This window comes from Bacillus sp. ISL-34 (genome assembly GCF_018613325.1).
Classification (GTDB): domain Bacteria; phylum Bacillota; class Bacilli; order Bacillales; family DSM-1321; genus Peribacillus.
Map to the genome: position 1 here is coordinate 402,025 of NZ_JAGGQJ010000004.1, position 57,671 is coordinate 459,695.

Genomic DNA, 57,671 nt, shown 5'->3' on the forward strand with positions numbered 1-57,671 from the left:
GTTTTTAACCCGTTCTGCTTCATCATCTTGGCATAGCCTCAGGATCATCTTTTTTAGGTCGTTTGCAGAGTGCAGGAGTGCTGTATGAAAATCCTGCTGTGTATGGAAGCACTCTGGCAGCCATTGCTTGATGAGATCGGGTTCCAAAAGCTGTGCATTTGACTTGCTGACATCTTCGAAAATGGTTTTAATCCTATCGACACAATAACGGATAATTTCAGTAGGGTTGAAATCGGGCTCTTTAGCCAAAGCATTAAAATGAATCGTTTGATGCATCATCCCCGAGTAAAGAATGGCACAGTCCAAAATATAAGGTTTTTTATCAGCGCCGAAAATGTCGAGAAACCGTTTTGATAGCCAATGGATATGCTGGAATTTAGCATGTGTTATGAAATTTTTAAGTTCGGTATCATTTGAAATCATTACTTCTTCATATAAGAAAAAGATTTTATTGCTTTTGTTGGAGTGCATTTGTAATTCGGATTGTTTGATGAATATTTCAATATCTGCAAGGTTTTGCCCAATCAGCAATTCATTCCGCTCTTTTTCGAATTTTTCTTGCCAAGTTAGGAAGACTGCCTTAAGCAATTCGCTTTTAGAAGAAAAATAGTTATAAAATGTACCTTTTGAAATGCCGCTATAATCTAAAATATCCTGAATGGAAGTTGCTTGATAACCCTTTTCAATAAATAATTGGTGTGCATATTTAACTACCAGTTGTTTGCGCTCATTCATATATATCACCCTTACTCTTATTGGACGGTCATTTTAACGTAATAGTATCTTATTTTCTATACGAACACAAACCAGTATGTTTACAATTTCTCTAGAAAAATAAGGGTGAAGACCTTTTGTTTCATTTAATTTATGAAGAGTTCAAATGTACAGGAAGAGGACTGTTGAAATAATGGTTCACAAAAGCGATGAAAAATTCAGTTTCTATGGCTTCTTCTTTTCACCATTGAAATAAAGGCTGATGAGTGAACAAAGTCACAGGAAAACAATCTTGTTTGTTATAAGATGAATAGAAGGAAATAGGTGCAGTAGCGCAAAGTATCTATGAATATTCGTTATCATTCTCGATTACTAACCCATTGGTAGGAGAAATGATAAAATCACTAGTCATGAAGGAATATTGGTTATAAGGGTCGTATACCATTATTAGGAATGGGATTATGGGAATATGCTGTTCCTTCAACGTTTATACCTTTTTGATTTTCTATATTATGGATGGATGTGAAGTTCTATCATCAATAAAAAAACAATGAATTGATTATTATATTAAAATTATTATAAATAAGTATTGATTTTTTTCTGATAAGCTTTATCATTATATACATAAATAATAATGAAAAGGTGGTTCAATTATGACAAATAAGAAAAACCTTACTACAAGCTGGGGAGCGCCAGTTGGAGATAATCAAAACTCAATCACTGCCGGCGAACGCGGCCCGGTACTCATTCAAGATGTACACTTATTGGAAAAGCTAGCCCACTTCAACCGTGAACGTGTGCCTGAACGTGTAGTTCATGCGAAGGGTGCCGGTGCTTTCGGAACTTTCGAAGTAACGAACGACCTTTCTCAGTACACGAAAGCTAAACTATTCAATGGTGTGGGCAAGAAGACAGATCTTTTTATCCGTTTCTCCACAGTGGCAGGTGAATTGGGTTCTGCTGATACAGTCCGTGACCCGCGTGGATTTGCTGTTAAATTCTACACGGAAGAAGGAAACTACGATATCGTCGGTAATAATACGCCTGTATTCTTTATTCGCGATGCGATTAAATTCCCCGACTTCATTCATACACAAAAAAGAGATCCTAGAACACATTTGAAAAACCCTACGGCTGTTTGGGATTTCTGGTCACATTCACCGGAATCTCTGCACCAGGTGACGATCCTGATGTCCGATCGGGGCATTCCTGCTACACTTCGTCATACACATGGTTTCGGAAGCCACACATTTAAATGGGTGAACGCTGAAGGAAAAGGCGTTTGGGTGAAATACCACTTCAAAACAGAACAGGGCATCAAAAACCTTGATGTGGATCTAGCTGCAAAACTAGCAGGTGAAAACCCTGATTACCATACGGAAGATCTTTTCAATGCCATTGAAAAAGGGGACTTCCCTGCATGGAAATTATATGTTCAGATCATGCCTCTGGAAGATGCGGATACATACCGTTTCGATCCATTCGATGTGACGAAGGTATGGTCTCAAAAAGATTATCCGCTGATCGAGCTTGGTCGTATGGTATTGAACAGAAATCCTGAAAACTACTTTGCTGAAGTAGAGCAAGCCACGTTCTCACCAGGAACATTCGTACCGGGAATTGAAGCTTCCCCAGACAAGATGCTTCAAGGACGGCTATTCGCATATGGAGATGCACATCGTTACCGTGTGGGCTCGAATCACAACCAGCTTCCGGTTAACCGTCCGAAAGTGGAAGCGAATAACTATCAACGTGATGGCTTCATGCGTGCAGATGACAATGGCAAGGGATCTGTTTATTATGAGCCGAATAGTTTTGGAGGTCCTGCCGAATCATCGGAAAATAAAGTCACTCCTTTCGAGGTGAATGGGCAAGCTGCACAAGTCGGTCATAATAGTGATGATCACTACACTCAAGCAGGTGACTTATACCGTCTATTAAGTGCCGAAGAGAAAACTCGCCTTGTTGACACGATCGTGGGCGCAATGAAACCTGTGGAATTGGAAGAAATCAAGCTTCGTCAAATCGGTCATTTTTACAAAGCCGATCCAGAATACGGAACACGCATAGCCGAAGGTTTAGGTTTACCTGTACCGCAAGAAGCGTAAAATATGGGACTCCCAATCTAGTAAATGCAAACAGGCATCCATTCAATGGATGCCTGTTTTGTTTTATATAGGGCTCCATTATATAAATGACACCCGACAAGTTCGGTAACAATATATAGTTATAAATGGTTTGTAAGGAAGTCATGCTGTCAGATTAATTGGGGGCCAGTTACTTAGATTATCGGTAAAGGGTGGAATTAATGACTAGTAAAAAGAATCGGGTGTTAGTAGGCAGTCCAATTTACCAGAAACCACATATTTTACAAAAGTTCCTGTTCTCACTTAGAAGGTTGGATGTGGAGGGACTGGAGCTGGCATTTTCTTCATTGATGAAATGAAGATGAGCAATCAAGCAAAATGCTCGAGGATTTCAGTCAGGAGGAGAACAATGTCAAAGCAATAATTAAATCGAATCAGCATACATTTGGTTAAAAGGAGGTGCAGTATGGACGTTTTTGTGCGGCAGAATGATTCCTTGTGGTATTATAGCCAATTATTCAAGGTGAATTACCAACTTATCATTGATTCCAATAGTGGGATTGATCCACTTGCGCTTATGATTGGCCAACAAATCAAAATTCCTGGCTTTACGGCGACCGGTTATAGCATTAAGCAAGGCGATTCCTTATGGGCAATTGCCAGATCACGTAATCTTTCATTGGATGCCCTATTTTTGGCTAATCCCAATCTCAACCCGAATGCCTTGCAAGTTGGTCAGACAATTTCTGTGCCATTAAGGATTACGTGGAGGCTAATTCAAGGAAACCGGGAATATGATTATGAGACGATGATGACCGATGTAAGACGTTTGAAAACTATCTATCCATTTATTAAAACCTCCCCCATCGGGGACTCGGTGCTTGAAAGGGATATCCCCGAAGTGCTGATTGGGAATGGCAACAAACGAGTTCACTACAATGGTTCCTTTCATGCGAATGAGTGGATAACGACGCCTGTGATCATGACCTTTTTAAATGATTATTTACTCGCAATCACGAATCAGGCTGACATCCGCGGTCCATCTCTGTTTCCCTTTTATCAACAGACGATGCTGTCGATCGTCCCAATGGTGAATCCGGACGGAGTGGAGTTGGTGCTGAAAGGCCTGCCTGCAGATGAGTCATTGAGAGGACGGCTCGTGGAATGGAATAATGGCAGCGAAGACTTCTCTGGCTGGAAAGCCAATATCAACGGGGTGGATCTGAATGATCAATTTCCCGCCAAATGGGAACTGGAACAAGAACGCAATAATGTAACGGAGCCAGGTCCGGCAAATTATCCCGGGGAAGGGCCGCTTACACAGCCAGAAGCCATTGCAATGTCAGAGTTGACAAGAAAACGTGATTTTGGGAAAGTCCTTGCTTTCCATACTCAAGGAGAGGTCATTTTTTGGGGGTTTGAAAATTTGGAACCGCCCGAGTCGGAGACGATAGTCAATGAGTTTGCGAGGGTCAGTGGGTATGAGCCTGTCAAATCCGCCAATAGTTACGCAGGGTATAAGGATTGGTTCATTCAGGATTGGCGAAGGCCAGGGTTTACCGTGGAGCTGGGCAAAGGAACCAATCCCTTGCCTATATCACAGTTCGATGAGATTTATCAGAAGTCGCTTGGGATTTTCTTAGCAGGGTTATATATGTGAAACTTGACCAAATGAAAAAGCTCGACTCCGTTTCCATGGGGGAGAGCTTTTTAGTCTTATAAACTACTAGGCTTGAAACGATGAGGGCTGCTGCAAAAAATAAGTAAAGTAATGCTTTACTTATCGATTGCATGATTAGCTCGCTTTTTAGCCTAAAATAAACGGACATTCTCCATGTCCCAGTAATATTGCAGCCCCTACCAAAAAGAATTCTAATAGTTTTTGCGGTAAAGAAGATTAACTTCCTTAGCGCTAGTATTGGCCCCACCTACGCCAGATACTTTGACGGCCACGCATGCCATCCAACCTAATTTCATTATAATAGAAAGCGCTTACATTTTCAAAAATAATCGTATTGCAAATTTCGACATTCGCATCATGCTCTCCTTTTCGGCAGAGAGATCATGGGAATTATCGATTCTTTGCATGTGTATTTCCTCCATCATAAATGTTTGATGGTGAGGCTCCAATGAACTGGTCAGCTTATGAGAGGGTTTTTAAAAATCTTAAATGAATAGGTTTATTTATATTTATTGCTGTAATTTCAAGTGTAAATACGAATAAATATTTATGTTTATTCGTTTATAGTTCGTATATAATGATTTTGAGGAATTAAGGAGGAGAGACTGAATGTATAAATCAAAAAAGATTTTATTATTGGGCTCGGGTGAATTGGGGAAAGAGGTCATACTTGAAGCACAGCGGCTTGGTGTGGAGACCGTTGCTGTAGACCGCTATGAACATGCCCCTGCCATGCAAGTCGCTCATCGCAGTTATGTGATCGATATGCTGGATGCGGAACAACTAAGGGGGGTTGTTGAAAAAGAACAACCTGATTTGATTGTACCGGAAATCGAAGCCATTGCTACATCTGAATTAGTCAAGTTGGAAGAGGAAGGCTTTCATGTCATTCCGACGGCACGAGCGGCTAAATTGACTATGGATCGTGAAGGAATCAGGAGGTTGGCTTCTGAAACCCTGGAGATTCCGACCGCAGCCTACAAATTCGCCGATACATATGAAGAATTTGTCCAAGCTGCCAAGGAAATTGGCTTTCCCAATGTCGTAAAACCGTTGATGAGTTCTTCAGGTAAAGGGCAAAGTGTGTGCCGCACGGAAGATGACCTGGAGGATTGCTGGAAAATCGCGATGGAAGGCGGCCGGGTACAAAATGGACGGGTGATCATTGAAGAATTTATCCGTTTTGATTCGGAAATCACGCTGCTTACTGTCCGTGCCGTAAATGGTACCATGTTTTGTGCCCCCATCGGTCACATTCAGCAGGGCGGGGATTATATGGAATCTTGGCAGCCGCATAATATGACAGAAGCACAAATAATGGAAGCGAAAAGAATTGCCCATACCATCACGGAGGAACTTGGAGGGTACGGATTATTCGGGGTTGAGCTTTTCCTTTCAGGGGATAAAGTCTATTTCAGTGAAGTTTCCCCACGTCCGCATGATACGGGGCTAGTGACATTAGTGACTCAGAATTTGTCCGAGTTTGCCCTTCATATTCGGGCGATTCTAGGATTTCCCATCCCGGAAATCAAGTTGATCAGCCCAGGTGCCAGCCGTCCATTAAAAGCTCAAGAAGAGTTATCGGAATATTCTATAGTCGGTGTTGGAGAGGCTTTGGCTTTACCTAATACACAAGTGCGTCTTTTCGGAAAACCTGTTACAAAAGCAGGCAGAAGAGTCGCAGTCGCCCTGTCATCTGCCGATTCAATCGAGATGGCGAGAGTGAATGCGGCTCGTGCTATGGAATGTTTAGTTGTAGAGAAATAATAGTGAAAAAAGCGCTCTTTGAATGGAGCGGATTTCTTAAATTAACTGGAATGGTTTTTAAAGAAAAACTGGAGGCTGGTCTCATCCCGAACTGTTTAAGACTAGTTTATACTTCATCGTTTACTGATTTATAAAACTTCTACTAAATAAAAGAAATTTGCGACACTCATGCCGAATAACTGGCTAGCCGAGACACCAAAGGCGCTTGCTTTGATGCGGCTTGGCAGACAGTTCAACTGAAACGTTTTATAAAGAAAAAAACAGCAGGCAAACTCGCTTTCCTCGAATTTGTCTGCTGTCTGACTCGGAAGCATCCTAATTCGGATGCTTTATTTTCTTTTCCCCATTAATAGCACTTTCAAACTCCAAACAAATCACCTGATTTGAAGACGTTGAATGAGAAGAACTTTAGTTCAAGGTCACTTACCCACGCTGATGTTAACCAAATCTTTTTCATTACTCTAAGGCCTGCAAAATGGCCCCACTACTGATGATTTTCCTGAATGACCAACAACTTCAGAGAATTGGCATACAATTCCGTGACATGCTGCCTTTACCTTGTCTTAACAATTATCCTGCTGCATTTTTACATAGTCTTGACATTGAGTTCATTTTCTTCACCTATAGTTAAATTAAAGAAGTAATAACACTTCAGGGAGGGATTCAATGAACAGACTGATGATTGGTGCCCTGTTATTAACAGCATTTGGTGCTCTTAATACCCAACCAGCTTACGAAGAAGAAACGACAGCTAAAGAAAAAACAGAGGAAATTGCACGGCCACTGGAAAAGAAGGATGTCTATGTTCCGAATCCACAGCTTCCTGATGATATAAACTTGAACCAGACCGGTCAGACCGTTTCCGATGCAAAAGGCGACTTAACCTTGAAGGCCTATAAAAAAGTGAATGAAACGCTGAATGTTGGCCCGATCGAGGTTAAAGTCAAAGAAATGAAAGTGATGCATGCCACTCCGGATTACAGGATGATTGATTTCTTCCACGGCTATACGCATGATGAAGATTTCGATATCGTAAAAGTGAATGTGGAAATCAAAAACAATACGGATGAAAAGATTAAGTTTTCCCCAGTTGCTTTCCTTGAAACGGACGGCGGAGAACACCTGACATGGGAAGATGAAATCTACTTAGAAGAACTTACTGGTGAAATAGAAGGAAACGGTTCAAAAAGCGGAAACATTGGTTTCATTCTAAAGGATGGAAACATAAAGGGCATATCCCTCATGACAAGTGATGCTTTGGATGAAGAAGGGGAAGTCCTTGCAAAAGGCAAGTCAGCTGAATTCGCTTTTTAAAGAAATATGGCGTATGAATCTTTATAAAAATCAAATACTAGAACAAGTGATAGGAATACTATCACTGAACGGAATATCCAAATCCTAATGATGAGGTGACACAGAATGAGCTATAAAGATCAATTAGATCCACATTCTCAAAAGTTTCACCATAATTGGACAAGACCTAAGCGTTCAAAATCTCAAGTTAATGGCCATACGCAAGAATCGCAAACAAACATTATACTAAGAAGCAATGCAAAGGCTCACAGGTGGTAAAGGATATTCCCGATAAAGAAGGAGGCTCTTAGCGAGTCTTCTTCTTTATATTTAATTCAGCAATCATGGCATACATGGCTTTTCATTCATAATTATGATACCATTTACCTTTAAGAATAAAGCGATGTGCCTGATGTGAAATGTATCCATCACCGGAGTTTTGAATCCGATTGAAAGTTTCACCTTATACAAATAGAGGACGTGAATTGTAATGATTAAAATTGAAATCCCTGCAGCGGATATAAGCATCAAACAAAGGAAGCAAGTTATAGAAGGAGACGAACCTGTCATTCCTGAAATTTACGGGTTTATCGATTTTCATTTGATTCCCCGTGATAAAGGCGGCATCATCTTGTTTTACAATGAAAACGATGAGCTGATTTTTGTCGGGAAAGCTCGTAAATTAAGACCAAGGGTCAAGAAGCATTTCGAGGATAATGTTTCTCCGATTAAAGAGCATCGCAATGAAGTCAAGAAAATTGACATTCTTATAGTCGAAGACGCTATGGAACGTGAAATCTATGAAACGTACATGATCAATACACTTCACGCTAAATATAACGTCGACAAAGTGTTTTATAAATAAGAAGAACGTATGAAAAGCTGACTGCATATGCACTCAGCTTTTTTGTGTGCAAACAAAGTTTACATATGTACAAAAATAATTTCGTACATTTACAACGGCTACATGTCAGTTTAACAATGTTGGTTTATATTTAGAGTATTCCAATACATTCTCAGGAGGAAGCTATTGAAGAAAATACTTTGTAAAAAGGTGTTAGTTATCTCGATCGGGACAGTGATTGCCTTTGGGAATTTAACGTGGTCCATGTCACAAGCTTCTAAACTGGCGAAACAGAGAGAGATTGAAACTTTTGAACAAGAGACAGTAAAATCTTCAGGGTGGGAAATGGCGGAATAAGCACAGTAACCAATGATTTTTTTCTCGATTTGCAACAAAGAAAAAGAAAAATGTATTGGATAATGAAACGTTGTTGATAACAGCTGAGTACAATAAATGCTGAAACTGCAATGGAGGTTCATTACACATAATATCTTATGTGTGATAGGGCTTCCATTTAATTTTTGTTTTAAGTTTCATTAAGAATGTCAGCACCTTTCATTTATTCGTGATTGCCCTTTGCGGTATCGGGGCAATCGTGAGTATATTCATTCAGGAAAAGTATTCGGGAGTTAATTTTTAAAAAAACTTGCAAATAGTAATGATTACGTTTTATTATTAAAGAGTGTTTTTTTAAGCGTGGAAGCTATGGTATATAAATCGTAATGATTTTGATTTATGTGCAACAAAGAAATCAGGCAAAGGAGTGGTAAGGATGGGTATGAAGAAAATTCCGGTTACGGTATTGAGTGGGTACCTCGGTGCGGGAAAGACGACGCTTTTGAATCATATTCTTGAAAATCGGGATGATCTGAAGGTTGCCGTCATCGTTAACGATATGAGTGAGATCAATATTGATGCCTCGCTGGTCAAACAGGGAGGGTTTACCCGGACGGATGAAAAACTGGTGGAAATGCAGAATGGCTGCATTTGCTGTACGCTTCGTGAGGATTTAATGATTGAAGTGGAGAAATTGGCGAAACTAGGAGACATTGATTACATCGTGATTGAATCGACTGGGATAAGCGAACCGGTACCTGTAGCCCAAACCTTCTCCTATGTTGATGAAAGCATGGGAATTGATTTATCGGAATATTGCCGGCTTGATACGATGGTAACCGTTGTTGATGGGTATAACTTTTGGCAAGACTTCACTTCCGGAGAAACACTTATTGACAGGATGCAGGCAACTGATGCTGCCGATGGCAGGGAAGTGGTCGATCTATTAATAGATCAGATAGAGTTCGCCAATGTCATCCTGTTAAATAAAATCGATCTAATGGATGCTGACGCCGTTGAGGAATTGAAAGCTGTTCTTCATAAAATCAATGCGGATGCACGGATCATCGAAACGGATCATTCCAAGGTGCCGCTAAAGGAAGTATTGAATACGCATTTATTTGATTTTGAAGAGGCAAGCCAAGGAGCGGGCTGGATAAAGGAATTGAATGAAGAGCATGTCCCTGAGACACTGGAGTACGGAATTTCATCCTTCGTTTACAGAAGGAAAATACCGTTTCATCCCGAGAGACTGATGCTATGGTTAGAAAACTGGCCCGTACAAGTGGTAAGGGCAAAGGGCTTCCTTTGGCTGGCATCGAGAAATGATACGGCAGGCCTGCTATCGCAAGCGGGACCATCATTAACTTTACAAGCAGCCGGTAAGTGGATTGCAGCATACCCGGAGGAAGAACAGCGCCAAATTTTAAAAGAAGCACCTGAACTATTGGAACGGTGGAATGAGATATACGGTGACAGGATGACGGAGCTGGTGATGATCGGCATTCAAATGAATCAAAAGGAAATCGAGAATGAATTAGATCAATGCTTATTGACGGAAATTGAGTTGCAGCAGGATTGGTCTTTGTATGAAGATCGATTGCCTGCATTTACGGAAATGGTTCATTAAAAAAACTTTAGGAGGAAACAAACATGAGAGTAAACATTACTTTAGCATGCACAGAATCAGGGGACCGGAATTATATCACAACGAAAAACAAGCGGAATAACCCGGACAGGATCGAATTGAAAAAGTACTGCCCGCGATTAAAGAAACACACGCTTCACCGTGAAACGAAGTAATTTCGAGATTTAAATCGTAATGATTATGATTTACAAGAGGGGATAGATGTAAAAGGAGGGAAGTTCATGTTGGAATGGATCATTATTGGCGGAGGCATTCAAGGTATGACGATGGCTGCATTTTTACTAAAGTCAGGAAAAACGACAGTGGACCAGCTGGCGATTGTTGATAGAAATGAAGAACCATTGGCAAGATGGAAGCATTGTACGGAAGTCGTTTCAATGCCATATTTGCGCTCACCATCCGTACACCATCTGGATGTGAATCCATTCAGCCTGCAGAAATATGTGGAAAAAGCAGACTGGAACGATAACTTTTACGGCCAATATAAGCGGCCATCCCTACAATCCTTCAATGAACATTGTGTTCACCTGGCTGATGATTTATCCATTAAGCAGGCATGGGTGCAAGGGGAAGTCACCTCTGCCTGCAAAACGGGACTGGGCTGGGAAATCCAATTGCAAAACAAGCGTCTTTTAGGGCAAAAACTTGTGATTTCAATTGGTATTGGTGAACAGCCTTATTGGCCGAATTGGGCGCAGCAATTAAAACAAGAGAATGAAAGTTCCGTTTATCACATATTCGATGAAAATATTCCGGAGCTGACACAATTACAAGGACCCGTCACGATCATTGGGGGAGGCATATCTTCTGTCCATCTTGCTTTAAAGCTGAGTAAGATCTATCCCAATGATGTCACGCTGCTAAAGCGGCACCCTTTTAGAATTCATGATTTCGACAGTGATCCTGGTTGGTTGGGGCCGAAAAAACAGCGTCCTTTCCGTGATATAACAAGCTATCAAAAAAGACGCGAGACCATTATCCAGGCCCGTAATAAGGGATCCATACCGCCTGACTTACATAAAGCGCTGAAGAAGGAGGTTAAAAGTGGGTTATTGCGTGTGATGGATGAAGAAGTGATAAGCGCTGTGTGGAGGGGCGGGCATATTAGCCTAAGGGATAAAAACGAAAAGGTCATTCAACAAACAGGGACGATCCTTTTAGCGACCGGCTTCAAATCATCAATGCCTGGGAAGGAATGGCTAACACCAGTCATCCAATCGCATGATTTACGCTGCGCGGAATGTGGTTATCCGATTGTATCGCAGTCGTTGCAGTGGGGACCTGGTTTATATGTCACGGGAGCATTGGCTGAACTTGAAATGGGACCGATATCCAGGAATATATCGGGAGCAAGACAGGCAGCGGAACGAATTGTGAACAGTTTATAAAATCATGATCTTTAAAAAGGAGAATAAAAATGGCGAAAAAATCCAAGGTGATAAAAGCTCAAAAACAGTTGGCAATGGTCGAAAAGTATGCAGAACTAAGAAAGGAATTAAAGGAGAAAGGGGATTATGCCGCATTGGCCAAACTCCCGCGTGATTCTTCGCCGACAAGGGTCCACAATCGTTGTGGCGTAACGGGAAGACCCCGTGGATATATGCGCAAATTCAACATGTCACGTATCGTTTTTAGGGAACTTGCTCATAAAGGGCAACTGCCGGGTATCAAAAAGTCAAGTTGGTGAAGCGGGGAGAAGAAAGGTGTGATTTGTTTTTCATTCACTTTTTTTTTAGAAGAGATCAAGTACAAAATCATAAGAAAAGGAGCCCTTGTTGAACAGGGGCTCCTCAGTTTGGCGACAAAAGGGGATTGGAGTCCGAATATTGGGGTGAAGGTCGAAAAAATTCATGAACGGTCGAAAAAAGTGCAGTGTAGGTCAAAAAACTGCGTTAACAGCCAAATAAAGTGTGGTGTAGTGCTTTTTCCTTGAAATTTATACGGATGAAACCTCATTAGATTGAAGGAATTTGCGACACTCCTGCCGAATAACTGGCTAGCCGAAACCCCCAGGCGCTGGCGGCGAGGAGGCTTGGCAGACAGTCGGCGGAAAGGGAGCGGATTTCTGAAATCAACTGGAACTTTTATTAATTTGTCTACATTTTGAGGAGCCCTTGTTAAAACAAGGGCTCCTTCCCATTCAGAAGTGATGCTTATTTAACTGCCTTTAATGCTTGTTCAGAAATATAGAAGTCTTTTCCGTTGTAAACGGTGATAGCATTTATTTCCTTTTGTTTAGTGGATTTAGGAGTCTTGCTGATCACGATATTCTTATTTGCAGGCAGTTCCACTCTTTGCTGCCCCTTTTTCGCTACGAAAACTGGGTTATTCGGGTCTGTCACATCTATACGGGTAGAATATCCTTTTTTCTCAAAGGAATCTTTAGCATTCATGTATAGTTTATTCGATAATTTTTGTAAATCAAAGCCCATAAATTCGGCCATTTTTTTAGCGAGATCTGTATTCTCCACTAATCCAGTCGGTTTTGAAGGGCCATAAGAATACAGGAATACGTCTTCCCCTGTATGACCGCCTGTTGTAAAGCCAATGTTGGCACGGTTAGCAAGCATCTTTGTCATTTCAGCACCAATGTTTTTAGAAGAGGTAAGTTTTGCTGTTTCTTCAGAAGTCAGATCATTAAGTCCATACAGGGCTGCTACTTCCTTAAGATTGGAATGATCTGGTTTTAACTTACTTAAAGCTCCTTCAACAGTCATCTTCGCTTCCTTTAATGGATCGATATAAGATGATACGGGTGTTTCCGGGTAGGAGGAGTTCGTGTTTACGTTACCCATTGTAATTCCGCTGTTTCCATGGTCCGCTACAGCAATGACCATCGTGTTTCCATCATTTTTTGCAAACTTAAGCGCTTCGTTAACGGCATCATCAAAAGCTAAAGTATCACTAATCATTCCGATTGTGTCGTTTCCGTGAGCAGCCCAGTCAATTTTGCTTCCTTCAACAAATAAGAAGAAGCCATCTTTATCTTTTTTCAAGGTTTTAAGGGCCTTATTGGTCATATCGGCTAAAGTGGGCTCACTTGGCTTTGTTGTTTCACGATCAAAATCATATGCTAGGGCACTTGGTGCAAAGCTTCCCCAAATTTTATTCGATTTAGAGTTTAACAGCTCGTCACGGGTTTCAACAAAGTCATACTTGTCTTCATCAAGCACTTCCAAAAGGTTTTCTCCATCAATTCTTGCATTTTTTGTTTTACCTGGTAAAAGGGATTCTTTGCCCCCTCCCAAAACTACGTCAATCCCCTGATAAACCTGCTGTTCCGCAATATCACCGTAATTGGTTCGATGTGTCACGTGAGCAGAAAAGCCTGCGGGTGTAGCATGCTGGATTTCAGATGTAGAGATGATGCCAGTTGCCTTTCCCGCTTGTTTCGCACCCTCCAAAACGTTAGCGACTGGTTTATGGGCATTTTTCGGATTAACCGGATCGAGCCCTGGAGAATTAACGATGGATGGCAGGACACCGACATATTTATCATTGGATTTATTTCCTGTCGCAAGCGCTGTTGCTGCAGGAGCTGAGTCTGTAATGGCCGATTCAGCTGAGTATGTACGCATACCGCCAGACAGCATTTCGTCCATGGCTAGATTATCGCCTTTATACCACCTTGAAAGGGTTGTGGCTCCTGTGCTTGTCCCATCCATCACCATCATGATGACGTTTGTTGGTTCTTTTTTCTTGTCTTTTGCCTGAACATCTTCCTTCAATGTTGAAATACCCAGTGATGAAATGGCTACCGCGCCAGCTAACGTAATTCCTGCCACTTTTTTGCTCATTTTCCCCAAAATGATTACCTCCAAAAAACTATACTTAATACATCTTAGGATAAATGCAGTATATTAAGAAATTACTTCATTTAAGTAAAGAAAGGTTTTTTATCTGTAAATTTTGCTAAACGGCTTGTAGAGTGAACGTTAAAAAAGCAGAAGTCTCTAAGACTCTGCTTTTTAGTATGCTATTTACCTTTGGAAAAATTCAATCCACTCTTTTTCCGGTCCATATACGTAGAAATAGCGATAACCATTTGGAAGGGTGACGATATCTTCATCAATCAGCTCGGTATTATCCAAGCTTTTGATCCGGGCATATTCTTCTTCGATATCATCCACGGTAATGGCAAAATGGTGGATCGTTGCTTCGGAGGGCAGTGTGTCGCTATATCCCTGAATCAATTCTATTTCTGTTTCGTCCGACTCTTCGTAACCCAGGAATGCCAGCTCGATTACCCCATTAGTATGAGGCATGCGTGCTTTTAATTTTAAATCCAGCACATCTTGATAAAAGGCGATGGATTTTTCAAGATCTCTTACAACAATGCCAATGTGATCGACCCTTTTCACAGCCAAGAAAATTTCCTCCTTCATTATATCCAGGTGCAATATGCTAATATTAGTATATATAAGATTATTCGGAATTAAATTACACTTTTATAGCCGTTTTTTAGATAATTTTTTAAATAATGTTAATAAAGGGAAAATGTTGGTGAATAATGATAAATGACAAAAGACGTTAAGGGAAAATACTTTTCTTCCATAATATCTTTTGACTGATTCTTTTCTTGGAAAGAATGGAAATTATCATTTTCCAGGGCAAAAATTTGTTTCTAAATGGAATAGTCGATATACTATGGAAACAACTCCATTATTAATGGATATGAGAGGAGAGATAGTATGGGAAAAATACGTGAAGGTGAAATTTTCACCCTTACTGATGACAGTGATGAAGGCCATGAAGTTGAGGTTTTAGGATCATTGGATGTAGAAGGTACGGAATATGTTGCAGTAGGTTTGCTTGAAGATATTGAAGAGGATACAGAGGAAGATATCGATATTTTCTTTTTCAGGGTCGAAGGCGAAGGTGAGCTGCTCGATATCGAATCGGACGAAGAGTTCGAAAAGGTATCAAAGGCGTTTGAAGCGGCATTTGAAGCGAAAGAATGACAAGATAAAAGACGGCACAATGTGTGCCGCCTTTTTTATATGTATAAAGAAAGTATTGGCCCCGCCTTCGCCAAATACCATGATAGCCACGCGTGCTATCCAGCCTTACTTAAGTATAGGGTTGTATTATTGAATGGACGTGTACTCCGTATGAAGATTTTATTAAAAAACGGAGGTTTTTTCCATATCCAAGGCATAGGATAAAAAAGTGGAGGTGATGGGATGGCCGTTGTAAAGCACACTGATGCCGATATTGCCTTATTGGCAAGATTGCTTAGAGCGGAAGGCGAGGGCGAAGGTGATCAGGGCATGTTGATGATCGGTAATGTAGGGATCAACCGGATTAGGTCGAATTGTTCCGATTTCAAAGGGTTGAGGACGATTCCAGACATGATTTATCAGGAGCATGCCTTTGAAGCTGTACAAAAGGGGTATTTTTATCAGCGAGCAAGGGATAGGGAAAAAAGGCTTGCACGACGCAGTGTGAATGGTGAAAGGATATGGCCCTCGAAATTTAGCCTATGGTACTTCAGGCCACCGGGAGATTGTCCGGCAACATGGTATAATCAGCCACTGGTTGGGCGTTTCAAGCTTCATTGCTTTTATGAACCAACTGGTGCAGAATGTCCAAATATTTATAATACATTTTAAGGAAGCGGCTGAACCTTATGGAGGTTTGGCTTCTTTGTGCATCAATCCTTAACCTGGAAAAATCGTATGATAAAACTGGCAAATGATTTACTGATACTGTAAAATTGAGACTGTAAATTTCCGGATAAGAAAGGAATAAAAAAATTGATGAGTAAAAGGCTTATTAATTATGGACAAGGGCAAATGGGAGAACAGCCGGAGGATAATACCGAGAAACTTAAGTCTTTCATGGAGAACAACCCGGACGCGATTTCCATTGTTGATCTGGAAGGAAAGACCCTTCAAGTGAATGCAGCTTTTGAAGAGTTTTTCGGTTGGACGAATGAAGAGCTCATTGGCATGCCGTTTCCAATTATTCCAGAATTCTTGAAGGAGTCAGTCAATGAATTACATGACCAGATTAAGGCAGGGGTTCAGAAGAAAGGCTTTGAAACGGTCAGGCTAAAGAAGAACGGCCAGTTAATCGATGTAAGCATCTCCCTGTTCAATATCCGGGATAATGAAAATGAGCCGTGCGCACTGGTTTTCGTTTATCGGGATATCACGAATCAAAAACTTGCTGAAGCTGCCTTGAAGGAAAGTGAACAAAGGTATCGCAGTATAGTCGAGATGTCACCTGAAGCGATTTTTGTACATCGCAATGGGATCATCGAGTATATGAATCCCATGGGGGCAAAAATGCTTGGGATGGATAGTGTGGAAGATATTATCGGTAAATCGGTTTTTCAGTTCGTTCACCTGGATTCCCGGGAAAGTGTACAAAAAAGAATCGATATCATGAGGGATGATCATCAGGCAGTTGGTTTACTGGAACAAAAGTTCATTCGACTTGACGGACAAGTATTTTATGGAGAAACACTCGGTCTTCCGATTATATATAAAGGTCAACCGGCCATACAGGTATTTTGCAGGGATATTACGGAGCGTAAAAAGACCGAAGAACTGCTCTGTAAATCCAATATGTTATCGGCGGTAGGACAGATGGCTGCGGGCATCGCACATGAAATAAGAAATCCATTAACTACGGTCAAAGGTTTTTTACAATTATTAAGGGAAGACCCTGAGCAAAAGGACTATCTTGAAATGATGGTAAGTGAAGTAGAAAAAATCGAAACCCTGGCCAATGAGTTTTTAAGTTTAGCAGAGCCTGAAGCGAAGGTTTGTGAATTCATTCAGCTTAACGATATATTGGATAGTGTGATTACATTAGCCGAGTTTCAAGCGATATTGAATGATGTTGAAATCATCAAGGAATATAATCCAGATTCGGCGGCATCTGTCTTTGGCGAACCGAATCAGTTAAAACAAGTATTCACGAATGTGGTCAATAATGCGATAGAAGCCATGCCGAATGGCGGCAAACTTCATATACAATTAAACCATGAAGGGGACTCTGCAATGATCCGATTCATAGATCAAGGCTGCGGAATCTCAAATGAGCGCATGAAGCATCTAGGGCAGCCTTTTTATAGCACCTCTGAAAAAGGAACGGGATTTGGGCTCACGGTCAGTACTAAAATCATCCATGAGCATAATGGGGAAATTCATTTCAGCAGCGAAGTGGGAGAAGGGACGATTGTAGATATCAGTCTCCCTATCAATGAAAGTTCACAATGAAAAGTGACGAGAAGCCATGCTCTCGTCACTTTTTGGTTTATAGCTTTACGATCGTTCTGCCTCTTGCTTCCCCTTTTAATAGGGTAGGAAGGACGTCAGGCAATTCTTCAAGTGTGATTTCCTGTTGAACGAGCTGTTCTAAATGCTCTAGTTTAAAGTCGGTGGCAAGGCGATGCCAAACTTTCAATCTTGTATCCATCGGGCAATTGACCGAATCGATCCCAAGTAGATTAACCCCTCTTAAGATGAAAGGAAAGACGGTGGCAGGAAGGCATGTACCAGCTGTCAATCCACTGACCGCAACAGCTCCGCCATACTTGATTTGACTAAGGACCGATGCTAACGGTTCACCGCCGACGGGATCTATAGCCCCGCTCCACTTCTGCTTACCCAGTGCCCGCAGCTTGCCATCATATACATCTTCACGCGATACAATGGTCGCCGCACCGATTTCCTTCAAGTATCCATGTTCCGATTCTTTCCCTGTACTCGCTTCCACGGAATAGCCAAGTTTGGAAAGGATCGAGACAGCGAAGCTGCCAACCCCCCCAGTTGCACCAGTGACGAGAACGCTTCCTTGCTCAGGTTTGAGGTTATTTTCTTCCAATCGCAGAACCGATAGTGCTGCAGTGAAACCAGCCGTTCCGATGGTCATCGCCTCTTTCATTGTAAGGCCATCAGGAAGCGGGACGATCCACTCTGCAGGAACACGGGCAAATTGACTATAGCCTCCCGATTGGGAAACACCAATCCCGTAGGAGGTCGCAATGACTTCGTCTCCTTCTTTAAAGCGGGAATCCTCAGATGAAACGACAACACCAGCCATATCAATTCCCGGAACGATCGGATAGCTGCTGACAATGTTTCCATTCGGAATTGCTGCAAGGCTATCTTTATAGTTCACACCGGAATAATGAACACGGATGAGCACTTCGCCTTGGGGTAGATCATCAAGTGATAGTTGCTGAATGTTAACGGTGAATTGATCATCTTGCTTGTTCACGACTAATGCATCAAATTGCTGTAACATGGTTCGTTCCCCCTCATAAATAATGAATCTACCCCATTATAAAAGAAAAAATATAGGAATGTATAATGATACAATTCGAAATAAGTAGCGCTCGCTTTTCTTTCTGCTTCTAAAAATGGTACTATTAGATTTGATTCAGTTCATATTAAAGGAGATGTTTTACATGGCTAAAAAAGGATACATACTTATGGAAAATGGAGAAAAAATCGAATTCGACCTTTTCCCGAACGAAGCACCGAACACAGTTGCTAACTTTGAAAACTTAGCAAACACAGGATTTTATAATGGCGTAGTCTTTCACCGTGTCATTCCTGGTTTCGTAAGCCAAGGCGGAGATCCAACAGGTACAGGCGCAGGCGGAAGCGGCACGCAAATCAAATGTGAAACAGAAGGAAACCCTCACAAACATGAGGCAGGAAGCCTATCAATGGCACATGCCGGAAAAGATACAGGCTCAAGCCAATTCTTTATCGTGCACGAACCACAACCGCATCTTAACGGTGTTCACACAGTATTCGGTAAAGTTACATCTGGACTAGAAACAGCCAAAGCTATGAAAAATGGCGACAAAATGGAAAAAGTCGAAGTTTTTGACGCTGAATGATGGAAGCGAAAAGAGGGGGCATTATGCTCCCTCTTTTTTTTGCACTGTTCATGAGAAAACAGGGGAAATATAGAGTCATTTTGGTGTAATGCTTTCAGTGAAACGATATTTGACCTCTGTCAAGGTTTCTGAAATATCCCATAATCTTTTTGAAGTTTCTTCATTATATAAGGTATTGATGATATCGTCTTTTCTAGGAAAGCCTTTTCTGCTCTTCTTTCCATCGGGTCCGATATACTCCCCGCCTGTTAAGGTAGGTTCGGTTGCGGCATAAAGGGTAGGCAATGCTCCCATACTTGCCGGCTGGGTGATGGTTTTCGAAAGAAAATGCACGAATCTATTTATGGGTTTGCCAGATCCGCGTGACATGAGATTAGTATGGGAAAGGCCCGGATGACAGGCAACACTGATCTGGCTTGCACCATGCTGGTTGAATTTGTTCTGCAATTCGCGGGCGAAGAGTAGATTGGCCAGCTTGCTTTGCCCATAGTATCTCATTGGTTTATAACCGTTTTCACCATTTAGGTTTTCGAAGTCTATATATCCATTGATGGCGGCCAAGCTGCTCAATGTGACCACACGCGATTTTGGCGTAGAAAGGATTCGCGGAAGAAGGAGACCTGTCAAAGCAAAATGACCGAGATGATTGCTGCCGAATTGCAGCTCGAAACCATCCTTCGTCTTACTGTATGGCGGAATCATCACACCTGCATTATTGATGAGGACGGAGAGTGAGTCATAGTTTTCCTTAAAGGAATCAGCAAAATGCCGAACGTTGCTTAAATCACTTAAATCCAGCTGCATCACGCGTACATTCGCCATAGGGTGGACCGATAAGATTCTATCGACCGCCTTCTCACCCTTTGAAGCATTCCGGACAGCAAGGATGAGCTCTGCCCCCTTACCGGCCAGTGCGAAAGCCGTTTCGAAGCCAAGGCCACTATTTGCACCAGTAATCACAATGGTTTGCCCTGAAACATCTGCCATTTCTTCACCATTCCACTTTTCAATCATCCAACCACACCTTTCCACACAGTCTATACCTATCATATACCCAAATAATTCCTATATGTCACATCTGTGGCGGGAACAAAGTGCTGTATCTTATTTTTTTCTGCTGTAACCGGGATTTTTTAATTAGCCGCCCATTACGTAATCCATTATATTTTTCATGATAAGGATGACGGTTACTATGATAAATAATACCCTTACATATGCCACTCCCTTCTTAATGGCGAATTTAGAACCGGCCAATGCTCCTGCTATCATGGAGATCCCCATCGGTATTCCATAGGAAAAGTTGACGGTATCAAGGAATATGAACATGATCAAAGCTGCCAGATTACTTCCGAAGTTCAAGAATTTTGCATTTCCTGCAGAGTGCAAAAAATCAAAGCCAATCATTAAAAAGGCAAACAAAATGAAAGAACCCGTTCCAGCGCCCAAAAATCCGTCATAAAAACCAATGGCAAATATAATGAACGTAAATAGTGCAGCCTTTTGCCATGTGAGTTTATGGTAAGTCGATTTCTGTCCCCAGTCCTTTTTAAAAAAGGTATAAATGGCAATAGCTATTAATAGAACCAAGATCAGAGGCTTTAATAATTCAGGTGAGACGAAGTTGACAACCCAAGCCCCTAGCAGGGAACCTATGAAAATCAGTGGAAAAAGTTTGGAAACCAATCGAAAATCAACCTTACCTGAGCGAATGAAGGCAATGGTACTTGTTAAAGACCCCATGGAACTTGCTAACTTATTCGTTGCGATCGCTTGAGAAGGGGGAAGTCCCGAAAATAATAAAGCGGGGATGGAAATCAGGCCTCCGCCGCCGACCACAGAATCAATGAATGCTGCTAAAAACCCGAAAAACATCAGCAGCAAGAGCGTTGAAATTTGTATATCCTCCATATTAGAAGCCTCCGTAGCAATGGCATTATGGCCGAAATGCTTGCTTATGCTAGCCATAACCCAAATTATCATTAGTCACTATTTAGATAGTAACTAATAAAAGCCGTTCTGTAAATAAGAATATCAAGAGCCATCCCTTTTGAAATCGAATAGATTTCTTTAAGAGATTTGGTATGATAGGCATATAACTTACTAAAAGCACTAGGAGGTACCATGCAAGATATCATTCAAAAACTACAGTCTCTCGGGTTTAGTCAATATGAAGCAAAGGCTTATGTTTCTTTGGTTCGCCAAGGCCCAACCAGTGCCTATCAAGTAAGCAAGGAATCAGGAATTCCCAGGGCCCGCATCTATGAAATATTAAATGGACTGCAAGAAGAAGGAATCGTCTTAAAAGAGGAAATCAATGACTCGATACAATATTCACCGTTACCAGTCGAAGTGTTTTTGGAATCGGTCCAATCAAAATGGAACGATACCTATCAATCCATCAGCCATACACTGAAACAATTCGAGAAGATAGAACCGATGTCCGACAATCGTGTAATGACGCTTAAGGGTGAAGGGCATATCCTATCCTTTTGCCGTACTTTGATTCAAAAGGCCGAGAAAAGGGTGGTCGTTTCTCTATGGGACGAGATGTATGGAAAACTGGAACAAGAGCTAAAAGGGATCGCCGCGCATTGCACTCTCAAGGGGATTGCATTTCAGGTTGAAAACCCGTTATCAGGTATAGATATACATCGCAAAACAAGCTATGTGGAGAATATCGGAGAAAACAAATGGTTCATCTTATCCATCGATGGCAAGGAGACGATTTACGGCCCTTCTCTTGAAACGAGGGAAACGGCGTTTTACACAGATGATCCCATTCATATCAATTTTCTCGAAAATTACATTTGGCATGATATCCTCGTTAACCGCTTGGTTAAAAAGGATGATGGAGATGCCGAGAAATGGATATCAAGTGAAAGAGACCGTTTTTTCTCCCTATAATTTAAAAAAAGCTGATACCCCCATGTGCAGGGGGGATCAGCTTTTTATTTTTTGTACCAGAATCATTCGGATAGAAGGGTTTTAGGAAATCTAATGGCCGTGGGCAAGCTTGATTTATCTCGATAAGACCTGTAAGACACAATCGTATGATTATGCGCTTGAACATCCAACTGGAGAACCTGTGTGCTTTTCATTTCCAAATAGTACGTAACGTCTTCTTTTTGTAAATGATAAAAAGAAAAAGGGATACCTAAGAGGTTTTTCCTGATTAGTTTTGTTTCAGGCTGATTGATGATGTGCTCACACAATTCCGTTATCGTAACAGAAGTTGATCCTGTAATGGCTGTTATTTTTTCTTTTGCATAATCGACTGCATGACTGAAGGTGACGGCAATATTCTTCAAGATTCCGTTCATGGGGGCATCTCCTTTTAATTAGGCTATGTTTGTAGTATGGTACGTGGCTAATGCTTTATGCAAAAAAATCCGCAATGATGATATAGAATTGTCACTTTATGAACATGATTAAGAAGTGTGCTGCGTAATCAATAAAAGGGCAATTAAGGAAGGACAGAGAAAATGTCATTGAAGGTCAAAGCATGAAGAATAAAAATATATATTGGGGTCTGCTTTTCATCACAATCCTCGCTTTTACAGTTGTGTTCATTCAGTTGAATATGGATGTGAATTCCAGAGCGGAAAAAGGGAAAGATGCCGAGGCGGAAAAAATAGAAAAATTGCTGAAAAAAATGACGCTTGAGGAAAAAATCGGACAGCTTATGATGGTAGGTTTCAAAGGAACTGAAAAGGGCAGTGAAATTACGGAGCTTATCGAACAAAAACATATAGGGGGCGTCATTTATTTTGACCGCAATATGAAATCACCTAAACAAGTGGCTAGGTTATCCAATTCGCTACAGCAAACGGCCGATCAAAGTACCCATTCGCTTCCGTTGATGGTGGCCATCGACCAGGAAGGCGGGGAGATCATTCGGATGAAGGAACGGGTATCGCCGCTCCCTGCACAACAGGACCTTGGAAATAATGCATCTGTTGAAGACATGTATAATGTGGCCAAATTGAATGGGACAGAACTGGGCTCCATGGGGATTAACATCAATTTCGCCCCTGTTCTTGATCTATCGAAAACGGATAGGCGTTCATTGGGACAAGATCCGGAAAAGGTCTATCAATATGGAAAGAAAGCCATTCAAGGCTTGAACGATGTATCGATAACCGGTGCATTGAAGCACTTTCCTGGAAACGGACGCAGCGAAATCGATCCGCATGTCGAAACATCTTCCGTGGAGGCAAACCAACTTGATCTGGAAAATTCGGATATTTATCCTTTCAAGCAAATCATAAGTGAACTGGATAACCACAAGTTTTTCGTGATGGTGACCCACATTAAATATCCAGCCTATGATAAAGAAAAACCAGCAAGCCTTTCTAAAATCATCATAGAAGACCTGCTTCGGGGGAAACTTAAATATGAAGGACTTGTCGTCACCGACGATTTGGAAATGGGAGCTGTGAACAAGTATTTCTCCTATGAAGAGATGGGGAAGCAGGCCATCCTCGCAGGAGCTGATTTATTGCTTGTCTGTCATGAATATGCCCATGAGCTTGAGGTATATAACGGATTACTGCAAGCAGTAAAAGCAGGGGAAGTTCCAATGGATAGAATTAACGAGTCAGTGAAAAGAGTGTTGACATATAAACTTTATAATATGAAGCAAACGAAAGCTGACCCGGATCAAGCTGAAAAAGTCGTGAAAAATCCCGAGAGCATAAAGTATATCGAAAGTTTGAATGTGGATAAATAAGAGCGAACACACTCTCTCAAAAGTATGGATTTGTTTAATTCCCCCCATAGAGGGAATACTAAATAGACTAACTTGAAGGAGGAAACTAACATGCCATCAAACAAAATGCTTGGAACCGTCCTGATAGGAGCTGCCGCATTTTTAATGCGCAATAAGAAAACCCGTGAAAAAACGATGAGTCAAATAAGATCCCTAGCCACACCGGAAGCGATTGATAAGGTTAAGAGCCAATTCCAATCAATAACAAAAACAAAATCAAGTAACCCATCCGTACGTTAAGGTGAAGAGACCCCATTAAGTTGTTCTTAAATGGGGCTTTTTATTTCATTAGAAAGGAAAAGCACTTGTATCTTTCGAAGACCATGGATAGGTATTCAAAAGTACAAGTGCTTTTATGAATGATCATTCAGCTTCATCTTCACCGTCATCTTCTTTATTGAACCAAAGCGGATCCTCATTATCGACTTCACCATTATAATTAATCAGGATTTCTTCTCCTGCTTTTATATCAGTGTAAGCAAAGAAATCAAACGTATGATTCTTGAAGTTTATGTCATACGTAGCGTTGGGTGTATAAGAATGATTAAACAGCATGCCATAACCTAAAAGCATGGCAGTATGGTTTATTCCATATTCAAACGCATAATCAGCCAGCAATGTCTTCTCTATGAAAACATGCTCCTCGTTCGGATAAGCAATGACAGGTGCCTCATGCAAAAGCTCACCTTTTTTTATGTCTCGTGTTGCAAATACGCCTCTATTGAACTCACCATCACTGAGTGTGGAAGTTTTAACTTCAATCATGTTCGTCACCTACTTGTTCTATTCAATATAGTCCAGATTATCTAAGCTTGACAGTTAATAAGGAGAAAAGCAACTATTTTACGGAATTAATCATTTTTAGCAAACGACACGATTGTTTTTTATTGAGGCTCTACCGGTACCGCAGGACGGAATTCTTCACATGAAGGCCGAAAAAAGGTAGCGGACGGCTGAAATAATCGGAATAGCCTGGATATCCATTACAATACATAAGAAAAAACACCTCCGCTAGAAGTGAAGGCTAGGGAGGTGTCGGCATATAGGTAAATCCCTTAATTCACACCGACAGCTGTAAAGGCATTTTTGACAGCTGTGACTTCTGCACTGCTTGAACCGTATAAATCAGAGGCCGCTTGTACGACTGCCGCCCTGGCTTGTGAAAATGTCGACGAGGAAGTTAAATAAATCGTGTTTGCCCGGTAAAAGATGGTTCCCAGTTTATCGATGCCGATTCCGGAGACGGTCACGCCATGGTGAGTTCCGCCTGCAGAAATCAAATAGGCTGCCTTATTTATGATTCCGCTGTTCGTGTGGACTCCGCCGTTATCACCCGTTCCCGTATAACGGTCCGAATAATGGTCAGGGTCACCATTCAGTGTTGGATTAGCCATTGAACGGAGTGCATCGCCGGAAATATTCGGTGTATAAATATCTTCCCCGATCAAATAATCGGCTTTGGCACTTTGATTCTTAAATTCGACGACGGTGCCAAAAATATCAGAAATCGCTTCATTCAAAGCACCGGATTCATACTGATAGGTAAGATTCGATTCAGTGGAAGTCACGGCATGCGTCAGTTCATGTGCAACGACATCGAGACCGCCGGACAATGGGATGAACGTCGTGCCATCTCCATCACCGTAAACCATTTGGGTGCCATCCCAGAAAGCATTATTGTATCTCGAGCCATAATGCACGGTTGATTTCAGGATGGTTCCATTTCCATCATAAGAGTCCCGTCCAAAGGTGGATTTGTAATAATCATAGGTTTTACCCGCATAAAAATGAGCATCCACACCAGCTTTATCGGTAGAAGTAGTAAAAGCATTTGTCGTGTTGGAAAAGAGTGTACCAGGCAATCTTGAACGGTTATTGGCATTATAAGTGTAGATGCCTTTGCCGCGTGTATTGTCTTGTAAATAGTATCGACCGTTGGATAAGGTAGTGTTCAACGACACGGTATTGTTTAAGACGCCCGTGCCCGTTCCGACGGAATTGGTCCCCGTCACTTCATCAATTGTATTATATTTATTCAGGATTTTACCAGTTTTGACAGAAATGAAATAATTATGATTTCCTGGTTCCGGACTTAGGAATTTCAAATTCACTTTATATACATAATCGGCCTTGCCTTCATTTGCGTATACATATAGGTCAGATTCAGGTGATTGTTCGTAGGCAGGTGTGAACCCAAGGTCCGCTTCCGCTATTTTGATAGCTTCGGATTTACTGATGCCTTTTTTAGCCTTTTTCCCTAATTTCGTGTTTAGATTGGCTTCAACCGTACCGGACACGACCGTCAATACTCCTTTAGCGTCAATCAATACTGCTTGTGTGGAATTCCATACAGGTACGCCTTTATAGGTTTGTTGCAATCTAAGGACGGTATTTCCTAGTTCATCCTTGCTTTCTTGCTCTATCGTGAAGGAGTCTTTCGCCTTTTGCTTTTCTAGCTTGTAAGACTTTTTGTTTTCATCAAAAAAGGTAAGAATGATATCTTCTGCGGTTTGCTTTGATGGGTCCGTTAGTTTCCCAGACTTGTATTCTAGCGAATCCTTATGCTTATTGTACTTCTCAACACTCAACACATTTTTTGCAGCTAAAGCCTCTTGATGGGGAATGGCAGAAAATAATAGACCGATGGATAGTGCAGTTCCTAAAAATACCTTACCTTTCATAACCTTCAACTCCTTCATGAGAATACCTCATTTTTACATCATTTCATATTATTATCAAATGGAGAAAACTCGCAAAAAATATGACATTTAAAGGAATAAAATGGAGAAAAATGGATTTTGATAGAAATATTCTTTGAATATATTCTTTTAGTAATATTTGGAATGTATTTAAATTAAACCAAATGAATAAAAGTGCAAAAAAACATGGCATAATATGCAAAAAAACGTGGCGTAAAGTGCAAAAAAATTTGTCTATTTAAGGCGTTTTTTTTGATGATTTGTTGAATATTGCGTTTTGTAAACCTGGCATGAAAGTTGCATATATTCAGAAAAGGAATTCGAATTGTAAATTAGGTCTATTTGAAAGTCTATGAAATAGAAAATTTATTATATGGATTTCCCCATTCATGAAAGCGCTTATATAGAAAGGGATGAAAATTTATGATACCAAAGCAAGAACATGACATCTTGCATCCTCCACAGCAAGAAGGACAAGAACTAAAGCGTGGTTTAAAATCCCGCCATTTAACGATGATTTCCATTGGTGGGGCTATTGGCACCGGGCTTTTCCTTAGCAGCGGGGCAGCCATTCATACAGCTGGGCCAGGCGGAGCATTACTTGCTTATTCCTTAGTTGGGGCAATGGTGTACTTTGTGATGACAAGCTTAGGGGAACTGGCAGCATTTATGCCTACAAGCGGTTCTTTCAGTACCTATGGATCGAAATTCGTCGATCCGGCATTTGGTTTTGCCTTGGGATGGACGTATTGGTTCAATTGGTCGATGACGATAGCCGCAGAGTTGGCAGCCTCGACAATGATCATGAAATTCTGGTTTCCGAATAGTCCATCATTGTTGTGGAGTGCATCATTCTTGGTGCTCATTTTCCTATTGAACTATTTATCCGTTAAAGGATATGGTGAAGGGGAATACTGGTTTTCCTTCATAAAAGTAACGGCCATCGTTATTTTTATAATCGCCGGGCTGCTAATGATCGTTGGCATTATGGGCGGCGAAGCAGTAGGTTTTAAAAACTTCACCGTCGATGACGCGCCTTTCCCGGGTGGATTCATGGGTGTCTTCATCGTATTCATAGCGGCTGGCTTTTCTTTTCAAGGTACCGAAATTGTCGGCGTGGCTGCTGGGGAAAGTGAAGATCCTGCACGGAATATACCGAAGGCCATTAAAAGTGTCTTCTGGAGAATCTTGCTCTTTTACGTATTGGCAATCTTTGTAATAGGACTGCTTATCCCTTATACGAACCCAAGTTTACAAGGTGATAACGTCATGGTAAGCCCATTCACGCTCATTTTTGAAAAAGCTGGAGTGGCCTTTGCTGCTTCACTTATGAATGCAGTCATTTTAACAGCGGTATTATCAGCTGGTAACTCCAGTCTATATGCATCAACGCGTATGTTATATTCAATGGCAAAAGATGGGCAGGCACCGCGTATTTTTGCAAAACTTAATAAACGGGGAGTACCGGTTGCAGGAATGATTTTGACATGTTCCATCGGCATGCTAGCCTTTTTAGCCTCCATATTCGGTGATGGTAAAGTGTATATTTGGTTAATGAATGCCATTGGAATTACAGGATTCATCTTTTGGCTGGGCATTTCCATCAGCCATTACCGTTTCCGGAAGGCATTCATCGCTCAAGGCCATTCATTGGAGAAGCTGCCATATAAGGCATTATGGTTCCCGATAGGTCCGATCTTTGCCATATTAATTGGCATGATCGTCATCCTGTCCCAAAATATCCAGGCCTTTTTCTCAGACCACATCGATTGGGGCAGTGTCATCGCTGCATACCTGGGAATCCCGCTTTTCCTTGGTCTATGGTTTGGCTATAAACTGATAAGAAAAACTAAATTCGTTAAACTTGATGAAGTCGAATTTGACTTTGACAAAAAATATGAATGAACAAGCTTAGAGTGAAATCAGCCGGACAATGCAGTATTGTATTGTCCGGCTTTTACTTGTTAGGCTCATTATCAAAAAGCTAGGAAGCTGATTCCTAGCTTTTTATTTTTGTTAAATGGAAATTTATACAAATCTGGTGAGAGGTATTATATGATAATTGTAATCTCTGCTAAATTGCATATACAGAACGACTGGAAAGCTTTTAATATTTCCAATGGAAAGGGAAGGTGCACGGCTGATGACCTTATTGACTCATTTAAAAGTATTGGACTTTTCAACGTTACTGCCAGGCCCATTTGCGACTTTGATGCTAGCGGATTTAGGAGCGGACGTTTTGAAGGTAGAGAGACCAGGAGCAAAGGATTCATGGGGTGTGAACCAATATCTTAACAGATCGAAGAAGTCGATCACACTTGATTTAAAACAATCTGAGTCCATCGAATCCGTAAAAAACCTAGTGAAGGAATACGATATCGTCATTGAACAATTCCGTCCAGGTGTCATGGAACGTCTGGGACTGGGCTATGAGGCATTAAAATCGATTAATCCGAAGCTGATTTACTGTTCCATCACGGGCTTCGGCCAGACTGGTCCCTATAAAGACCGACCGGGACATGATATCAATTATATTTCGATTGCAGGCTTATCAGGCTATTCCGGTACGAAAAGGGGCGGCCCGGCAAAAAACGGAACCCAAATAGCAGATCTTGCCGGAGGCTCACTGCATGCTGTTATCGGTATATTATCTGCAGTCATTCACAGGGAAAGAACGGGATTCGGCCAAGCCATCGACATCAGCATGACCGACTGCAGTTTTGCCTTGAATGCCATATCAGCACCTTTGAATTTACAAGGGGGCCTCGAGCTTGAACCAGAAAAACTGATGTTAAACGGAGGGTCCTTTTATGACTTTTACGAAACAAAAGATGGACGCCATTTTTCAGTGGGGAGCCTTGAGCCCCCATTTCGAAAAGCATTATGCGAAGCGATCGGTGCACCCGAATTGTATGAACTGAGCATGAAAAGCGATGAAGAAAGCGGAATCAGGTTTAAAACGGCCGTCCGACTGGCTTTCCTTGAAAGAGAATTTCATGAATGGCAGGAAATATTCGCTGATTTCGAGGCATGCGCAGAACCAGTGCTGACCTTCACTGAAGCGGCCGAACACCCCCAATTGAGGGAGAGGGGAATGATCGTCGAGGTACCTGACGGAAAAGGAAATGTCCAGAAGCAAATCGCCTGCCCGATCAAAACATCGGTTTTTACCCCTGAATATAAACATGCAGGCTTGAGGCCAGGACAAAACAACGGAGAAATTCTGCGCACCCGCAATCGCTAAATAAAGATGTAAAGACTATCACTATTCCGAATTTCTTTGGAAGGAGATAGCCTGTTTTTTTAAAAAAAGCCGGAAAAAGCAGGAGGAAGGATGAAATAATTGGTCGAAGGTCGAATAAAGTTGGAGATAGGTCGAAAAAAGCAGTGGAAGGTCAAATAATTTGGAGATAGGCCGAAAAAAGCGGTGGAAGGTCGAATAAAGTTGGAGAAAGGTCGAATTAAGCAGGAGATAGGCCGAAAAAACCTGAAGGCAGGCGAAATCAAGCTGGAAACAGCCCGAATTAAGCAGAAGGAGAACAAATTATCCGCTTATCACTTGTGGAAAGCAACATATTACTACTGTGAAAATTTACTAGTTATAACTAATGTGGGTAGGGTATCAGAGTAGCATCCTGGCAAGAAAATGGCTCTGGTAAGGAGGGGTGATTTAACATGTTTGGTCTCTCTGATATCATTAAATTTCTATTTTCCTTTTTTTTGATCATGCCGATCGTTACGCTGATACATTTGAGCGGGCATATTTTCTTTGTTACGATCTTTGGGGGATCAGAAAAGAAAATCTTGATCGGTTGTGGCAATAAACTTTTCGCCTTTCGGAACATAGAGGTGAGGAAATATTATTTTTGGAATGGGACTTGCGAGTTCAAGGGATTGAAACATGATAATCGATTGACGAATACGCTGATATATTTAGGCGGATCTATCTTTAATTTAGTCAGCATGCTGATCATATATAGCTTAGTGTATCAGAATATCCTGGACAGCTCGGTAATCTGGTATCAATTTATCTATTTTTCTTTCTATATCATGTTTTTCTCATTGTTTCCGATGTATTTCTCGGACGGATCGCCAAGTGATGGGAAGGCTGCGGAATTGGCCTTGAGGAACATGCTGGAAGATAGGGTGACGGATGATATATTTGTGAAGAAAATGGATGATGATGATGATAGCTGCAAGTAAAAAGGGGACGTGCTGATGGCCGTTCTTTCAGCTTGGAATGTCTTTTACGCTTTTTATATAGTATAAACCTAATCGGCACGCTTATATGATGCCGATTAGGTTGTTCGAATCTTGTAAATCAGTATTGAAGTTTCCGCAAAAAAATCATTCCCATACTTCTTTTGCTACATCAACGACGAACTTCAGCTTTTCCCATTGCTGTTCTTCGGTCAGTTTGTTGCCGTGATGGGTGGAGGCAAAGCCGCATTGAGGGCTTAAGCATAATTGTTCGAGCGGAACGAAGTCTGAAGCTTCCTTGATGCGTACCTTAACTGCTTCCTTGTCTTCGATTTCACCATTTTTTGAAGTGACGACACCGAGTACGACCCGTGCCCCGCCATTTGGAATGTATTCCAATGGTTTGAAATCCCCTGAGCGTTGATCGTCATATTCCAAGAAGAATCCATCCACTTTTTCTTTTGCCAATAACGTTGGGGCGATATGGGCATAGCTTCCTTCAAACGCCCATGTGGACTGGTAGTTTCCACGACATAGATGGGTAGTGACAACAAGGTCTTCTGGTTTTCCTTCCAATGCGCCATTAATTACGCGAAGTGCTAGATCAATTAATTGTTCCCTCGTATATTTTCCATCTTTGAACTGGAAATCTGGAGCTGAAAGTCTGGCAATATATACATCATCCAATTGAAGATAACGCACACCTGCTTCATAAAAGGCTTTTAAAGCATGCTGATAGGCTTTGATGATATCATTTGCGTAGTCTTCAATATCAGGGTAGATGTCTTCATTATGAATGCCTGCAGCAAATAACTGATTCGGACTGGGAATGGTTTGCTTGGCAACGGCACGTCCGTTCACGATTTTATTCAATTCAATGAAATCACGAATGAAGGGATGTTCAGGATTGAATGAAACCTTTCCGGTATTGCGAACGTTATATCTCTCTGTTTCCACACCATCGAAAGTGAGACCTTTTTCAGTCACATATCCCTCGATGCCATTTAAATGTTCGAGGAAGTCAAAGTGCCACCATGTTCGTCTGAACTCACCGTCGGTAACGGCCTCTAATCCAACTTCAATTTGTTTATCGACAATCCGATTGATTTCTTCGGTTTCAACTTCACGAAGCTGCTCTGCCGAAATTGTACCTTCCTTAAATTGCTTTCTGGCAATATGTAAACGTTCTGGTCTTAATAAACTTCCTACGTGATCGGCCCTGAATGGTGCTTTCGTTAATGTGATTGACATGTTGCATTCCTTCTTTCCTTTTAAAAATAAAAAACCTCTTCTTAAAAATAAGAAGAGGTGTTGGCAACAAAGCTATGTACTCTTCTTATCTTCAAGTTTTTACACTTCTGGAATTAGCACAGTACATGATCAGTCTGTTGCTGAGGCATCAAAGGGCCAGTCCCTCCACCTCTCTGGATAAGAGTTGTCTATTAAATTAATTATGACTATACAGGTAGTTTCTATAAAGGTCAAGGGTTGAAGGTGGAAGATTTAGAATATACCGATTATTAATCGGGTTGAAATGTTAACGGCATCCGGGAACCCGGCATATGCTTTGAGTGGGGAGGGAGTGCAAGGATGAGTCCATTCAAAAATGGCATACCGATAACGGTAACTGAAGCCATGATAGAGAGAATCATAAAAATGAAATCATCTGGTCAGGATATTAAAGTCGTGATTACGCCAAAGCATATAGTGATTTCCGGAACGGTGGAAGTGAAAAAAATGATGTTTAAGAAAAACGTAACTTTCCGGATTACATTAATTCCGGTACACGTTGAAAAAAGAAAGATTTCATTTGAATTAGTGAAAATGGAACCAATTGACAGGGGTTTCATCAACCAAAGGATATTTAACAGGCCGCCATTCTTTGAATTTGAAAATAGAACGATCAAAATGGATGTTAATGCTTGGAACATCGTGAGAAAATTTCCGGTGGGCACAATTAAATCGTTCGAACTCGTCGAAGGTGCATTGAAAATGAAACTTTCTTTATGAGATAAGGAAATATCTTACATACATCCTTAGCCGCAATCTATAAAGGGAGTGCCAGGTATGTTAGTGTTATGGTGACATTGGTCATGAAAAAATGTGTTTGATAAATCAAGCTCTTTAAAATATACTAAATGACTTGAAGTTTTGAGTTTTTCTGGGAATGGAGAGGATAATGATGGATCAAAAGATTTTGCCTGCTTCAGCAAGCATGAAGGATTTCGAAAGATTTTTAGAAAGTTCCTATGAAATAGGTGTGTTTCTTGATTTGCATATATCACAATTAAAAAACGTAAGTATGATGGCAAAGCAGCATAATAAGAGAATGATTTATCATGTCGATTTGATCCATGGCATAAAAAGTGATGAATACGCGACAGAATTCATTTGTCAGGAATATAATCCCTATGGGCTGATTTCCACTAAATCAAGCGTTATATTAAAGGCAAAGCAAAAGGGGGTCATTGCCATCCAGCGAATCTTTTTAATAGACTCACATGCGCTTGAGAAAAGTTATAAGCTGGTGCAGAAAACCAAGCCTGATTATATCGAAGTATTGCCGGGCGCTATGCCATGGATGATAAAAGAAGTGAAGGAACGATTGCAGACGCCCATTTTAGCTGGCGGCCTCATACGTACTTCGGATGAAGTCCTGAACGCCCTTGATGCTGGAGCGTCGTCGATCACCACTTCTAAAACTGAATTATGGGATATCGACTAATAGGGAAAATTTGAAAAAAATTACAGAAAAACAGATTAATTTTTCACAAAATATTGACAGCGTTTTCATAACCTAGTATATTTTACAGTACAAGTTAATATATGTGACGGAGACTAGGAGATTCACAACAGATCTATTCATAATTTTTTTATGAAGATAGTTCTGCTGTGGATCTCCTTTTTATTTGTTGGCAAGGTTTAAAAATTTATCAGGGGAGGGGTTTCATTCATGACTCCATTTTGGGGAGAAGTGTTAGGCACGATGATATTAGTTGTATTCGGAGCAGGTATTGGGGCTGGTTCATCCTTAAAGGGTTCCTATGCAAAAGATGCCGGTTGGATCGTTATTACGATTGCGTGGGGTTTGGCTGTTACCATGGGCGTTTTTGCAGTGGGTTCCATAAGCGGGGCGCATTTAAACCCGGCGGTTACAGTAGGGTTTGCCATTATTGGGGAATTTCCTTGGAGTGATGTGCCCGGCTACATCGTTGCCCAAATGATTGGCGCAATCCTGGGGGCGACTCTAGTATTCCTGCACTATTTGCCACACTGGAAAGCTACGGATGATCCAGGAGCGAAGCTTGGTGTGTTTGCGACTTCACCTGCTATCCCGCACACATTTTCAAATCTATTAAGTGAGATGATTGGAACTTTCATCCTTATTCTTGGTTTATTATTTATAGGTGCCAATAATTTTACAGAGGGTTTAAACCCATTCGCTGTCGGGTTATTGATTGTCGTGATCGGGATGTCACTTGGGGGAACGACAGGATACGCCATTAACCCGGCCCGCGATCTAGGGCCACGCATCGCTCACTTTTTGCTGCCGATACCTGGTAAAGGCAATTCGAATTGGGGCTATGCATGGATTCCGGTCGTTGGACCGATTGTTGGGGGCTCACTTGGTGCCGTTTGTTATAAAGCATTCTTTTTTGGGGAATTAACAGCAGAATTTTGGTCTGTTTTGGGTGCAAGCCTGGTACTATTGATATTAGCCTATGCTTTTGGTAAAAAACAGTCAAATGAATTGGAAAGCAGAAATATCGCCAGTTAATTAAAGGGAGGGGCATACACTATGGAAAAATACATTTTATCATTAGATCAAGGAACAACAAGTTCGCGGGCGATTTTATTTAACGAAAAGGGGGAAATCGTCCATTCATCCCAAAAGGAATTCACACAGCATTTCCCTAAACCAGGCTGGGTCGAGCATAACGCCAATGAGATTTGGGGATCGATTCTGGCGGTGATTGCCGGTGTACTATCGGAATCCGGTGTAAAGCCAGAGCAAATTGCCGGTATCGGGATCACCAACCAGCGTGAAACGGCAGTCGTTTGGGATAAGGAAACGGGTGCCCCTGTCTATAATGCGATTGTATGGCAGTCCAGGCAAACAAGTGAAATCTGTGATGATTTAAAGGAAAAGGGACTTAATGATCTATTCCGGGATAAAACGGGATTGTTGATAGATGCATATTTTTCCGGAACGAAAGTGAAATGGATCCTCGATAATGTGGAAGGGGTACGAAAAAAGGCGGATGAAGGCAAGCTTTTATTCGGTACCATCGATACCTGGCTGATCTGGAAACTATCAGGAGGCAAGGCTCATGTAACGGACTATTCCAATGCATCCCGGACATTGATGTACAATATCCATGAACTGAAATGGGATGAAGAACTGCTCGAGATATTGACTGTGCCAAAGTCGATGCTGCCGGAAGTGAGGCCTTCCTCTGAGGAGTATGCACGTACGATCGAATATCATTTCTTCGGCCAATCGATTCCGATCGCCGGGGCAGCCGGTGATCAGCAGGCAGCATTATTCGGACAAGCATGCTTTAATGAAGGAATGGCTAAAAATACGTATGGAACAGGCTGTTTCATGCTCATGAATACAGGAGCCAAGGCTGTCAGTTCCGAACACGGACTATTGACGACCCTTGCTTGGGGATTGAATGGGAAGGTCGAATATGCACTGGAAGGCAGTATATTCGTAGCTGGCTCCGCAATCCAGTGGCTGCGCGATGGTCTGCGGATGCTTCATGATGCCAAGGACAGCGAAGCCTATGCAAAACGGGTGGAAAGTACGGATGGAGTATATGTGGTACCGGCTTTTGTAGGACTTGGAACTCCATATTGGGACAGCGAAGTGCGGGGAGCCGTTTTTGGTTTGACGCGAGGAACATCGAAAGAACATTTCATTCGTGCCACACTTGAATCATTGGCATATCAAACGAAGGATGTCCTTGACGCAATGGAGGCGGATTCAGGAATCGAGCTGCAGACATTAAGAGTGGATGGCGGGGCAGTCAAGAATGACTTCTTGATGCAATTCCAAAGCGACTTACTACGGGTGCCCGTCGAGAGGCCGACCATAAACGAAACCACAGCATTAGGTGCTGCATACTTAGCTGGCCTTGCTGTCGGGTATTGGAAGGATCAAGAAGAAATCTCCCGGCAATGGGCTGTAGACAAAACCTTTAAACCATCCATGGAAGAGCAAGATAGTGAAAAATTATATGAAGGCTGGAAAAAAGCTGTACAAGCCGCTATGGCGTTTAAATAAAAAACAAATTGTATTCTTTCTCAAATGAGCTGGAGTATGCTATAATGAAATCAAGTTAATAACTCGGCCGGAGAACAGGAGAGACCATGAATGCGTTATCGTTAATTCGATAATGTGCATTTATGGTCTCTTTTTTTGTTTTTAATGGCCGATGAGGGATATTAATATCTATATAAACTATGCGAACAAATGAACCAATTGAATATAATGGCCGAATTCACGAGTAAAAGTGCAGAATTCACGAGTAAACAGTGCGAATTCACGAGTAAATCGCGTAAATTCACGAGTAAACCGCGTGAATTTACGAGTAAAAGTGCAGAATTCGAGAGTGAAATGCGAATTCACGAGTAAAAGTGCAAAATTCACGAGTAAACCGCTCAATTTCACGAGTAAATCGCACAAACTCACGAAAAAAATAGAATGCAATATTTAAAGGAGGAGTCAGGCATGAGGTTTTCAAATATATATCGGGAAGAAACGATCGACCTTCTGAAAAAAGAGAAATATGATGTGGTTGTCATTGGTGGGGGAATTACCGGTGCAGGGATCGCCCTGGATGCAACGACCCGTGGAATGAAAGTGGCTTTGGTTGAAATGCAGGACTTTGCAGCAGGTACTTCAAGCCGCTCAACAAAACTTGTTCATGGCGGATTGCGGTATTTGAAGCAATTTGAAATAAAAATGGTTGCCGAGGTTGGTAAAGAGCGAGAAATCGTTTATGAAAATGGACCGCATGTGACCACGCCGGAATGGATGCTGTTACCGATGCACAAAGGAGGCACCTTCGGGAAATTCAGTACCTCCATTGGACTTCGGGTATATGATTTCCTTGCGGGGGTTAAAAAGGCTGAACGCAGGAAAATGCTTTCGGCGGAGGAAACACTAAAACGGGAGCCTCTCGTTAAGAAAGAGGGACTGAAGGGCGGAGGCTACTATGTTGAATACCGGACAGATGATGCACGTCTTACGATTGAAGTCATGAAGGCGGCTGTCGATAAAGGTGCAACACCGATAAATTATACAAAAGTAGATAAATTGTTATATGAAAGTGGTAAGGTGAACGGTGTCCAGGTTGCCGATTTACTTTCAGGTGATGCTTATGAAATATACGCAGACAAAGTCATTAATGCAGCAGGTCCATGGGTCGATTCCATTCGTGAGAAGGACCAATCGAAAAAAGGGAAAACGCTGAAGTTATCCAAGGGTGTTCATGTGGTCATCGACCAATCGAAATTCCCGTTGAAGCAGGCGCTTTATTTTGATACGCCTGATGGCCGGATGATTTTTGCCATCCCGAGAGCCGGTAAGGCTTATGTAGGGACTACGGACACTTTTTATGATGGTGATCCTGCAGTGCCGACCGTTACATCCGAAGACCGTGCCTATTTATTGAAGTCCATACATTATATGTTTCCGGAAGTGAACATTACGGACGATGATATCGAATCAAGCTGGGCTGGAGTAAGGCCGTTGATTCTTGAAGAAGGAAAAGATCCTTCTGAGATATCAAGGAAAGATGAAATATGGGAGTCCGATTCCGGCCTTATCACGATTGCGGGGGGGAAATTGACCGGTTATCGCAAAATGGCAAAAACGACGGTCGACCTTTTGGCTGGGAAGCTTGCCCAGCAATACAATAAAATTTACCCAGCCAGCAGCACTAAAGGAATGCCGATTTCCGGAGGGGATGTCGGGGGATCAAGCAACTTCTCCGATTATATCAAGCAGCATATTCAAATGGGAGTTGACTCAGGACTCACTGTTAAGGACTCCGAAGAGATATTGGCCATGTATGGGTCCAACGCACCTGTGTTATTCGATATCGCAAAAAGCGAAGGGGACGGAGGAGCAAGCAGCGGCCTTCCAAGGAAATTGTTCGTACAGCTGAAATACGCACTAGATCATGAAATGGCCGCAACGCCAGTGGATTTCTTCTTCCGCAGGACGGGGACGCTATTATTCGATATCGATTTAGTCCAAACGCATAAACATGCAGTGATCGATTATATGGCTGGATATTTCGGATGGACGGAATCAACAAAAGTGGAGAGAACCAATCAATTGGAACAGGAAATATTGGGTGCGATTAGAGTATCTTGACCTATATGCAAAAAACATGACGCCGGCGGAATCGCTGGCGTTTTTTCCATTCGGGAAGGAAAGTATGGATTTTTCTATTGGAAAAATAAAAAGCGGTATGTTAGGTTACCTGACACAAAAACTATTGTTTAATTCACCAAGATGAAATATAATCATTAAAAGATAAATTAGAATTTTCAAAATATGAGGGGGAGCTTGATTGTCTGATTTTATTACGGCTTTAAATGGAGTTTTATGGAGTTCACCAGTCATTTATATTTTATTGGGAGTAGGTTTATTATTCTCTATTTTAACCCGTTTTCTGCAAGTGAGGCATATTAAGGAAATGGTCGTTTTGATGTTCCAAGGCAAAAGTTCGGAAGCGGGGGTTTCCTCTTTCCAGGCTTTATCCATAGCCCTTTCAGGGCGGGTCGGTACAGGTAATATTGCAGGAGTGGCCACGGCTATCGCCTTTGGCGGTCCCGGTGCCGTTTTCTGGATGTGGGCCATCGCCTTCATTGGAGCGGCCAGTGCATTCGTGGAATCCACTTTAGCTCAAATTTATAAAGTCAAACAAGATGGACAATATCGGGGAGGCCCCGCTTATTATATTGAAAAAGGGATAGGGTGGAAGTGGTTTGCTGTTCTTTTTGCATTTGCAGCCCTTATTGCCATGGCCGTCCTTATGCCAGGTGTTCAATCCAATTCGATTGCTGCCGGGGTGGAAAATGCATTCGGCATCAAACCGGTTTTCACTGGCTTGGCAATCGTCCTTTTACTGGGCTTCATTATATTCGGCGGTGTAAAACGGATAGCTAATGCTGCAACCTTGATCGTGCCTTTCATGGCTCTAGGTTATATATTGTTATCTGTTGTCATCGTCCTATTGAATATCACTGAATTACCGGGAGTCATCTCTTTGATATTCAGAAGTGCCTTCGGGTTGGATTCTGCATTTGGGGGACTCATTGGCATGGCGATTGCTTGGGGAGTGAAACGTGGCGTTTATTCGAATGAGGCCGGCCAAGGGACAGGCGCTCATCCGGCGGCTGCGGCTGAAGTATCACATCCGGCAAAGCAGGGTCTTGTCCAAGCTTTCTCGGTTTATATCGACACATTGTTCGTTTGTTCCGCTACGGCCTTCATGATTTTATTTACAGGCATGTATAATACACAAGCGGAAAATGGTTCATTTATCGTCAATAATTTGGGAGATGTATCACCTGGTCCAGGGTATACCCAAGCGGCAATCGATAGTGTAATCCCAGGTTTTGGTGCCGGATTTGTTGCAATCGCGCTTTTCTTCTTCGCCTTTACGACGATCATGGCCTACTATTATATTGCCGAAACCAATATCGCCTATTTAATGCGCAACCGGAATGGTAAATGGGCCATGTTCGTCTTGAAGCTCATCATCCTGGCGGCCAGTTTTTATGGATCCGTCCGTACGGCAGAACTGGCTTGGGCATTAGGGGATGCTGGCTTGGGCATTATGGTATGGCTTAATGTCATTGCCATTTTAATTCTGGCCAAACCGGCGCTTATTGCGTTAAAGGATTACGAAACGCAAAAGAAGGCGGGGCTGGATCCGGTTTTCAATCCCAAAGCTTTAGGCATAAAAAACGCCGACTTTTGGGAGCATGAATACACCGGCGACAAGGAAAACGTTTCATGAAGGAAAATGCCCTTAAATTAATTTAATATAATGAGATACATGAAAAACCAGCTCAAGGTAATTGGGAGCTGGTTTTTTATAGTTTTGCGATAAACAGGGGGATTATATGTTAGCTAAACTTACTCAAGAAATTGCGAACATAACAGTGAAGAGACGGAATGGTGCTTGGTTCAAGTGATATGTCGAGAATCGGCACATTGTATCAAGCTTCTCTTGGAGCCATTTTTCGCCGTAAGGAAATGACTCACTAACAATCACGTTATTTATCCGAGGACATTCCTTGTGGTTTGCGAACATTCGCTTCAATTGCCGACCATATCGGATTAGACACACCAGTGATGGATTCCCGAAACTCTGGGTCTTAGCAAACTATCGAAAGAGGAAATCATGGATTTCGTTCTTACTGGGAAGCCTGAAGTTTCCGTATAAGGTGAGTCCAGTTAAATCGTAACAAAAGAACGAAATTGTTACCTATTAGAAAGATAATAGGTGAAATGTATAAGGAGAGAGGAATACGGCAGATCCAGCCGTTTTTCTTCTCTCCTTAGCTTATTGAATTTCACGAACTCAAAAACCGGATGCTCTTTAAGATCTCTGCTTTATAAGCTGTAAATCGATGTATAGTTGCATTCTCGAATGAAAGTTATCAAAATCGATTGAGGTGAGATCGGTTATTTGATTCAATCTATATTTCAATGTGTTGGTATGAATGTATAGCTGTTCAGCTGTCGGTTTGATCCGGCAATTGTTCAACAGATATATTTCCAGTGTTTGAAGGAGTTTGGTTTGGCTTTCCTGGTCCTTCTTTTGAAGAATTTCTAAATCCATATTGAAATAATTCGTTTTAGCATGATGGTTGGAGATCATTTCGAGGTAACGGAAAATCCCAAGCTTGCTATATTGAAAGGGAAGCTGTTCAGGTTTGCCGATGAACTTGGCTGCATTGATCACTTCCAGGGCTTCGAGATAGGATTTTCTTAATTGAAGAATCGAAGAATACTCATTTCCGATTCCCGGGAATACCTTTTTATCATTGAATTGGGAAAGAACGGTGTTCGTTAAATCATTGGCGCTATCGGTAAGCAGGTCTTTCCCTTTTCCGTTGCTGCCAATCAAGACGATGATCTTCAATTGGTTTGTGAATACATGGGTAAAATGATTCAAGGCATTGGCGAATAGACTGACTGTATCCGCTAATTCATCGAAATGTTCCGCATCGGATTGAGCGATGGTAAAGACATTGACAAGGAAGGTTTCCGGAATGAGAAGACTCATATTGGCGGCTTCCCATTTTATTTGGTTTTCCGTTTGATAGACTTCGTCAATGACCTTTTGATAAAATTCATTTTTTTCTTCATCTTTTTTCATGTTTATCTGTTTTTTCTGATAAAGGAGCTTGCCGATATGATGGGAAACTTCATGTAAAAATTCCAAATCGGATTCAGACATCATTTCCGTTTCTTGGACCCAAATGAATCCGAAGACCTGTCCTTTGTGAACGGCGCTTACAACGACTCTTTGATTTAAACCGATTTCCTCGATTTGTTTCACCCTAAATGGATGCTCCACCGTTTTAAGCTGTTCGACAATGCCCTCATCCATGAATTTCTCCAAAATTGGAATCGGCCAATGCTTTGTGAAGATAGTTTGCCGATTGGCTTGGTCGAAGTGTTCGATATAATATGAACTATATGCCAGCAATAAAAATTGGTCATTTTCGATGACGACTGGTTTTTTTAAATAAGTGCTGACCATATCCGTTATATCGTTGATGTTTGTGAGAGTCAGGATTTTTTCTAATGACATATATGGCCCCCTGTTATTTTTTGAAGTGTATGACAACTTAGTTTAATAATACTTTTAAACGGATGATGTGTATAGGGGCAAGCACAAAGAAGGAACGGTATATGAAAAAATACCGTTCCTTTTAGGGGATTTATTATTGTTTTAATGTTCTTTCGAATTCCTCGAATTTCTCTTCTACTTCTTTTGATGGTTTGGCTGTAAGAAGACTGACCACGATGATGGCAACCAAGCTAGCGCCAAAACCAGGGATCATTTCATAAAGCGTATCGGATAATCCTGCCATAGACCAGAAAATGACAGTAGCGGCACCAACGACCATTCCTGCTAATGCACCCCATCTTGTCATGCGTTTCCAGCAGAGGCTTAGTAAGACCAATGGACCGAATGAAGAACCGAATCCAGCCCAAGCATACCCGACAAGTCCAAGAATCGTGTCATTCTGCTCCCAAGATAGGATCAGCGCGATGATCGAAATGATCAGTACGGAAAGTCTGCCTAGGAAGACAAGCTCTTTATCTGAAGCGGAACGACGGAAGAAGGTTTTGTATATATCCTCGGTTAAAGAGCTGGCTGTAACCAACAACTGCGAAGAAATCGTGCTCATTACGGCTGCTAGTATTGCTGAAATCAAGAAACCAGTAATGAATGGGTGGAATAGTATTTCCCCTAACTCTATGAAAATCGTTTCAGGATCAGCTAACTTCAGGTTGTTCTGAGAAAAATAGGTGATTCCGATAAATCCAGTCAGCATGGCACCGATACTGGAGAAAATCATCCAGCCCATCCCGATATTACGGGCTTTCTTGATTTCCTTAACAGAACTGATCGCCATAAAGCGGACGATGATATGCGGCTGTCCGAAGTAACCCAGTCCCCATGCAAACAATGAGATGATTCCTAAAAAGCTCGTCCCTGTAAAAATATTCAATAGAGCTGGATCAATGGAACGTGGTGTGTCGATCGAAGGACCGAAACCGCCCACATGGATAAGCGTGACGATCGGTACAAGGATCAAGGCAACGAACATGATGATTCCTTGAACAAAGTCTGTCCAGCTTACTGCCAGGAATCCGCCGAATAAAGTATAGGCGACGACGACACCTGTCAAGATCCATAGACCTGAGTGGTAATCAAGGCCAAATGTACTTTGGAATAAGACTCCGCCGGATACCATTCCGGAAGAAACGTAAAAGGTGAAGAATATCAGGATAACCAAAGCCGAAATGAGCCTTAAGATCCGTGAGCCTTCGCCAAAACGATTTTCCAGGAAAGCAGGGATCGTAATGGAGTTATTGGCGACTTCCGTATAGGTCCTTAGTCTTGGTGCAACATACAGCCAATTCGCATAGGCTCCTAACGTGAGACCGATTACGATCCAGATGGAACTTAGTCCTGTTGCGAACATGGCACCAGGCATACCCATTAAAAGCCAACCGCTCATATCCGCAGCACCGGCGCTTAATGCAGTGACAGCAGGACCAAGGCCCCGGTCGCCCAGCATATAATCATTTAAATTGGAAGTTTTTTTGTAAGCGAAGTAACCAATCAAAAGCATGCCAGCCATGTAAATGCTGATTGAAATTATTAATGCGTAATCCATAAAAGGCTCCCTTCAGGTTGAAATTTATAATTTTTTGTTTTAAAAGAGGAAGCAACCTATTTGTCACTTCCTCCATTTAACCTCATTTTGGTTTCCGTATCCAGAATGGAAGATACGAAAACCATAGGGGTTTCAAATCATCTTCATTATCAGAACGTTTCGGATGTTGTTTTGGCTTGCATATGAAGCTGCAAGTAGTCCGGTCCGCCTGCCTTGGAATCGGTTCCTGACATGTTGAACCCTCCGAATGGCTGATAACCTACGATTGCACCAGTACAGCCGCGGTTGAAATACAAGTTCCCCACATGGAATTCTTCGCGTGCTTTTTCCATGTTAAGGCGGTTTGTCGTAATGACAGCCCCAGTCAAACCATATTCAGTGTTATTGGCAATCTCAAGAGCTTCGTTAAAGTCCTTCGCTTTAGTGAAGGCAACGACTGGTCCGAAGATTTCTTCTTGCATCAAGCGGGCTTGCGGATCGACATCAGCAACGATTGTCGGTTGAACGAAGTAGCCTTTAGAGCTATCTCCTTCTCCTCCAGTCAGAATGCGTCCTTCTTGGTTCCCGATTTCAATATAGCTCATGATTTTGTCAAAAGCCGCTTGATCGATAACTGGTCCCATGAAATGATTTTCTACAGGATTACCAACTGTAAGTTGTTTTGTTAATTCAACAGCGCGATCTAAAACTTGATCGTATACATCTTCTACGATGACAGCACGGGAACAAGCAGAACATTTTTGTCCCGAGAAGCCAAATGCAGATTTCACGATCGATTGAGCGGCCAATTCAAGATCTGCCTCTTTGTCGACGACGATCGTATCTTTTCCGCCCATTTCAGCAATGACGCGTTTCAGCCAAATTTGGCCTTCGTTCACTTCTGAAGCACGTTTGTAAATGCGCAGACCTACATCACGTGAACCTGTGAAGGAAATGAAACGTGTTTTAGGATGATCAACCAGGTAGTCGCCCACCTCGGCTCCGCTTCCTGGAACGAAATTCAACACACCTGCTGGAAGACCGGCTTCAAGCATCACTTCAACGAATTTCGCAGCAACGATAGGAGTAGTCGAAGCTGGTTTCAACAGGATTGTGTTACCAGTGACGATAGCGGCAACAGCTGTACCTGCCATGATTGCAAATGGGAAGTTCCAAGGAGAAATGATGATGCCTACTCCTAATGGAATGTAATCATAGCGGTTAAATTCTCCCGGACGGCTTTGAACAGGCACACCATCTTTAAGCGTCAGCATTTGACGGGCATAGAATTCAAGGAAATCGATCGCTTCCGCTGTATCCGCATCAGCCTCATTCCAAGGTTTTCCCGCTTCTTTCGTCAATAACGCAGAGAATTCATGCTTGCGTCTGCGAATGATGGCAGCCGCTTTGAACAAAACGTCAGCACGGATTTCCGGCTTCACTTTTTTCCAGCTTTCAAAAGCGGTAACAGCTTCCTGCATGGCTTTTTCAGCATGATCCCTGTTCGCTTTCGATACTCGGCCGATGACCTCTTGCTTATCTGCAGGGTTATATGAAACGATTTTCTCATCCGTCGTCACTTTCTCTGCCCCGATATAAAGCGGGTAGTCTTGCCCTAAGTAGCCCTCAACAGTTTGAAGTGCTTCCTGATATGCTTTTTTGTTTTCCTCGTTTGTAAAATCAACAAATGGTTCGTGTTTATATGAAATCATTGATAATCACACCTTTTAATAGATTTTTTGTAGCAATTAATAATGTTGAATGTATATTTAGCTTCTGACCATCCCTTTGAAGGCAAAGGCAATATTGGATGGCCTTTCTGCAAGCCTTCTCATGAAGTATCCATACCAATCCAGACCATATGGTACATAGACGCGCATTTTGTAACCTTGCTTGACCAATTCGTATTGAGTTTTGTTTCTCATGCCATAAAGCATTTGAAATTCGAATTGTGTATTTGGGATGTCAAACTTCTTAGCCAGCTCTTTTGTATATTCGATGATATTGTCATCATGTGAGGCAATGGCCGTATAATTTCCGTTAAGAAGACTTTGCTTAATCAACTTTTTATAGTTTTCATCTACATCATTCTTTTCGGGAAAAGCCACCTCGGGAGATTCCTTGTAGGCACCCTTTACGAGACGCAGGAATGGCTTATATTGGGCAAGGTCCTCCAAATCTTTCTCTGTGCGGAATAAATATGCTTGTAGAACAGTACTTATGCAGCTGTATTTTTCTTTGAAATGTCTAAAGATATCGATTGTTGCCTGACAGCGAACTTCATCTTCCATATCGATCGTGACCATGACTTTATGTTTTTCGGCTGTATCAAGAATTTTCGTCATGTTCTCTATGACGAGTTTATGATCGATATCAAGTCCCAAAGAAGTCATCTTCAGAGAAACCTGTGAATCAAGTTTTTCCCTGCTGATCATTTCGATGGTTTCGATGCATTCTGCCGTCCGTTCCTGAGTCACTTCCTTAGAATCAACGAATTCCCCAAGATGGTCGACTGTAACCGACAAGCCGCTATTATTAAGTTGTTTAATGAATTTAATGGAACTTTGGAAATCAGTTCCCCCAATGATCTTTCCAGCAGCAAAACTTCCTCCGCTTTTTTTAGCAATATTATTAAGCAGATTATTTTTAGATAAAAATAGGAAAAAGTCCCTTGTAATGGCTTCCATATAAAGCGCACCCCCTAAGAAGATGTATTTCAATAAATTAAGCTTACGATTTTTCGACAATATTCTCAATGTTCTTAAAAAACAATAATTCTGTCTTTTATTTGTCGGTTTTGGACAAATGAAAAGGTTTACATTTTTTCTTGTGAGATCGGATGAAGCGAAGGTTTATATTTTAACTTAAAGAGAAACGCTAGAAATAAAGACTTTTTCAGGCAGCGATGATGTAAAAGACAACAATGAATACGAGTAAAAGTGGCAGCTCGACCATAATCATCCAATGCGTTATAATGAACCTTATTTAACGGAATGGTTGCAATGTATGAAGAAAAAACGATTAATGAAGCTTTCAGAAGTAAAATGGGTGAAAAATCGTAATATAAGACGCATCGGAAGCCGGGGAGGATAAGGAATGGATGCTGTACTTGAAGAACTCAGAGAAACATCAGGATTGATAATAGGATTAATAATGGCCCTGATAATCATGGGGCTGATCGGTTATGCCCTTACGAATGTACATGAATCCATTGTGTCACCTGTGGTTCAGTTCATAAAGAAAATGGTTAGTCGAAAATAGCTGAAGCGGAATACATAACCCTTTGTCCTTAATCGATAACAAGCCCTATTTATAGAAATCCCTGCAGGGTTTGTCTAAAAGGGACAAAAGAACCGCAAGCTATAAGCATATTATCCGAAAATGATGAAAATCCCCCGCTTCTAATGGAAGGCGGGGGATTTTCATGTGTTCAAAGAACAAGAAAAAAACCTTGCTGCACAAGGTTTATAAGTATTACCGTTGGCCTCTGTTGTTTAAGATCCCATCATGAATCATTGGCTTTTAGATTAAACGATAGACCAGTTTCTATTCCGACTTGAAGTCCGGATCATCATAATGGTGGGCAACCCAGCCTGAAGCATCAATAAACAAACGAACGGCCACTACTTGACGGTTTTCCAATAAAGTAAAGAAGTGGGGGATGTTGACGGGAACAGAAATCACATCTCCAGCAGATAATTCTACGTCGAAATAACCAGAGTCACCCTTGATAGTAAAGATGCCATTTCCTGCAGTGATGGCACGAACTTCATCTTCGGTATGAACATGTACCTGTTCAAATTTCTTTAGAAGCTCGTCTAAATTAGGAGTGGCATCGGATAATGCAACAATATCCCATTCTTTATAGCCGCGTCGATTTGCAAGGGATCTAATTTCCGCATCAAAGACGTTAAGGATTTCTTCTTTTTTCTCGTCAGAAAGTATAAATTCATCACAAAGATGCTCGGGTAATTTTTTCATATCCCAATGTTCGTAAAGGACTCCTTGTTCATCCAAAAATCTTTTAACCTCTTGTTCTTGTTTTAATCTTCTATTGGTATTACGCATTCGAATCGTTGCCATAGTAAAATTCTCCTTTTTGAAAATTTTATAAAGTTTGTTTGAAATTTTTCAGAAAAAACATTTTAATTTGATATTCAAATAGAAATTCAAATGCCTCTAAATGACGCTTAGCAGTAAAGTCACTATCTCCCCATACATAGATTCCATGGTTGCGGATTAATACACCTGGTACCCCGGGTTGAATAACTCTGCCGATTTCTTCTGCTAATTTAGGAATGGAAGCATAGTTTTCTACAATTGGAACTGTTATGGAAGAATCTTCTTTCCATATATCAAATGCTTTAATGATTTCATGTTTCGTGAAGGTAACTTTTCCTTGATCACCATAAAGATCTGAAATGAGATTATTGTAAATAGTGTGGACATGGAAAACTGCTTCACAATTAGGGATTAATTGATAAATGGCAGTATGAATCAAGGTCTCGGCAGAAGGTTTTAAGTTGGTAGGAAACACAAGATTCCCATGCGAATTAACTAAAATAAAATCTTCTGGAGTATCAATCGATTTGTCTTTTCCGCTAGTTGTTATTGCGATAATAGGCTGATCAGGCTCTAACGAAGAGTTTTTTACACGAATGGACAGGTTCCCGCTGGTTGCTGGAAACCAGCCTCTTTCCGAAAGGCTTCCTTTAATGGTTTGTAATGATTTAAAGGCCTTTTCGATTGCTTCGAGATTAATTTTTTCAAAATCATTTTTAGTTATGGGTCTTCACCTCACTTATTGGTAATTTGGTTTAAAATTTTTATCACATCAAAAAAGGAGTCAAATTCTTTATAAGGAAGAGAATGCTCTTTACATTTTTGTAAAAGAAAATCTCGTGCAATAACAAGTTCAGCCAATTTGGCAATTGCCAAATCCGTGATACTATCTCCAATTACAACTTTCATATAATCGTTAGTTGAAAGCGAACGAAGAATAGAAGGTTTACACATTCCACAGTCTTTGTTGCAGTTTGAATCACAAGAAAAGGGCCATAGGATTTTGATTTGTTTGTCATTAAAATCACTGCCATTGCAATAGATATCATTTTGGGGGATAGGGTAACGCGATAAAATAGGGAGAACGAAAAAATCAATTCCTCCACTAGTAATCAGAAGGCGGATATTGTTATCCTGGCAATATTGAATAAATTCATTAAAACCTGGTCTAATCTCAGCTTGTTCTATAGCATAATCAATGATTTCTTTTCGAAATGATGAAGGTAATAATGAAAACATGCGTCCTACTCCTTCTCGGACACTAATTCGTTGAGCCAAAATATCATTCTTGACTCTTTCCCAGCCAGGAGGATTAAAGTGCTTCATAATATTGATGATGTTGTCATTTTTCGTGATTGTTCCATCAAAATCGCAAAAAATGACAATTTTTTTGAAAGAACCCACTATTATAATGCACCCCATTTTTTAAGAGCCGAACGAAGTGCAGGAGAATCTTCTGCTGCTTCCTTCAGTGAAAGACCTGAAACGACTGCTTGAATGGCATCGTTAAATGCTATTCCTCCGGCTGTAGTGCCCTGAGGGTGCCCGTGAATTCCTCCACCGGCATTGATAATGAAATCTTTACCAAGATCGCGGTATAGTGTTGGAGTAAGACCAGGATGAATTCCTGCAGAAGGTGTTGGAAAAGCTGGGTTATGGATGTTGTTTGGGCATCTTAGTTCTTTTGCTACATTGAAAGATTCATTTTTAGGCATCGCTACAGAACCGTAAGGAGAGGGATAGAGAACAATGTCGGCACCTGATAAACGCATTAATTTACCTAGAAGCAAAGGAGCGGAAAGACCATAGTAAGGGGATGGATAAAATGAACCTGTAAATGCAGGGTGAGCTATAATGGGGATGTTTATATCAGGATCTGCAGATATTCGGTGAAGGATATCAAATCCATATGGAGCCACATTCAGCAACAAGCAAGTTGCTCCTGCGTTACATAAATGTTTTGCTTGTTCAACTAGTTGAGTAACCGGTCCGGTTAGGTTAACTGCATAAAGTACTTTTTTTCCGTTTTTTTCTTTTTGGTATTGGTTACGTTTCTCAAAAGCACTTATTCGTTTCAAAACGGGTGCATAATCATCCCGGAAGAAAATCTCGTCATCTTTTACAAGATCAACTTGTCCTTCGATTTGGTTTTGGTATTCTATTTCTAGTTCACGGAGTGGAAGGCCGATACATTGTTTGAAGATACTCATTAGCAATGGACGGTCGTGAACTCCCAGCAGACTTCTTATTCCATCTATTCCAAAACGCGGGCCTGGAAATTTCAAGAGAAGGGAATCCGGTAAGTGCAAATCAATTAACTTAATCTTACCGTCCATTGATAATTTACCAAACACTGTGGTGAGGATGGAAGGAATATCCGGATTCATATTAACCAGCGGGTAACCGATTATTAATAGAGCCTTAGGTATATCATTTGAATGATGATTCAGCACTTTTACATCAATTACTTTCCCTAAATGAGGTATCATTTGTTCTTTTCTTGCCATAGGGAGATCTGTCCAAGTGCCCACAGTAAGTCCTACAGCAATTTCTTGTGCTTTTTTGTGAAAGTTAAGATTACCATGTACTAAATAGGTAGCAATAACATACTCTTGGTCGGTTGTCATAAACATTACACCTCCTGAATTTAAAGTTGTATTTAAAAGGTAGATAATTTAGAAATCCGCTGCGCTGCCCTCCCGAATTCGTTCCTCTTCGGCAAGAAACCCTATTCGAACATATGCCTCTCCATGCTTATCAAAACAATTCCCGGAGCCACGGCAACTCCAATAACGAATCAGAAAAATGGCTTGATGCATATCCCTTTGGAACTGGCAGCCAGGCAAATCAGGATCCTTTAGGAGCCGGAGCATGCCGATTGAATTTTTTTTAGTTCTTCAAAAAAGGCATTACGTCGTAATTCGTAAGTATCCACAAGCTCTCGAACACTTTCTTGTGAGAAGGTCAGGGATGCCTTGTCCAAGATTAATAACATCATACCCCGCATTAATAAACCCATTCACTTTTCCGACTAATGTAGAGATATTTTGAATAATTAATCACCTCTCTCTTAAAAACAACATATGATGACATAACCCTTTTAGTGAGTAAATTCAAAAAAACAATTGTTTAACTTACTTATTATAGTGTTGTTGCTCACCCTAGTTGAATTTACTCAGGAAAAGAGCTTTTTGAAGGGAAGAGGAGATTAATGACAAATTTAAATTATCATGTACTTAGTGAGTTAGAAACCATGCAATATATTAAAAAGATTCCGGGTTTATTTTCGGAGAATGCTCAACTAATTTGCAAGGAAATGGGGGATGGGAATCTAAATTTAGTATTCCGTATAACGGTACAAGATTCATCGGAAAAAAGTGTAATTATAAAACAAGCACTTCCTTATGCGCGCGTAGTTGGGGAGTCTTGGCCATTAACATTAGACAGGGCACGTATTGAGAGTGAAGCATTAATGATGCAAAATGAAATTTGTCCTGGTTCAGTTCCACAAGTTTATCATTATGATAAAGAATTGGCGTTAACTGTCATGGAGGACTTATCTACACATATCATTATGCGTAAAGGCCTAATTGCCCGTAATCGTTATCCATATTTTGCAAAACACATTGGTGCTTTTCTAGCTAGAACTCTGTTTTTAACTTCCGATTTAGCGTTGGATCCTGAATGTAAAAAGCAGAAAGTAATGCAGTTTATAAATCCTGAAATGTGCAAAATTACAGAAGATCTTGTGTTTACTGATCCATATTACGATGCAAAGACGAATCGATTTAACCCGCTAATTAAGGCAGTAGTAGAAGAAATTTGGGGTCATGACCGGCTTAAACTTGAAATCACGAAGTTAAAGGAAGGATTCCTCACTCGTACTCAAGCACTTATCCATGGAGATTTTCATACAGGCAGCATTATGGTCACGGAAAAGGACACGAAAGTGATTGATCCAGAGTTCGCCTTTTATGGACCGATGGGTTTTGACATTGGAGCTGTGATTGCTAATCTGTTACTCAACTATTGCTCTCATGAAGGACATACTCTCATTCAAAGGGAACGGATTGAATACCAGGATTATTTATTAAATACAGTAGAGAAAATTTGGACAATCTTTGAAGAAGAATTTAGAACTTTGTGGAAGGAAAAAGCAAGCGTTTCTTATGTGTCCATACAGGGATATGAAGATGATTATTTGCTGCGTTTGCTTCAGGATTCCTTTGGATACGCGGGGTGTGAAATGATGCGTAGAGTGGTAGGTTTAGCTCATGTTCCTGATTTGGAAAGCATAGATGATTCCGAATTAAGAGCAAAAGGAGAAAGGTTAGCCCTCGTCATTGGGCAACAGCTGGTATTGGAACGGGAAACTGCCGGGAATATTAGCGACCTAACATCTTTAATCAGTAAAATTAGAAATCGGGAGGTGAATCAGGATTAGTAAGTTTATTCAATCCATTCAATGGAAAAATGATCAATTAATTTTACTGGATCAAACGGTCCTTCCGGAAAAAACGGTGTTTCTATCCTTGTTTACTATAGAAGAGGTTTGGGAAGCGATTCGATATCTTAAAGTACGTGGTGCCCCTGCTATTGGGATGGCAGCCGCCTATGGACTCTATTTGGGAGTTCAATACAGCCAAGAAGGAAATGTGAGCGCCTTTATTACAGATTTAGAAAAAAAATCAGACTATTTAGCAACAGCACGGCCAACGGCTGTTAACTTGTTCTGGGCATTAAAACGATTAAAAGAGAGAGCTTATCAAGGACAGAAACAAGGAAGGAATGTAGATTTCATTAAGAAAACTCTTCTTGAAGAGGCCTTAGGAATCCAAAAAGATGATGAAAAAATATGTCGGGAAATTGGTGAACATGCTATTCGCTTATTTCAAGACGGTATGGGTATTCTTACTCATTGTAATGCGGGTAGTTTGGCAACTGCGATGTATGGAACCGCAACAGCTCCTTTTTATATCGCAAAAGAACGAGGGTGGAATCTAAAAATATTTGCCAATGAAACTCGTCCAGTTCTGCAAGGCGCACGTCTTACTGCATGGGAATTGCAAAAGGCAGGCATTGATGTCACCCTTATTTGTGATAATATGGGTGCGGTGGTTATGGCAAATCATTCAGTACAGGCTGTTATTGTTGGAACGGATCGGGTGGCTGCCAATGGGGATGTTGCTAATAAAATTGGAACCTATACTCTAGCCATCTTAGCGAAAGCACATGGACTGCCATTTTATGTGGCAGCTCCGTTATCGTCCATTGATTTAAATACACCAACCGGAAAAGATATTCAGATAGAAGAACGTTCGGAAGATGAAGTTATTTTTGGATTGGGAAAACGGATTGCCCCGCAGGGTATTAAAGTATATAACCCTGCATTTGATATTACGCCCTATTCACTTGTAACAGCCTTTGTGACTGAAAAAGGTATTGTTTATCCTGATAAAGCAGGTCAGTACATGAGTGAACTTCAAAAATTAAAATAAAGGTTGTTTTTTTACAATTAGGATGGCGATTTACTGGTAGATACAGTAGATCATTTTTTAATAATAAAGCTTACTCGCATGAAAAATTCAAATGTTTAAATCTTTGTTTATGTTTTCCGATGAGAGGCCAGGAAACAACGACTGATACGCTTAAAGAAGGAGATAAAGGCTAGGCTGCTACTAATGGCATTCTTGGAGTAGGTAAGGATGAAGGTAATCTTGAAGAAATCACCAAATATGTTTGCGCCAATAATCAAGCGGAGCAAATGGCGATGCTTACCTAAAGCCGTTCTTGTAGAAGAAGGAATGCTTATCACGATGATATCGAACGAGAGGTACACAGCCCCAGATTAAATTAACAAAAACTGGCGATGTTGGCTGGGTACCTTCCGAAGCAGTAACGCAAGATAACCGGAATAAGACAAAGTCCTGATCTTCGGGGGCTTGGGCTTTTTATTCGTTCATAAATCAAAATAATCATCTGCCTTTGCATCAGCATCTATACTTCGAACCGCCTTCATGATTTTCTTTAAAACCCCGGCTGACGGCACATACTTAGGATCACTGCAAACTCTGCTTATCGTATTGCGTGAGATTCCGGACGCACTTACAAACTCCTCTTGTGTATATCCGTGCTTATCGATTAGTTTACCGACCTTGCTCCGCGGCTTTCTTTTCCCGAATCTAAACATTTTGATAACCTCCTAGAATTTTACTAGCAGTCTCGTCCAACTTTCACAAAAATATACGCATAGTTTCACAAATATTTGGTATCACGGACAAAGTAAGCGTTAGGATGTTTAAACAATATGTGTAAGGTTGCGGAGGATTTTAATACTAACAGGCAGACTATTCACTATAGAATAAGAAATTTAAAGAATTAGCGGAGATAATGGTGAAGAAGAATTCGCAAAGGCAATTATTAAGAAAATACGATCCAATGATGAGTTGCTTAAAATAGCGTCGTTAATTTTTGCATACTCCCGGCATATTTTTTACCCTTGGAAAATTTTATGAATGTGCTATGATTTTCTTCCTCCGTGCATCAATGATTAGCGAAAAATGTTATAATACATGAGTAATCTGAATATTGAAATTATACACAAACATGATAAGAAAGGGAATTTTTGTTTGAAGGTAACAATTGGACCAGTTATGTATGGATAGTGCGATGATGAAGAAGTGAATATGGTAATTCTTCATAACCAATAAGTCAGTCCACCTTATACATTAAAGCAGAAGGGGTCAAAGGCTAAACGGATAGAAATTTATGATTGGTCACTAAAAAAAGCAGCTATCTACAAAAAATATGAGAATCACTCAATGCTCGATTGAAGGAAAGGTGTATGGTTGAAGTGAATGTTGACTCTTTTTTTTCTGAAAACATTAAAGCGGCACTTAAGAATGATCCGCCCGGTGCATGGATGCCAGATCTGCCGGATGGTTGTATTCGCTTGAGTTCAGGCTATCCTGATCCTGCACTCGTTCCTGCTGAGGAGCTCAAGGCAGCGGTAGCCAGACTTCTTGATGAGGAGCAGGATTTGCCGCTCCATTATCTTGGAAGTCCACGAATTGCAAAACTAAAGCAGCAAATACAGAAAAGAATGGCAGAGCGCGGGATTCGCATTTTGGATTGAACAGCTTTTGATTACATCAGGAGCCTGCCAGGGGATTGATCTTATTGCCCGCATTCTTCTTGATGATAAAGCGGTTGTAGCGGTAGAGTCTCCCACCTATATGGAGGCTTTAGAGATTTTTCAAAACTATACGAAGCAGATTGTTAGTATACCTATAGATGAACAGGGGCTCCAAACATACCGATTAAAAGAAATGCTGGATGAAAGGAAACGTACAGGTCTAACCCTCCCGCGTTTTCTTTATACTATCCCAAGCTTTCAAAATCCAACTGGGACGACTATGACAATTGAGCGCCGGAGGCATCTATTGGAGCTTGCCGTCGAGTTTGATTTCCTTATTCTAGAGGATGATGCATACGGAGAATTATCCTTCGATAAAAATCCGGTGCCAATAAAATCTATTGATGAACGCGGGCGGGTCCTCCACGTTGGGTCATTATCCAAGGTTGTTGCGCCAGGAATGCGGATTGGATGGATAGCGGGAGAAAGTGAATTCATCAAGGCTTTAAAGTGGTTTAAAAAAGATTTAGACCATCCATTTGCTCAAAGTTCAATGGCTGTATACTTAGAAAACGCCGATTTCGAGAAACGGCTCGACCTTCTAAAAGATGTGTATCGTTCTAAATGTACTGCGTTAATCCGTTCGATGGAACAATTTCTTCCAGAATCCGTTTCATGGTATGTACCAGATGGTGGTTACTTTGTATGGGTGAGAATTCCAGGTGTGGATACGTCGCATTTATTATCACAGGCTCTGGCTGAGGGTGTTTCATATGTTCCAGGGAAATACTTTTTCTTGGATCAAAACGAAGGAACCGAGTTTCTCCGGCTTTCGTTCAGTTATGCCAATGAGAAAGAAATAATCGAGGGAATTCGAAGACTAGGACAGCTTATCGCATCTGTTTTTCATAGATTGCCCTAAAAGGACTGTTAGTTATTTAATTAATCATTGGAATGGTTAACATTTAAACCTATCTATTTCGAAACTTTTATTTGAAAATTTGAATGTACCTGCTTCCTTAAAGGAGGTAGGTATTTTGTTAATAAAAGGATTCCTTAACTCCTCGTGATGCAAATTCTTTCAAACTTTCGGAAATGTTAAGCACCGTAGATAAAGCCCACTGCTGAAGCACACAATCTAAAATGTGTATATGTAAATTGTGATGATTCAAATGATCACCATGAAGTTTTAATTCTTGAAAGGAACTGCCCAATTTTTATTTTTTAAGCCAAAGAAAAAAACCCTTGCAACGCAAGGGTTTTCGGATATGGAGCATAGCGGGATCGAACCGCTGACCTCTACGCTGCCAGCGTAGCGCTCTCCCAGCTGAGCTAATGCCCCGAATTGAGGTACAATAATTATTTTATCGGATTTTGGTGAAAAGTCAATATAAAATATGAGATTTTTGCAAAAATGATAAAAAAACCGTTTGAGGGTAGTCAAACGGTTTTTTTATCATGCATTTTCGATCTCTACCCTTTCAATCTCCTTAAGATTGGAGACGGTGTAATACACTTCCGATGTTCTAACTTTATGGTCTACCAGAACTTTAAGTGTCAAAAGGTGGTTGTCATTTGCGACATCTTTGATTCTAAGGTTTTTGATGAATATTTTTTCGTCTTTGATTTTTTTCAGTACGACGGCAATGTCATCTTTATTTTGTACGACCAGCTGCAGAAAGATTTCTTTTTGCCGTAACTTCATCGGTCCGAGCCAGGTGACGATTGCGGGCACCAATTCGACACTTATGATCAATAGGATGACGCCAGCTATGGCCTCGAGGAAAAATCCAGCTCCAACGGCGATTCCGATCCCCGCAGCTCCCCAGATGATGGCGGCTGTCGTTAAACCGGATATGCTGTTGTTGTCCCGCCGGAGAATGACGCCTGCACCGATAAAGCCTACGCCAGACACGATCTGTGCCGCTAGACGCAAGGGGTCCATTGTGATATTTACGTCATCGCTCCCCGGGAACTTATAAGCGGATTCCATGGAAACGATCGTTAATAAACAGCTGACGATTGAAATGACCAGGCTTGTTTTTAATCCTACGGGTTTTCGTTTCATTTCTCGCTCGAGTCCGATAATTAGTCCAAGGAGAGCTGAAATCCCCAATTTGATAAGGATTTGCAGTTCCGATTGAGGGTCGAATGTCCATTCCATTTTGTTTCACCACTTCCGAGTTATTATCGAAGAATAAGGTCGTCTGTTGCCATATACCCGTTTTTCAAAAAAAACTATCCTAATGATTTTAACATAGTAGAATAGAGTTCAATGAAATGTAATCGTTTGAAAGGAGGAATTTAAGTGCAAATGCCAAAAGTCAATCCCTATGTAGCGTTGGCAATCGGTGTGGCATCCGTATCGTTTTCGGCCATCCTTGTTAAATTGGCGACCGCTCCATCGGGGGTTATCGCCTTTTATCGTTTATTATTTACCGTCCTACTTATGTTGCCGGTTTTCTTGGTGAAATACCGTCACGAACTTAAATTCATTGAAAAAAAGGATTGGCTGTATTCGATTGCGGCAGGAGTGTTTTTGGCTTTTCATTTTATTTTATGGTTTGAATCGCTTAATTACACATCGGTCGCGAGTTCAACTGTGCTTGTCACACTTCAGCCTTTATTCGCTTTTGCCGGAGCCTACCTGTTTTTTAAAGAAAGATTTTCAATGAAGGCGATATTGAGCGGCGTTATTGCGATAGCAGGCAGCCTTGTCATTAGCTGGGGCGATTTTAGAATCAGCGGTATGGCGCTTTGGGGTGATATTCTATCGCTTATCGCATGTGCGCTGGTAACCGGTTATTTACTGTTTGGTCAAAATGTTCGAAAACGCATCTCTTCTATAACATACACATTTGTCGTGTATGCAATCAGTGCTTTAGCATTGTTTTTCTATGTGATCTTCAAGGGAGAACCATTGGCGCCTTATCCTGCTTCCGATTGGATCTATTTCGTTTTGCTTGCCATTTTCCCGACTTTATTAGGGCATTCTTTATTCAATTGGTCACTAAAGTGGTTAAGCACTTCGACGCTTTCGATGGGAATCTTACTTGAACCGGTGGGAGCGACAATTCTGGCTTACTTCATATTAGATGAACCGATACTCTGGACGCAGGTCCTGGGAGGCACCATCATATTGGGT

At 41.2% G+C, this 57,671-nt stretch carries 53 protein-coding genes, 1 tRNA gene, 2 pseudogenes and 1 riboswitch (2 of these 57 only partly in view); of the genes and pseudogenes, 35 read left to right on the forward strand and 21 right to left on the reverse strand.

From position 1 onward, the window contains the following. A protein-coding gene (locus J7E52_RS05780; RefSeq protein WP_214744060.1) for a TetR/AcrR family transcriptional regulator crosses the window boundary here: on the reverse strand, positions 1 to 735 show its 5' portion. 156 nt of this gene lie to the left of the window's left edge; the window shows 735 of its 891 coding nt (coding positions 1-735); it begins with the start codon at positions 733 to 735; its stop codon lies off the left edge, out of view. Positions 736 to 1,367: 632 nt separating this feature from the next. Between J7E52_RS05780 and katA the strand changes: the two genes are divergently transcribed. The 12 genes from katA (at position 1,368) to rpsN (ending at position 12,057) form a co-directional block, all read left to right on the forward strand. Next, complete coding sequence (gene katA, locus J7E52_RS05785) at positions 1,368 to 2,822, forward strand: catalase KatA (protein ID WP_214744061.1); 1,455 nt, start codon at positions 1,368 to 1,370, stop codon at positions 2,820 to 2,822. Between the two features lie 200 nt (positions 2,823 to 3,022). Beyond that, entirely contained in the window at positions 3,023 to 3,160 is a 138-nt protein-coding gene (locus tag J7E52_RS05790; RefSeq protein ID WP_214744062.1) for a hypothetical protein, read from the forward strand. A gap of 107 nt (positions 3,161 to 3,267) precedes the next feature. Beyond that, on the forward strand, positions 3,268 to 4,461 hold the full coding sequence (locus J7E52_RS05795; RefSeq protein ID WP_214744063.1) for a M14 family metallopeptidase: 1,194 nt from the start codon (positions 3,268 to 3,270) through the stop codon (positions 4,459 to 4,461). Between the two features lie 630 nt (positions 4,462 to 5,091). Further along, positions 5,092 to 6,249 (forward strand): phosphoribosylglycinamide formyltransferase 2, encoded by a 1,158-nt coding sequence (gene purT, locus J7E52_RS05800; RefSeq protein ID WP_214744064.1) that lies wholly within the window; start codon positions 5,092 to 5,094, stop codon positions 6,247 to 6,249. 666 nt (positions 6,250 to 6,915) lie between these two features. After that, positions 6,916 to 7,563: a DUF4352 domain-containing protein gene (locus tag J7E52_RS05805; RefSeq protein WP_214744065.1), complete on the forward strand. Its 648-nt coding sequence runs from the start codon at positions 6,916 to 6,918 to the stop codon at positions 7,561 to 7,563. A gap of 105 nt (positions 7,564 to 7,668) precedes the next feature. Continuing rightward, on the forward strand, positions 7,669 to 7,821 hold the full coding sequence (locus tag J7E52_RS05810) for a YpzG family protein (protein WP_072272311.1): 153 nt from the start codon (positions 7,669 to 7,671) through the stop codon (positions 7,819 to 7,821). Positions 7,822 to 8,026: 205 nt separating this feature from the next. Beyond that, positions 8,027 to 8,407, forward strand: a complete 381-nt coding sequence (locus J7E52_RS05815) for a nucleotide excision repair endonuclease (RefSeq protein WP_309476857.1) — start codon at positions 8,027 to 8,029, stop codon at positions 8,405 to 8,407. 165 nt (positions 8,408 to 8,572) lie between these two features. Then, positions 8,573 to 8,743 (forward strand): hypothetical protein, encoded by a 171-nt coding sequence (locus J7E52_RS05820; protein ID WP_214744067.1) that lies wholly within the window; start codon positions 8,573 to 8,575, stop codon positions 8,741 to 8,743. Positions 8,744 to 9,164: 421 nt separating this feature from the next. Next, positions 9,165 to 10,352, forward strand: coding sequence for a GTP-binding protein (locus J7E52_RS05825; protein ID WP_214744140.1), 1,188 nt, complete (start codon positions 9,165 to 9,167; stop codon positions 10,350 to 10,352). Between the two features lie 23 nt (positions 10,353 to 10,375). After that, positions 10,376 to 10,525: a 50S ribosomal protein L33 gene (rpmG, locus tag J7E52_RS05830; RefSeq protein WP_034310390.1), complete on the forward strand. Its 150-nt coding sequence runs from the start codon at positions 10,376 to 10,378 to the stop codon at positions 10,523 to 10,525. Positions 10,526 to 10,591: 66 nt separating this feature from the next. After that, positions 10,592 to 11,758 carry an NAD(P)-binding domain-containing protein gene (locus J7E52_RS05835; protein WP_214744068.1) on the forward strand — a complete coding sequence of 389 codons (1,167 nt, stop codon included), beginning with the start codon at positions 10,592 to 10,594 and terminating at the stop codon, positions 11,756 to 11,758. A gap of 29 nt (positions 11,759 to 11,787) precedes the next feature. Beyond that, positions 11,788 to 12,057 (forward strand): 30S ribosomal protein S14, encoded by a 270-nt coding sequence (gene rpsN / locus J7E52_RS05840; protein WP_214744069.1) that lies wholly within the window; start codon positions 11,788 to 11,790, stop codon positions 12,055 to 12,057. Positions 12,058 to 12,523: 466 nt separating this feature from the next. On the opposite strand, the gene J7E52_RS05845 is transcribed toward rpsN, so the two are convergent. Then, positions 12,524 to 14,167, reverse strand: coding sequence for an alkaline phosphatase (locus J7E52_RS05845; protein ID WP_214744141.1), 1,644 nt, complete (start codon positions 14,165 to 14,167; stop codon positions 12,524 to 12,526). A gap of 183 nt (positions 14,168 to 14,350) precedes the next feature. Further along, a complete protein-coding gene (locus J7E52_RS05850; RefSeq protein ID WP_214744070.1) occupies positions 14,351 to 14,755 on the reverse strand; it encodes a VOC family protein in 405 nt (134 codons plus the stop codon). 306 nt (positions 14,756 to 15,061) lie between these two features. On the opposite strand from J7E52_RS05850, the gene J7E52_RS05855 reads away from it, so the two are divergent. The 3 genes from J7E52_RS05855 (at position 15,062) to J7E52_RS05865 (ending at position 17,599) form a co-directional block, all read left to right on the forward strand. Continuing rightward, positions 15,062 to 15,331, forward strand: a complete 270-nt coding sequence (locus J7E52_RS05855; protein WP_214744071.1) for a DUF1292 domain-containing protein — start codon at positions 15,062 to 15,064, stop codon at positions 15,329 to 15,331. 222 nt (positions 15,332 to 15,553) lie between these two features. Beyond that, positions 15,554 to 15,982: a cell wall hydrolase gene (locus J7E52_RS05860; RefSeq protein WP_214744072.1), complete on the forward strand. Its 429-nt coding sequence runs from the start codon at positions 15,554 to 15,556 to the stop codon at positions 15,980 to 15,982. A gap of 147 nt (positions 15,983 to 16,129) precedes the next feature. Further along, complete coding sequence (locus tag J7E52_RS05865; protein WP_214744073.1) at positions 16,130 to 17,599, forward strand: PAS domain-containing sensor histidine kinase; 1,470 nt, start codon at positions 16,130 to 16,132, stop codon at positions 17,597 to 17,599. Between the two features lie 37 nt (positions 17,600 to 17,636). Here J7E52_RS05865 and J7E52_RS05870 read toward each other — a convergent pair whose 3' ends face one another. Next, the gene (locus J7E52_RS05870; protein WP_214744074.1) at positions 17,637 to 18,629 is read right to left on the reverse strand and encodes an NADPH:quinone oxidoreductase family protein; all 993 of its coding nucleotides are present in this window, start codon (positions 18,627 to 18,629) and stop codon (positions 17,637 to 17,639) included. Between the two features lie 163 nt (positions 18,630 to 18,792). Between J7E52_RS05870 and J7E52_RS05875 the strand changes: the two genes are divergently transcribed. Beyond that, a complete protein-coding gene (locus tag J7E52_RS05875; protein WP_034310415.1) occupies positions 18,793 to 19,233 on the forward strand; it encodes a peptidylprolyl isomerase in 441 nt (146 codons plus the stop codon). 75 nt (positions 19,234 to 19,308) lie between these two features. On the opposite strand, the gene J7E52_RS05880 is transcribed toward J7E52_RS05875, so the two are convergent. Continuing rightward, entirely contained in the window at positions 19,309 to 20,247 is a 939-nt protein-coding gene (locus tag J7E52_RS05880; protein ID WP_214744075.1) for an oxidoreductase, read from the reverse strand. 123 nt (positions 20,248 to 20,370) lie between these two features. Beyond that, positions 20,371 to 21,141, reverse strand: a complete 771-nt coding sequence (locus J7E52_RS05885; protein WP_214744076.1) for a sulfite exporter TauE/SafE family protein — start codon at positions 21,139 to 21,141, stop codon at positions 20,371 to 20,373. Positions 21,142 to 21,354: 213 nt separating this feature from the next. Here J7E52_RS05885 and J7E52_RS05890 point away from each other — a divergent pair, with 213 nt between their 5' ends. Next, positions 21,355 to 22,137, forward strand: a complete 783-nt coding sequence (locus tag J7E52_RS05890; RefSeq protein ID WP_214744077.1) for a TrmB family transcriptional regulator — start codon at positions 21,355 to 21,357, stop codon at positions 22,135 to 22,137. A 62-nt stretch (positions 22,138 to 22,199) separates the two neighbouring features. On the opposite strand, the gene J7E52_RS05895 is transcribed toward J7E52_RS05890, so the two are convergent. Then, entirely contained in the window at positions 22,200 to 22,553 is a 354-nt protein-coding gene (locus J7E52_RS05895) for a hypothetical protein (protein ID WP_214744078.1), read from the reverse strand. A gap of 182 nt (positions 22,554 to 22,735) precedes the next feature. On the opposite strand from J7E52_RS05895, the gene J7E52_RS05900 reads away from it, so the two are divergent. Further along, positions 22,736 to 23,962 (forward strand): glycoside hydrolase family 3 N-terminal domain-containing protein, encoded by a 1,227-nt coding sequence (locus J7E52_RS05900; RefSeq protein WP_214744079.1) that lies wholly within the window; start codon positions 22,736 to 22,738, stop codon positions 23,960 to 23,962. A gap of 90 nt (positions 23,963 to 24,052) precedes the next feature. Next, the gene (locus J7E52_RS05905) at positions 24,053 to 24,241 is read left to right on the forward strand and encodes a hypothetical protein (RefSeq protein ID WP_214744080.1); all 189 of its coding nucleotides are present in this window, start codon (positions 24,053 to 24,055) and stop codon (positions 24,239 to 24,241) included. A gap of 123 nt (positions 24,242 to 24,364) precedes the next feature. Here the strand turns inward: J7E52_RS05905 and J7E52_RS05910 are convergent, their stop codons facing one another. Together J7E52_RS05910 and J7E52_RS05915 are read right to left on the reverse strand one after the other, a co-directional pair. Continuing rightward, positions 24,365 to 24,766, reverse strand: coding sequence for an SET domain-containing protein (locus J7E52_RS05910; RefSeq protein WP_192206858.1), 402 nt, complete (start codon positions 24,764 to 24,766; stop codon positions 24,365 to 24,367). A gap of 290 nt (positions 24,767 to 25,056) precedes the next feature. Continuing rightward, on the reverse strand, positions 25,057 to 26,682 hold the full coding sequence (locus tag J7E52_RS05915) for a M4 family metallopeptidase (protein WP_214744081.1): 1,626 nt from the start codon (positions 26,680 to 26,682) through the stop codon (positions 25,057 to 25,059). Positions 26,683 to 27,123: 441 nt separating this feature from the next. Between J7E52_RS05915 and J7E52_RS05920 the strand changes: the two genes are divergently transcribed. The 3 genes from J7E52_RS05920 to J7E52_RS05930 all read left to right on the forward strand — a co-directional run bounded on the left by J7E52_RS05920 (position 27,124) and on the right by J7E52_RS05930 (position 30,903). Further along, the gene (locus tag J7E52_RS05920) at positions 27,124 to 28,605 is read left to right on the forward strand and encodes an amino acid permease (protein ID WP_214744082.1); all 1,482 of its coding nucleotides are present in this window, start codon (positions 27,124 to 27,126) and stop codon (positions 28,603 to 28,605) included. 238 nt (positions 28,606 to 28,843) lie between these two features. Continuing rightward, entirely contained in the window at positions 28,844 to 29,944 is a 1,101-nt protein-coding gene (locus J7E52_RS05925; protein WP_214744083.1) for a CaiB/BaiF CoA transferase family protein, read from the forward strand. Between the two features lie 431 nt (positions 29,945 to 30,375). Then, positions 30,376 to 30,903, forward strand: a complete 528-nt coding sequence (locus tag J7E52_RS05930) for a hypothetical protein (RefSeq protein WP_214744084.1) — start codon at positions 30,376 to 30,378, stop codon at positions 30,901 to 30,903. 144 nt (positions 30,904 to 31,047) lie between these two features. Here J7E52_RS05930 and J7E52_RS05935 read toward each other — a convergent pair whose 3' ends face one another. Further along, entirely contained in the window at positions 31,048 to 32,151 is a 1,104-nt protein-coding gene (locus J7E52_RS05935) for a 5-methyltetrahydropteroyltriglutamate--homocysteine S-methyltransferase (RefSeq protein WP_214744085.1), read from the reverse strand. 82 nt (positions 32,152 to 32,233) lie between these two features. Then, positions 32,234 to 32,335, reverse strand: a riboswitch (SAM riboswitch). A gap of 155 nt (positions 32,336 to 32,490) precedes the next feature. Between J7E52_RS05935 and J7E52_RS05940 the strand changes: the two genes are divergently transcribed. The 7 genes and pseudogenes from J7E52_RS05940 to J7E52_RS27355 form a co-directional block, all read left to right on the forward strand. Continuing rightward, positions 32,491 to 32,910, forward strand: coding sequence for a hypothetical protein (locus tag J7E52_RS05940; protein WP_214744086.1), 420 nt, complete (start codon positions 32,491 to 32,493; stop codon positions 32,908 to 32,910). Between the two features lie 172 nt (positions 32,911 to 33,082). After that, positions 33,083 to 33,625 (forward strand): glycerol-3-phosphate responsive antiterminator, encoded by a 543-nt coding sequence (locus J7E52_RS05945; RefSeq protein WP_286197490.1) that lies wholly within the window; start codon positions 33,083 to 33,085, stop codon positions 33,623 to 33,625. A gap of 228 nt (positions 33,626 to 33,853) precedes the next feature. Beyond that, positions 33,854 to 34,678, forward strand: coding sequence for an MIP/aquaporin family protein (locus tag J7E52_RS05950; RefSeq protein WP_214744088.1), 825 nt, complete (start codon positions 33,854 to 33,856; stop codon positions 34,676 to 34,678). A 21-nt stretch (positions 34,679 to 34,699) separates the two neighbouring features. Further along, positions 34,700 to 36,190, forward strand: a complete 1,491-nt coding sequence (glpK, locus tag J7E52_RS05955) for a glycerol kinase GlpK (protein ID WP_214744089.1) — start codon at positions 34,700 to 34,702, stop codon at positions 36,188 to 36,190. A gap of 447 nt (positions 36,191 to 36,637) precedes the next feature. After that, entirely contained in the window at positions 36,638 to 38,290 is a 1,653-nt protein-coding gene (locus J7E52_RS05960) for a glycerol-3-phosphate dehydrogenase/oxidase (RefSeq protein ID WP_214744090.1), read from the forward strand. Between the two features lie 199 nt (positions 38,291 to 38,489). Continuing rightward, positions 38,490 to 39,944: an alanine/glycine:cation symporter family protein gene (locus tag J7E52_RS05965; protein WP_214744091.1), complete on the forward strand. Its 1,455-nt coding sequence runs from the start codon at positions 38,490 to 38,492 to the stop codon at positions 39,942 to 39,944. A 266-nt stretch (positions 39,945 to 40,210) separates the two neighbouring features. After that, positions 40,211 to 40,309, forward strand: a pseudogene (locus tag J7E52_RS27355) (hypothetical protein); the annotation flags it as partial. A gap of 220 nt (positions 40,310 to 40,529) precedes the next feature. On the opposite strand, the gene J7E52_RS05975 reads toward J7E52_RS27355, so the two are convergent. The 4 genes from J7E52_RS05975 to J7E52_RS05990 all read right to left on the reverse strand — a co-directional run bounded on the left by J7E52_RS05975 (position 40,530) and on the right by J7E52_RS05990 (position 46,016). Continuing rightward, the gene (locus tag J7E52_RS05975) at positions 40,530 to 41,750 is read right to left on the reverse strand and encodes a PucR family transcriptional regulator (protein WP_214744092.1); all 1,221 of its coding nucleotides are present in this window, start codon (positions 41,748 to 41,750) and stop codon (positions 40,530 to 40,532) included. A 133-nt stretch (positions 41,751 to 41,883) separates the two neighbouring features. Continuing rightward, entirely contained in the window at positions 41,884 to 43,350 is a 1,467-nt protein-coding gene (putP, locus tag J7E52_RS05980; RefSeq protein WP_214744093.1) for a sodium/proline symporter PutP, read from the reverse strand. Positions 43,351 to 43,499: 149 nt separating this feature from the next. After that, positions 43,500 to 45,041 carry an L-glutamate gamma-semialdehyde dehydrogenase gene (gene pruA / locus J7E52_RS05985; RefSeq protein WP_214744094.1) on the reverse strand — a complete coding sequence of 514 codons (1,542 nt, stop codon included), beginning with the start codon at positions 45,039 to 45,041 and terminating at the stop codon, positions 43,500 to 43,502. Between the two features lie 57 nt (positions 45,042 to 45,098). After that, positions 45,099 to 46,016 carry a proline dehydrogenase family protein gene (locus tag J7E52_RS05990; protein WP_214744095.1) on the reverse strand — a complete coding sequence of 306 codons (918 nt, stop codon included), beginning with the start codon at positions 46,014 to 46,016 and terminating at the stop codon, positions 45,099 to 45,101. A gap of 409 nt (positions 46,017 to 46,425) precedes the next feature. On the opposite strand from J7E52_RS05990, the gene J7E52_RS05995 reads away from it, so the two are divergent. Continuing rightward, positions 46,426 to 46,590: a hypothetical protein gene (locus J7E52_RS05995; protein WP_214744096.1), complete on the forward strand. Its 165-nt coding sequence runs from the start codon at positions 46,426 to 46,428 to the stop codon at positions 46,588 to 46,590. A gap of 285 nt (positions 46,591 to 46,875) precedes the next feature. Here the strand turns inward: J7E52_RS05995 and J7E52_RS06000 are convergent, their stop codons facing one another. Genes J7E52_RS06000 through J7E52_RS06015 form a run of 4 tightly spaced genes read right to left on the reverse strand, consistent with a single transcriptional unit; the run spans position 46,876 to position 50,018 of the window. Continuing rightward, a complete protein-coding gene (locus J7E52_RS06000; RefSeq protein ID WP_214744097.1) occupies positions 46,876 to 47,412 on the reverse strand; it encodes a cupin domain-containing protein in 537 nt (178 codons plus the stop codon). A 25-nt stretch (positions 47,413 to 47,437) separates the two neighbouring features. Further along, on the reverse strand, positions 47,438 to 48,115 hold the full coding sequence (locus J7E52_RS06005; protein WP_309476858.1) for a methylthioribulose 1-phosphate dehydratase: 678 nt from the start codon (positions 48,113 to 48,115) through the stop codon (positions 47,438 to 47,440). Positions 48,116 to 48,126: 11 nt separating this feature from the next. Beyond that, positions 48,127 to 48,813: a 2-hydroxy-3-keto-5-methylthiopentenyl-1-phosphate phosphatase gene (locus tag J7E52_RS06010; protein ID WP_214744098.1), complete on the reverse strand. Its 687-nt coding sequence runs from the start codon at positions 48,811 to 48,813 to the stop codon at positions 48,127 to 48,129. Next, positions 48,798 to 50,018 (reverse strand): 2,3-diketo-5-methylthiopentyl-1-phosphate enolase, encoded by a 1,221-nt coding sequence (locus tag J7E52_RS06015; protein ID WP_214744099.1) that lies wholly within the window; start codon positions 50,016 to 50,018, stop codon positions 48,798 to 48,800. Before J7E52_RS06015 ends, J7E52_RS06010 begins: the two co-directional genes overlap by 16 nt. Before the next feature lie 584 nt (positions 50,019 to 50,602). On the opposite strand from J7E52_RS06015, the gene mtnK reads away from it, so the two are divergent. The 3 genes from mtnK to J7E52_RS06030 all read left to right on the forward strand — a co-directional run bounded on the left by mtnK (position 50,603) and on the right by J7E52_RS06030 (position 53,243). Beyond that, positions 50,603 to 51,835, forward strand: coding sequence for an S-methyl-5-thioribose kinase (mtnK, locus tag J7E52_RS06020; protein WP_214744100.1), 1,233 nt, complete (start codon positions 50,603 to 50,605; stop codon positions 51,833 to 51,835). Continuing rightward, on the forward strand, positions 51,825 to 52,889 hold the full coding sequence (gene mtnA / locus J7E52_RS06025; protein ID WP_214744144.1) for an S-methyl-5-thioribose-1-phosphate isomerase: 1,065 nt from the start codon (positions 51,825 to 51,827) through the stop codon (positions 52,887 to 52,889). The genes mtnK and mtnA overlap by 11 nt, the downstream gene beginning before the upstream one ends. 207 nt (positions 52,890 to 53,096) lie before the next feature. After that, positions 53,097 to 53,243, forward strand: a complete 147-nt coding sequence (locus J7E52_RS06030) for a hypothetical protein (RefSeq protein ID WP_214744101.1) — start codon at positions 53,097 to 53,099, stop codon at positions 53,241 to 53,243. A gap of 107 nt (positions 53,244 to 53,350) precedes the next feature. On the opposite strand, the gene J7E52_RS06035 is transcribed toward J7E52_RS06030, so the two are convergent. Continuing rightward, the gene (locus J7E52_RS06035) at positions 53,351 to 53,581 is read right to left on the reverse strand and encodes a helix-turn-helix domain-containing protein (RefSeq protein ID WP_214744102.1); all 231 of its coding nucleotides are present in this window, start codon (positions 53,579 to 53,581) and stop codon (positions 53,351 to 53,353) included. A 663-nt stretch (positions 53,582 to 54,244) separates the two neighbouring features. Here J7E52_RS06035 and J7E52_RS06040 point away from each other — a divergent pair. Then, positions 54,245 to 55,448: pseudogene (locus J7E52_RS06040) on the forward strand (aminotransferase-like domain-containing protein). Positions 55,449 to 55,795: 347 nt separating this feature from the next. Here J7E52_RS06040 and J7E52_RS06045 read toward each other — a convergent pair. Together J7E52_RS06045 and J7E52_RS06050 are read right to left on the reverse strand one after the other, a co-directional pair. Further along, a tRNA-Ala gene (locus J7E52_RS06045) sits at positions 55,796 to 55,868 on the reverse strand. 114 nt (positions 55,869 to 55,982) lie between these two features. Then, positions 55,983 to 56,690 (reverse strand): MgtC/SapB family protein, encoded by a 708-nt coding sequence (locus tag J7E52_RS06050; protein ID WP_101223535.1) that lies wholly within the window; start codon positions 56,688 to 56,690, stop codon positions 55,983 to 55,985. Between the two features lie 150 nt (positions 56,691 to 56,840). On the opposite strand from J7E52_RS06050, the gene J7E52_RS06055 reads away from it, so the two are divergent. Further along, positions 56,841 to 57,671, forward strand: partial view of a DMT family transporter gene (locus tag J7E52_RS06055; RefSeq protein ID WP_286197492.1) — the 5' portion only. 69 nt of this gene lie beyond the right edge of the window; the window shows 831 of its 900 coding nt (coding positions 1-831); it begins with the start codon at positions 56,841 to 56,843; the stop codon falls past the right edge of the window.

Bases quoted from the DNA above. Each gene is read 5' to 3' on its own strand.
- J7E52_RS05850 (WP_214744070.1), bottom strand. From the start codon at position 14,755: ATGAAGGAGGAAATTTTCTTGGCTGTGAAAAGGGTCGATCACATTGGC.
- J7E52_RS05925 (WP_214744083.1), top strand. From the start codon at position 28,844: ATGACCTTATTGACTCATTTAAAAGTATTGGACTTTTCAACGTTACTG.
- J7E52_RS05810 (WP_072272311.1), top strand. From the start codon at position 7,669: ATGAGCTATAAAGATCAATTAGATCCACATTCTCAAAAGTTTCACCAT.
- purT (WP_214744064.1), top strand. From the start codon at position 5,092: ATGTATAAATCAAAAAAGATTTTATTATTGGGCTCGGGTGAATTGGGG.
- glpK (WP_214744089.1), top strand. From the start codon at position 34,700: ATGGAAAAATACATTTTATCATTAGATCAAGGAACAACAAGTTCGCGG.
- J7E52_RS05895 (WP_214744078.1), bottom strand. From the start codon at position 22,553: ATGAACGGAATCTTGAAGAATATTGCCGTCACCTTCAGTCATGCAGTC.
- J7E52_RS05910 (WP_192206858.1), bottom strand. From the start codon at position 24,766: ATGATTGAAGTTAAAACTTCCACACTCAGTGATGGTGAGTTCAATAGA.
- J7E52_RS05835 (WP_214744068.1), top strand. From the start codon at position 10,592: ATGTTGGAATGGATCATTATTGGCGGAGGCATTCAAGGTATGACGATG.
- J7E52_RS05805 (WP_214744065.1), top strand. From the start codon at position 6,916: ATGAACAGACTGATGATTGGTGCCCTGTTATTAACAGCATTTGGTGCT.
- J7E52_RS05915 (WP_214744081.1), bottom strand. From the start codon at position 26,682: ATGAAAGGTAAGGTATTTTTAGGAACTGCACTATCCATCGGTCTATTA.
- J7E52_RS05790 (WP_214744062.1), top strand. From the start codon at position 3,023: ATGACTAGTAAAAAGAATCGGGTGTTAGTAGGCAGTCCAATTTACCAG.
- J7E52_RS05905 (WP_214744080.1), top strand. From the start codon at position 24,053: ATGCCATCAAACAAAATGCTTGGAACCGTCCTGATAGGAGCTGCCGCA.
- J7E52_RS06015 (WP_214744099.1), bottom strand. From the start codon at position 50,018: ATGACAACCGACCAAGAGTATGTTATTGCTACCTATTTAGTACATGGT.
- J7E52_RS05920 (WP_214744082.1), top strand. From the start codon at position 27,124: ATGATACCAAAGCAAGAACATGACATCTTGCATCCTCCACAGCAAGAA.
- J7E52_RS05935 (WP_214744085.1), bottom strand. From the start codon at position 32,151: ATGTCAATCACATTAACGAAAGCACCATTCAGGGCCGATCACGTAGGA.
- J7E52_RS05975 (WP_214744092.1), bottom strand. From the start codon at position 41,750: ATGTCATTAGAAAAAATCCTGACTCTCACAAACATCAACGATATAACG.
- J7E52_RS05860 (WP_214744072.1), top strand. From the start codon at position 15,554: ATGGCCGTTGTAAAGCACACTGATGCCGATATTGCCTTATTGGCAAGA.
- J7E52_RS05900 (WP_214744079.1), top strand. From the start codon at position 22,736: ATGAAGAATAAAAATATATATTGGGGTCTGCTTTTCATCACAATCCTC.
- J7E52_RS05865 (WP_214744073.1), top strand. From the start codon at position 16,130: ATGAGTAAAAGGCTTATTAATTATGGACAAGGGCAAATGGGAGAACAG.
- J7E52_RS05795 (WP_214744063.1), top strand. From the start codon at position 3,268: ATGGACGTTTTTGTGCGGCAGAATGATTCCTTGTGGTATTATAGCCAA.
- J7E52_RS06035 (WP_214744102.1), bottom strand. From the start codon at position 53,581: ATGTTTAGATTCGGGAAAAGAAAGCCGCGGAGCAAGGTCGGTAAACTA.
- mtnK (WP_214744100.1), top strand. From the start codon at position 50,603: ATGACAAATTTAAATTATCATGTACTTAGTGAGTTAGAAACCATGCAA.
- J7E52_RS05880 (WP_214744075.1), bottom strand. From the start codon at position 20,247: ATGATTGAAAAGTGGAATGGTGAAGAAATGGCAGATGTTTCAGGGCAA.
- J7E52_RS05950 (WP_214744088.1), top strand. From the start codon at position 33,854: ATGACTCCATTTTGGGGAGAAGTGTTAGGCACGATGATATTAGTTGTA.
- putP (WP_214744093.1), bottom strand. From the start codon at position 43,350: ATGGATTACGCATTAATAATTTCAATCAGCATTTACATGGCTGGCATG.
- katA (WP_214744061.1), top strand. From the start codon at position 1,368: ATGACAAATAAGAAAAACCTTACTACAAGCTGGGGAGCGCCAGTTGGA.
- J7E52_RS05875 (WP_034310415.1), top strand. From the start codon at position 18,793: ATGGCTAAAAAAGGATACATACTTATGGAAAATGGAGAAAAAATCGAA.
- J7E52_RS05825 (WP_214744140.1), top strand. From the start codon at position 9,165: ATGAAGAAAATTCCGGTTACGGTATTGAGTGGGTACCTCGGTGCGGGA.
- rpmG (WP_034310390.1), top strand. From the start codon at position 10,376: ATGAGAGTAAACATTACTTTAGCATGCACAGAATCAGGGGACCGGAAT.
- J7E52_RS06010 (WP_214744098.1), bottom strand. From the start codon at position 48,813: ATGGGGTGCATTATAATAGTGGGTTCTTTCAAAAAAATTGTCATTTTT.
- pruA (WP_214744094.1), bottom strand. From the start codon at position 45,041: ATGATTTCATATAAACACGAACCATTTGTTGATTTTACAAACGAGGAA.
- J7E52_RS05945 (WP_286197490.1), top strand. From the start codon at position 33,083: ATGGATCAAAAGATTTTGCCTGCTTCAGCAAGCATGAAGGATTTCGAA.
- J7E52_RS06050 (WP_101223535.1), bottom strand. From the start codon at position 56,690: ATGGAATGGACATTCGACCCTCAATCGGAACTGCAAATCCTTATCAAA.
- J7E52_RS05940 (WP_214744086.1), top strand. From the start codon at position 32,491: ATGAGTCCATTCAAAAATGGCATACCGATAACGGTAACTGAAGCCATG.
- J7E52_RS05960 (WP_214744090.1), top strand. From the start codon at position 36,638: ATGAGGTTTTCAAATATATATCGGGAAGAAACGATCGACCTTCTGAAA.
- J7E52_RS05890 (WP_214744077.1), top strand. From the start codon at position 21,355: ATGCAAGATATCATTCAAAAACTACAGTCTCTCGGGTTTAGTCAATAT.
- J7E52_RS05990 (WP_214744095.1), bottom strand. From the start codon at position 46,016: ATGGAAGCCATTACAAGGGACTTTTTCCTATTTTTATCTAAAAATAAT.
- J7E52_RS05930 (WP_214744084.1), top strand. From the start codon at position 30,376: ATGTTTGGTCTCTCTGATATCATTAAATTTCTATTTTCCTTTTTTTTG.
- J7E52_RS05995 (WP_214744096.1), top strand. From the start codon at position 46,426: ATGGATGCTGTACTTGAAGAACTCAGAGAAACATCAGGATTGATAATA.
- J7E52_RS05855 (WP_214744071.1), top strand. From the start codon at position 15,062: ATGGGAAAAATACGTGAAGGTGAAATTTTCACCCTTACTGATGACAGT.
- J7E52_RS06030 (WP_214744101.1), top strand. From the start codon at position 53,097: ATGAAGGTAATCTTGAAGAAATCACCAAATATGTTTGCGCCAATAATC.
- J7E52_RS05845 (WP_214744141.1), bottom strand. From the start codon at position 14,167: ATGAGCAAAAAAGTGGCAGGAATTACGTTAGCTGGCGCGGTAGCCATT.
- J7E52_RS06000 (WP_214744097.1), bottom strand. From the start codon at position 47,412: ATGGCAACGATTCGAATGCGTAATACCAATAGAAGATTAAAACAAGAA.
- rpsN (WP_214744069.1), top strand. From the start codon at position 11,788: ATGGCGAAAAAATCCAAGGTGATAAAAGCTCAAAAACAGTTGGCAATG.
- J7E52_RS05870 (WP_214744074.1), bottom strand. From the start codon at position 18,629: ATGTTACAGCAATTTGATGCATTAGTCGTGAACAAGCAAGATGATCAA.
- J7E52_RS05885 (WP_214744076.1), bottom strand. From the start codon at position 21,141: ATGGAGGATATACAAATTTCAACGCTCTTGCTGCTGATGTTTTTCGGG.